At 33.2% G+C, this 57,671-nt stretch carries 43 protein-coding genes (1 of these 43 running past the window's edge); 34 read left to right on the top strand and 9 right to left on the bottom strand.

The genetic code is table 11. The features are described from left to right. The 5 genes from J2W95_RS04225 to J2W95_RS04205 form a co-directional block, all read right to left on the bottom strand. Positions 1-54 carry the beginning of a vanadium-dependent haloperoxidase gene (locus J2W95_RS04225; protein ID WP_310004243.1) on the bottom strand. 1,503 nt of this gene lie to the left of the window's left edge, so only the first 54 of its 1,557 coding nucleotides appear in the window; its start codon is at positions 52-54; the stop codon falls past the left edge of the window. Between the two features lies 1 nt (position 55). Then, a complete protein-coding gene (locus J2W95_RS04220; RefSeq protein WP_310004242.1) occupies positions 56-967 on the bottom strand; it encodes a hypothetical protein in 912 nt (303 codons plus the stop codon). Between the two features lie 521 nt (positions 968-1,488). Continuing rightward, entirely contained in the window at positions 1,489-2,040 is a 552-nt protein-coding gene (locus tag J2W95_RS04215) for a hypothetical protein (protein ID WP_310004241.1), read from the bottom strand. Between the two features lie 80 nt (positions 2,041-2,120). Further along, entirely contained in the window at positions 2,121-3,050 is a 930-nt protein-coding gene (locus J2W95_RS04210) for a carbohydrate kinase family protein (RefSeq protein WP_310004240.1), read from the bottom strand. Positions 3,051-3,066: 16 nt separating this feature from the next. Continuing rightward, positions 3,067-4,683 (bottom strand): glycoside hydrolase family 32 protein, encoded by a 1,617-nt coding sequence (locus tag J2W95_RS04205; protein ID WP_310004239.1) that lies wholly within the window; start codon positions 4,681-4,683, stop codon positions 3,067-3,069. A 701-nt stretch (positions 4,684-5,384) separates the two neighbouring features. Here J2W95_RS04205 and J2W95_RS04200 point away from each other — a divergent pair. From J2W95_RS04200 to J2W95_RS04080, 25 genes are all read left to right on the top strand, one after another. Next, positions 5,385-8,372, top strand: coding sequence for a SusC/RagA family TonB-linked outer membrane protein (locus tag J2W95_RS04200; RefSeq protein WP_310004238.1), 2,988 nt, complete (start codon positions 5,385-5,387; stop codon positions 8,370-8,372). 11 nt (positions 8,373-8,383) lie between these two features. Beyond that, positions 8,384-9,913, top strand: a complete 1,530-nt coding sequence (locus tag J2W95_RS04195; RefSeq protein WP_310004237.1) for a RagB/SusD family nutrient uptake outer membrane protein — start codon at positions 8,384-8,386, stop codon at positions 9,911-9,913. 164 nt (positions 9,914-10,077) lie between these two features. Beyond that, positions 10,078-13,395: a VCBS repeat-containing protein gene (locus tag J2W95_RS04190; protein ID WP_310004236.1), complete on the top strand. Its 3,318-nt coding sequence runs from the start codon at positions 10,078-10,080 to the stop codon at positions 13,393-13,395. Next, complete coding sequence (locus J2W95_RS04185; RefSeq protein WP_310004235.1) at positions 13,388-16,648, top strand: VCBS repeat-containing protein; 3,261 nt, start codon at positions 13,388-13,390, stop codon at positions 16,646-16,648. Before J2W95_RS04190 ends, J2W95_RS04185 begins: the two co-directional genes overlap by 8 nt. Positions 16,649-16,690: 42 nt before the next feature. Continuing rightward, on the top strand, positions 16,691-18,043 hold the full coding sequence (locus J2W95_RS04180) for a vanadium-dependent haloperoxidase (RefSeq protein ID WP_310004234.1): 1,353 nt from the start codon (positions 16,691-16,693) through the stop codon (positions 18,041-18,043). A 2-nt stretch (positions 18,044-18,045) separates the two neighbouring features. Then, entirely contained in the window at positions 18,046-18,963 is a 918-nt protein-coding gene (locus J2W95_RS04175; protein WP_310004233.1) for a GyrI-like domain-containing protein, read from the top strand. 280 nt (positions 18,964-19,243) lie between these two features. Further along, entirely contained in the window at positions 19,244-20,470 is a 1,227-nt protein-coding gene (locus J2W95_RS04170; RefSeq protein WP_310004232.1) for an MFS transporter, read from the top strand. Beyond that, complete coding sequence (locus J2W95_RS04165; RefSeq protein WP_310004231.1) at positions 20,454-22,319, top strand: trehalase family glycosidase; 1,866 nt, start codon at positions 20,454-20,456, stop codon at positions 22,317-22,319. Before J2W95_RS04170 ends, J2W95_RS04165 begins: the two co-directional genes overlap by 17 nt. A gap of 77 nt (positions 22,320-22,396) precedes the next feature. Then, positions 22,397-22,822, top strand: a complete 426-nt coding sequence (locus tag J2W95_RS04160; protein WP_310004230.1) for a CBS domain-containing protein — start codon at positions 22,397-22,399, stop codon at positions 22,820-22,822. 150 nt (positions 22,823-22,972) lie between these two features. Further along, positions 22,973-25,258, top strand: coding sequence for an NADP-dependent malic enzyme (locus J2W95_RS04155; protein WP_310004229.1), 2,286 nt, complete (start codon positions 22,973-22,975; stop codon positions 25,256-25,258). Between the two features lie 144 nt (positions 25,259-25,402). Next, positions 25,403-25,984: a Holliday junction branch migration protein RuvA gene (gene ruvA / locus J2W95_RS04150; RefSeq protein ID WP_310004228.1), complete on the top strand. Its 582-nt coding sequence runs from the start codon at positions 25,403-25,405 to the stop codon at positions 25,982-25,984. Positions 25,985-26,008: 24 nt separating this feature from the next. After that, positions 26,009-33,157: a T9SS outer membrane translocon Sov/SprA gene (gene sov / locus J2W95_RS04145; RefSeq protein WP_310004227.1), complete on the top strand. Its 7,149-nt coding sequence runs from the start codon at positions 26,009-26,011 to the stop codon at positions 33,155-33,157. An 82-nt stretch (positions 33,158-33,239) separates the two neighbouring features. Next, a complete protein-coding gene (gene gcvH, locus J2W95_RS04140; RefSeq protein ID WP_310004226.1) occupies positions 33,240-33,620 on the top strand; it encodes a glycine cleavage system protein GcvH in 381 nt (126 codons plus the stop codon). Continuing rightward, positions 33,613-34,005, top strand: a complete 393-nt coding sequence (locus tag J2W95_RS04135) for a VanZ family protein (protein ID WP_310004225.1) — start codon at positions 33,613-33,615, stop codon at positions 34,003-34,005. The genes gcvH and J2W95_RS04135 overlap by 8 nt, the downstream gene beginning before the upstream one ends. A gap of 101 nt (positions 34,006-34,106) precedes the next feature. Next, positions 34,107-34,850 (top strand): deoxyribose-phosphate aldolase, encoded by a 744-nt coding sequence (gene deoC, locus J2W95_RS04130; protein ID WP_310004224.1) that lies wholly within the window; start codon positions 34,107-34,109, stop codon positions 34,848-34,850. A 17-nt stretch (positions 34,851-34,867) separates the two neighbouring features. Next, complete coding sequence (locus tag J2W95_RS04125; protein WP_310004223.1) at positions 34,868-36,982, top strand: gliding motility protein RemB; 2,115 nt, start codon at positions 34,868-34,870, stop codon at positions 36,980-36,982. A 47-nt stretch (positions 36,983-37,029) separates the two neighbouring features. Continuing rightward, positions 37,030-38,118, top strand: a complete 1,089-nt coding sequence (locus tag J2W95_RS04120) for a glycoside hydrolase family 18 protein (protein WP_310004222.1) — start codon at positions 37,030-37,032, stop codon at positions 38,116-38,118. A gap of 196 nt (positions 38,119-38,314) precedes the next feature. Continuing rightward, on the top strand, positions 38,315-39,229 hold the full coding sequence (gene cyoE / locus J2W95_RS04115; RefSeq protein ID WP_409025115.1) for a heme o synthase: 915 nt from the start codon (positions 38,315-38,317) through the stop codon (positions 39,227-39,229). Positions 39,230-39,231: 2 nt separating this feature from the next. After that, positions 39,232-39,819 (top strand): cytochrome c oxidase subunit 3, encoded by a 588-nt coding sequence (locus tag J2W95_RS04110; protein ID WP_310004219.1) that lies wholly within the window; start codon positions 39,232-39,234, stop codon positions 39,817-39,819. A gap of 42 nt (positions 39,820-39,861) precedes the next feature. Further along, complete coding sequence (locus tag J2W95_RS04105; protein ID WP_310004216.1) at positions 39,862-40,836, top strand: cytochrome c oxidase subunit 3; 975 nt, start codon at positions 39,862-39,864, stop codon at positions 40,834-40,836. 16 nt (positions 40,837-40,852) lie between these two features. After that, positions 40,853-41,203: a cytochrome C oxidase subunit IV family protein gene (locus J2W95_RS04100; RefSeq protein ID WP_310004213.1), complete on the top strand. Its 351-nt coding sequence runs from the start codon at positions 40,853-40,855 to the stop codon at positions 41,201-41,203. Between the two features lie 83 nt (positions 41,204-41,286). Further along, positions 41,287-41,928 (top strand): hypothetical protein, encoded by a 642-nt coding sequence (locus J2W95_RS04095; RefSeq protein WP_310004212.1) that lies wholly within the window; start codon positions 41,287-41,289, stop codon positions 41,926-41,928. A 2-nt stretch (positions 41,929-41,930) separates the two neighbouring features. After that, on the top strand, positions 41,931-42,617 hold the full coding sequence (locus J2W95_RS04090) for an SCO family protein (protein ID WP_310004210.1): 687 nt from the start codon (positions 41,931-41,933) through the stop codon (positions 42,615-42,617). A gap of 60 nt (positions 42,618-42,677) precedes the next feature. Then, positions 42,678-43,217 carry a DUF420 domain-containing protein gene (locus tag J2W95_RS04085; protein WP_310004208.1) on the top strand — a complete coding sequence of 180 codons (540 nt, stop codon included), beginning with the start codon at positions 42,678-42,680 and terminating at the stop codon, positions 43,215-43,217. Between the two features lie 37 nt (positions 43,218-43,254). After that, a complete protein-coding gene (locus tag J2W95_RS04080; RefSeq protein ID WP_310004206.1) occupies positions 43,255-43,473 on the top strand; it encodes a hypothetical protein in 219 nt (72 codons plus the stop codon). A gap of 120 nt (positions 43,474-43,593) precedes the next feature. On the opposite strand, the gene J2W95_RS04075 is transcribed toward J2W95_RS04080, so the two are convergent. Beyond that, a complete protein-coding gene (locus tag J2W95_RS04075) occupies positions 43,594-45,012 on the bottom strand; it encodes a DUF4403 family protein (protein ID WP_310004205.1) in 1,419 nt (472 codons plus the stop codon). A gap of 245 nt (positions 45,013-45,257) precedes the next feature. On the opposite strand from J2W95_RS04075, the gene J2W95_RS04070 reads away from it, so the two are divergent. From J2W95_RS04070 to tsaB, 7 genes are all read left to right on the top strand, one after another. Beyond that, complete coding sequence (locus J2W95_RS04070; RefSeq protein ID WP_310004203.1) at positions 45,258-45,959, top strand: ABC transporter ATP-binding protein; 702 nt, start codon at positions 45,258-45,260, stop codon at positions 45,957-45,959. Next, positions 45,952-47,196, top strand: coding sequence for an ABC transporter permease (locus J2W95_RS04065; RefSeq protein ID WP_310004201.1), 1,245 nt, complete (start codon positions 45,952-45,954; stop codon positions 47,194-47,196). The genes J2W95_RS04070 and J2W95_RS04065 overlap by 8 nt, the downstream gene beginning before the upstream one ends. Before the next feature lie 2 nt (positions 47,197-47,198). Beyond that, a complete protein-coding gene (locus tag J2W95_RS04060; protein ID WP_310004199.1) occupies positions 47,199-48,464 on the top strand; it encodes an ABC transporter permease in 1,266 nt (421 codons plus the stop codon). A gap of 43 nt (positions 48,465-48,507) precedes the next feature. Further along, positions 48,508-49,626, top strand: coding sequence for an efflux RND transporter periplasmic adaptor subunit (locus J2W95_RS04055; RefSeq protein ID WP_310004197.1), 1,119 nt, complete (start codon positions 48,508-48,510; stop codon positions 49,624-49,626). Positions 49,627-49,702: 76 nt separating this feature from the next. Then, positions 49,703-51,082, top strand: coding sequence for a TolC family protein (locus J2W95_RS04050; RefSeq protein ID WP_310004195.1), 1,380 nt, complete (start codon positions 49,703-49,705; stop codon positions 51,080-51,082). Between the two features lie 4 nt (positions 51,083-51,086). After that, entirely contained in the window at positions 51,087-52,382 is a 1,296-nt protein-coding gene (locus J2W95_RS04045; RefSeq protein ID WP_310004193.1) for an efflux RND transporter periplasmic adaptor subunit, read from the top strand. Positions 52,383-52,964: 582 nt separating this feature from the next. Next, a complete protein-coding gene (gene tsaB, locus J2W95_RS04040) occupies positions 52,965-53,633 on the top strand; it encodes a tRNA (adenosine(37)-N6)-threonylcarbamoyltransferase complex dimerization subunit type 1 TsaB (protein WP_310004270.1) in 669 nt (222 codons plus the stop codon). Positions 53,634-53,648: 15 nt separating this feature from the next. Here tsaB and J2W95_RS04035 read toward each other — a convergent pair whose 3' ends face one another. From J2W95_RS04035 to J2W95_RS04025, 3 genes are all read right to left on the bottom strand, one after another. Further along, the gene (locus tag J2W95_RS04035) at positions 53,649-54,479 is read right to left on the bottom strand and encodes a mechanosensitive ion channel family protein (RefSeq protein WP_310004191.1); all 831 of its coding nucleotides are present in this window, start codon (positions 54,477-54,479) and stop codon (positions 53,649-53,651) included. Between the two features lie 82 nt (positions 54,480-54,561). Continuing rightward, a complete protein-coding gene (locus tag J2W95_RS04030; protein WP_310004189.1) occupies positions 54,562-54,882 on the bottom strand; it encodes a YtxH domain-containing protein in 321 nt (106 codons plus the stop codon). Between the two features lie 171 nt (positions 54,883-55,053). Then, on the bottom strand, positions 55,054-55,947 hold the full coding sequence (locus J2W95_RS04025) for a NifU family protein (RefSeq protein WP_310004187.1): 894 nt from the start codon (positions 55,945-55,947) through the stop codon (positions 55,054-55,056). Positions 55,948-56,069: 122 nt separating this feature from the next. On the opposite strand from J2W95_RS04025, the gene J2W95_RS04020 reads away from it, so the two are divergent. Together J2W95_RS04020 and J2W95_RS04015 are read left to right on the top strand one after the other, a co-directional pair. Next, positions 56,070-57,065, top strand: coding sequence for a PorP/SprF family type IX secretion system membrane protein (locus tag J2W95_RS04020; protein ID WP_310004185.1), 996 nt, complete (start codon positions 56,070-56,072; stop codon positions 57,063-57,065). 17 nt (positions 57,066-57,082) lie between these two features. Further along, complete coding sequence (locus J2W95_RS04015) at positions 57,083-57,598, top strand: gamma carbonic anhydrase family protein (protein WP_310004183.1); 516 nt, start codon at positions 57,083-57,085, stop codon at positions 57,596-57,598. Positions 57,599-57,671 lie beyond the last annotated feature (73 nt).

The following is a 57,671-nucleotide window of genomic DNA, read 5'->3' as shown; positions in this document are numbered from 1 at the left end:
TACTAAAAGTAGTAATAGACTTTTTGAAATAGTTATTTGAATCTTATTTTTCATCTTATTTCGCTTTTTTGTTAAAATTGATTACATAAAATGCACCTCCGTAAAAACTGGTTGATTGACCTACGTTTCTGCCGTCAATCACATAATTGGTTCCTCCAATAAAGGCGAGTTCTGGAATCTTTTTTAAAGTATATTTTATATTGGTTCCCAATCGTAAAGCATTCATAGTATTGCTTGGGAACGGCATGTTGTTTTGCGTTATGTCAAACCCACCTGATTGTGTAACCGAATTGTCAATAATTGCCTCAGCAATTAATCTGTCTGAGCGATAACCAATTCTACCATTTATGTTGATGAGATTGGGCATGTCTACTTCATTGGTGTAGTGCATTTCATCAGTGTAATAGGAGTTTCTTTCAATAGTAACATTGCTTCTGAATAAGTAAGCACCTGAAAGGGTAGCGAAAAAAATCCCTAGTTGATAGTCACCCATTAATCGAAAGGTTGCTACCTGACTGCCTAAACCAAGACTTAACGGTAAGTAATCGACGGCATAATTAGTAACAGGAGTAGAATATCCTCCAAGGGCATATAGCGAATAAGTAGCATTTTTAATTTTCTTTTCAAAAGGCATATATTTTACAGTTAGAGAAAGGTCTTGAAAACCTTCCTGGCCTTTCATGGTTCCAGCTGTAGCATTTGTTATTACATAAGGTATATTGAAAAGTACATTGACTTTGTTTGCAATTCCATAGTTGCCCATTACTCCAATAGATTGTGTGGAAACTGTTCCCATATTCAAATTTTCTCTTTTGTTGGTTCCTTCCCAATATTCATCCCAACTGCTGTATTGATAAACGGATCCAACACAGAATTGGTTTTTGCTCATCATAATAGCATCAATCTCTGTTTGAGCATTTGCAAAAAAAGTACCGAGTAAAAAGCAACCTAAATAAATTTTCTTCATGTTTTAATTCTTTTTTCTAAAGTGTTATAGTTTAATGGATGCATGTTTTCCTTTGCAAGCCAAAAAGTGTAATCCTTGAACATTGTTTTTTTGAAATTGAAAGTCTATGGAAAATGTTGGTATTTTGGAAAGTGTAATGTTTACCGTAGCGTTTTACTTTTTCTAAATTTAGTTTTTTCTTGATTTAGTTTTAAACCTTTGTGATATATGGAACAGGTTTGTTTTGAACAAAAATGTTCTACATGGCTAAAATTATTTTTAGCTCAAATCGATAGATTTTTTGATTTGTAAGGTGAAAAGAAAAAGAGTGGACAGTAATTTGAATTAGGAACAATTAAATTCTAAAATAGCAGAATGTAAATTGTTTGAATCCAATTATTCGAATATTTTGCGATGTGTCCGTTCAAAATTATTTTATTCATCAAAATTGATGATTAATCTTTGAAAGCACTTAAAAACAAATACGAATAAATGGTAGTGTCAAATGATTGTAGTCTTTGCTTTTTTCTTTAAAAAAAAAACTAAACTAAGTCTGGTGGAGAGTAAAAAGAAGATACAAATCCAGCGTCTAATTTCTCTTTTGAAAAAGAAATTAAAGGGATTGATTCGAAATCTGTAGTATTAATGATTGTAATAGATTCTGGATATTGTATAAAATAATCTACTGTAAACGACTTGACTATTTTTTTTGAAGATCCTTTTTTTTCGTTGCTATCATTAAATAGCTGACTGTCTACAATGTCCTCAATTTCTTGTGTAGACAAGGAAGAATTGACGTTAGGAAGGTAGTATAAGTTTAGAATGTTGTCTTTGATTTGTTTTTTGAAAATATGGTAACTTTTATTGTTGAGCGTAATATTTTCATTAACATATTCTAATTCGGTGTCATCTGCAAATGTGTACAATGAAGCATTCAGACGGATTACCTTAAATTCAGGGTCTGGAATTTTTTTCATAGCAGTTACCCATTCCTGCTCTTGGTCAAAAGCAAAAAGCATACGATATCCCAATGCATTGTAAAACAAGGTTACAATCAATGTGGTGAATAGTAATATGTAAGCTATTTTTTTCATTTGTCCCAAAAATAATAATTAAAATCGATTATTAGCAATTAAAATAAAAAATTTAGAAATAAATTTTAATATAGTATTAATTAAGTTAATTTATTGATATTTTGTGTTTTTGTCGGATTCATAAAAAAATCGATAGTTGATTCATCAATCTTAGGATTAGCCCCTTCTTTTTGTGCTACTAATGCCCCAATGGCACATGCAAAATTGATGGCATTTTGAGGCTCTTCTTTAGCTAATAATTTACTCAAAAGCCCTGCTAAAAAGGAATCGCCAGCTCCAACGGTATCAGCGACTTTTATTTTGTAACCACTATTGTAATAGAATTGATTATTGTAATACAAAACGGCTCCATGACTGCCTTTGGTGACGCAAATGTGTTTGGTATTGGTGTGTTTTGAAATAAAAATGATGTTTTGTTCTAATGAATGAAAAGGGGATTCAAGATATTCACTTATTTCATAAATTTCTTCGTCATTAAATTTTATAAAATCAGCTTCGTGCATTAAATGGTTGAGTAATTCTTTGGTGTAAAATGGAGTTCTTAAATTCACATCAAAAACTGTATATTTTGCATAATTGATTAATTCAAATAAAGTGTTTTGTGAAGTGGTATCGCGGCAAGCTAAACTGCCAAAAACTAAAGCGTCAGCTTTTTTTATTGTGATTTCATCTTCTGGAGTTTCGATTATTTTATCCCAAGCAGCGGGATAATTGATGGTGTAGGAAGCAGAACCTTTTTCGTTTAATTGAACAATGACTTCGCCTGTTTTTAAGTTGTTGTCAATTTGTATGGAATCCGAGTTTACATTGTTGTCTTTGATGTGTTGCAATACTTCTTTGCCAATTTCGTCATTTCCAATTCGGCTTATTATTTGTGATTGTATTCCCAATGAAGCCAGTCGGATGGCTACGTTCAATGGTGCACCTCCAATTTTTTTATGAGTTGGAAAAACATCAAACAAGACTTCTCCAAAGCATACAACGTTAATTTTTGAGTTAGTTGTGTTCATTTACATTTGGCTTTTTTTAGTCGTTTTTGGATGAATAGTTTGTTTCCCAAATACCTTTTATTTTAGAAATATTTAGGTTTTTTATTTCTTGATTTTCATCAGATTGAATGCTTAATTTGGTGTATGGTTTATTAGGAAATATTTGTTCTGTAAAAACGTAAACTCCTCCATTTATGAAGATTTCTATTGATGACCAATCTAAAATGATTTGATAATCTAAAGTTTGTGTTTTGAGATTAGGAGTTGAGGTTTTGTGAATTGATTTTCCAAAATTGGGTTCAAAATTGACTAATCCAGAATGGGTTCTGTCTATCGAAAATGAATTTATTTTGTGGTCATAAATAAGGACTAATGAGTCATTGACTTCATTAGAAAATGTCAATTTTAAATTTTTGGTCAAAGCTTTAAAATCAATTTGAGATTGATTGAGATGATTGTACTCAAAAACAATCTTTTTATTTGCTTCAATGGAAAGTAATTCTTTGGAATAGTCAGAAGTTATAATTGTTTTTAATTGCTGGATTGGACTGCTTTTAAGAACATAGTTATTGTCGATTTTTTCTAACGAAAGTTTTCTTGGCAAGGTCATAGCGCTTCTCCATTTTTGGGTTGGTGTATTTCTTCCATACAGCCAATTGCTCATCCATCCAATAAAAATACGTTCGTTATTCGGAGCATTATTATAAGTTACTCCAGCGTAATTATCTGTTCCATAATCAATCCACTTGATGTCTTTTTGATTAGTATTAAAACTTTCCCCATCATAATCACCTATGAAATATTGTGTCCCGGAACCTCCATCTGGTGCTCCAGGATTGATACTGACGAGTAAGACCCATTTTTCTTCTTCCGAATTTTCTACTTTTAATTTAAAGAGATCAGGACATTCCCAAACACCACCATGCGCACCAATATTTTTGCCAAATTGACTAACGTAAGTCCAATTAATCAAATTTTTTGAAGTGTAAAATTGGGCATGATCACCAGCAACAAGAGTTAAATTCCAAAGGTTTGTTTCTGAATTCCAAAATACTTTCGGGTCTCTGAAATCTTTCAGACTATTGTTTCCAATTATTGGATTTCCATTGTATTTAGTCCAAGTTTCTCCTTCGTCTAAGCTGTAGGCCAAGCCTTGTGATTGAGTATTTATTTTTCCTGCTTTTTCGATTTCTGTATTATGGTAGGTGAAAATGGCAATCATTGGTGGGTTTTCAACAGAACCAAGTCCAGAAGTATTATCGGTATCGATAACGGCACTCCCTGAAAAAATGAGACCCAATTTGTCTGGGAATAAAGCGATTTTATGATGCTTCCAATGAATTAAATCTTTACTGGTTGCATGTCCCCAATGCATAGGTCCCCAAACAATGTCCCCAGGAAAATATTGGTAAAACAAATGATATGTTCCTTTGTAAAATAGCAATCCGTTTGGATCGTTCATCCATTTTTTTTCGGGTGAAAAATGAAATTGTGGACGAAATGATTCTTTATAATACGAAGTGGAATCTGCTGCAATTGTTTCTGAAGAGGAAATAGCTATTGTGCTATTGCCTTCTGTTTTTTTGCAAGAAAACAGCAATACAAGTAGATTTAGAGCCAAAATGAATGATATTCTATGGAGTTTCAATTGCATTGCCTTTTATTTTTAAGTTAAAAATAGGGAATTATAAAGTTAAGATTCAATTTCGAGTTGTATCTATTTGTGAAAAACGAAAACGTTTTCGAAGCTCCGAAAACGTTTTCGTTTTGAATTACAATGGGTTACAAGATAAAAGTTTTATGTTTAATTAACGAATGCAAAGAAAACATCTTCGATAGATCTTATAAATAAAATAATTTAATTACAAACAACTTATAGAAAGAATATTCTTTATTTATACAGCCTTTGAAGTTCTTTTTTTCTAAAAACGCGACTTCAATGGTTGTGGTTTTTTTATGCCTAAAAATTTGTGAATTTTTTTTCGTTTCATCTTGGATTTTGAATTTTTCACGCAGTTTTTGGTAGGTTTTTTATGACTTTATTGCAGAATCAATTCGAAATGTTTGTTTTGTGTAGACAAATCAGTTGAAAACAGGTTGTTTTTCTGTTTAAATTTAGAATTATGCATTTAAAATGTAAAAAAATAATTAAATGTGTTTTTTTTACACTTGTTTATTTTGTTATTTATTTTTTTTTCTTAAAATTTTAACAGTCGATTTTAAAATCGAAAACGTTTTCGGTCTTACTACAACGTTGTAGTTTTGGTTTTCTTAAAATTTTCTTAATTAAATGATTATGTTTGAATTTATATTTTAAACAAATAACCAAATTATTAACTAACTTATTTATTACGTATGAAAAATAGTCTACAAAAAGGCTTAATGGTTTTCATAACCATGCTATGTACTAGCTTGATATATTCGCAAGATATATCAGGATTAGTGACTGATGCGAGTGGCCCACTCCCAGGGGTTTCGATATTAGTAAAAGGAACAAAAACGGAGACACAAACTGATTTTGATGGAAAATTTACAATTAAGAATGTGGGTTCAGACGCAGTCTTAGTTTTTACTTACATTGGACTTAAAACTCAGGAAATAGTTGTGGGGGGCAAAAGCACTATAAACGTAGTGATGAAACAAGATCAGAGCCAATTGAATGAAGTTATCGTTGTAGGTTATGGTTCTGTAAAAAAGAAAGATGCAACTGGTGCTGTAGATATGTTAAGTTCAAAACAATTTGACAACATATCAGCGACTTCTCCTTCAGAATTATTGAGAGGAAAAGTATCTGGGGTACAAGTAACACAAACTAGTGGTGAACCAGGAGCTGGTGTTTCGGTAAGAATTAGAGGAAACTCATCTATTCGTTCTGGAAATAATCCATTATATGTTGTAGATGGTGTTCCATTAGATGGAGGAGATGTTTCGTCTGGTGGATCTGATGTAGCAGGATTAGGATCTTCTTCTGCCAGAAATCCTTTGAACTTTATCAATCAAAATGATATCGAAAGTATTTCTGTTTTGAAAGATGCTTCTTCTACGGCTATCTACGGATCTCGTGGAGCAAATGGAGTTATTGTGATTACAACCAAAAAAGGAAAAACAAAGGTTCCTACATTGACATTTAATACTTCGATGAGATTTAGTAGTATGTCTGGGGATTTTAGATTGTTAAACGGTGATGAGTTTGTAGCTGCCGGTGGTCCAGATAAAGGATCAAGATCTTACAATTGGGAAGATGCAATTTTAAGAAATGGGTTTACAACAAATAATGATGTGTCAATAAGCAGTGGAAATGATAGTTCTAATACAAGACTGTCGTTAGGCGCAAGTTCTACTGATGGAATTGTAAAAAACACAGGTATCGATAAATATACAGCCTCATTTGCTAATTCGAATGATTTTTTTGGTGGTGTACTTAGAGTTGATACTAATTTATTATATGCGGGACTTAAAGATCAAACTACTTTAATTAGTAATGATGCTGGATATATTGGAAATTTAATTGGTACCGCTTTGTATTGGAATCCTACTTTACCAATTTACCAACCAGATGGTAGTTATACGTTCGTTGCAGAAGATTATTTGAATCCAGTTCAATTACTAGATGCTTATGATGATCATACATCTACGAATAAAGTATTAGGGAGTATTGCGGCAACTTTGAAACTTGGAACTCATTTTAGATATAAATTTTTATTTGGTGTTGAGTCGTCTAGTTCTACAAGAAAACGTCAACTATTGCCAACTATGAAAATCAATAGTACGGATTTAATTAAAAATGATAATGCAAATGGAGGTGTTCAAAAAAGAGGTTTTGCAGAAATATCTGGAATAAGTAAGTTCAATAAAACAATTGAACATACATTGACTTATGATAATAGTTTCAGTGACAACGTCTCTCTTAATGCACTGGCCGGTTTTTCTTATTATTCTTATGATACTGAAGGTTCTAGTTCAAGAGGATATGGTTATGTGCCAGAACAAAAAATACTTGTTGATAACATTCAAGGGGGTATTGCTCAGGAGTTTAGAGTTAACTCTTATAAAAATAGAATTGAATTGCAATCTTATTTTGCTAAAGCAGAAGTTACACTGTATAAAAATTTAATTATTAATGGGTCAATTCGTGCTGACGGGTCTACAAAACTTGGAGAAGATAACAAATGGGGTTATTTCCCAGCAGCTGGTGCAGCTTATAAAATTGTAAGCAATAAAGAAGGTGCTTTAAATGATATTAAAGTAAGAGGGAATTATGGTATTACAGGTAATCAAGAGTTTCCTGTGAACTCAGCTGTTTCAAAATCTAATTATGGAAATGGAGGTTCTCCACAAACAGTTTCGGGAGCAAATAGTGAATTACGTTGGGAAACTACTACTTCATATGGTATTGGAGCTGATTTTACTTTTTTAAATAATCGTTTGACAGGTTCATTAGATTACTACAAAAGAGATACTGAAGATTTAATTGCACCAGTACCTCAAGCGTCAACTCAACCAGGTCCAGCTTCTAATAGAAGTGTGAATTTACCAGGTAATTTAATCAATGATGGTATTGAGGTATCTTTGAGTTATAAAATTATTGACAGTAATGATATGTCATGGAGTGTTTCAGGTAACGCAGCCTTTTTGAAAAACAAAATGACAAATTTTGGTTCAGTTTCTTTACTGGCAGGAGGTATTAATGGACAAGGTTTGACTGGGGCTAATGCTGAAATCATAAAAGATGGTTACCCACTTTATACTTATTATCTGTATGATTTTAGAGGGTATGATGCAACTGGAAATTCTATTTATGGAGCTGCAGATGGATCGGATGCTGGTTTAGGAAATGCGGCTCAAGTGTTATTGGACAAACAACCTTTGCCAAAAATAAATATGGGATTCTCAACTAGTTTTACTTATAAGAGTTTAGATGCAGGAATGTCATTTTATGGTGCTTTCGGTCATTACTTATATAACAACACAGCAAATGCTTACTTTTTCAAAAGTGCATTGTTAGGTGGTAGAAATGTAACTCCAGAAGTAGGAAGCTCTCCTCAAAATGGAAGTGATCCAAACTCACCATCTACTAAATATTTGGAAAGTGGAGATTTCTTGAGACTTGGTAATTTAACGGTTGGGTATACCTTTAGAGGAGCTTATATGGATAAAATAAAACTTAGTTCAGCACGCTTATTTGTTAGTGGTGAAAACTTATTTGTAATCACAAGTTATTCCGGATTTGACCCAGAGGTAGATACTAATAAAGCTCTTAATGGAGTTCCTTCTGCAGGTATGGATTATTTATCTTATCCAAAAGACAAGAGTTTTTCTGTAGGACTTAGTGTAACATTTTAATTAAGAAAAAAATGAAAAGAATAAATATAATTAAAAGCATCTTTTTTATGGGTACAATCGCTTTTGGCGTGAGTTGTACAAATTTAGATGAAGAAGTTTTAGATGGTTTCGTGACAAGTGGTGATGGACAAAATGTTAACACTGGTGCCTTTTTACAGTCAGCTTATGAAGGATTAAGAGGATTTCAAGATCAAGACAAAATGTTTACATTACAAGAGATGTCTGGTGACGGATTAGTTGGTCCTACAAGAGGTGGTGACTGGGATGACAATGCAAAATGGAGACAATTTCACGTTCACACTTGGGGACCAGATAATGTAGAGGTTAGAAATGCTTGGAATGCTTTATTGACTAATGTGTACAACTGTAACCTGGTTATTTACAACCAATCTACGGATTCACAAAAAATACAAGCCCGTTTTTTAAGAGCTTTCTATTATTACAATGTAATTGATTTCTTTGGTCAAGCACCTTACAGAGAAGAAGGTTCTGCAATTACTGATGATCCTAAATATTGGACAAGAAAAGAAGGAACTGCTTTTGTGATAAGTGAATTGGAAGCTATTATTGGTCAATTACCAGCTCGTAATCCAATTGATGCAAGTATTGCTAACAAAGATGCTGCTCATTTGTTATTAGCTAAATTGTATTTGAATAAAGCCGTATTTAATGCAGACAATGCTGCAGGGCCTTATACTTTTGATGCAGCTGATATGAATAAAGTAATTTCAAATGTTGATGCAATCACTTCAAGTGGTTTGGCAACTGAATATTGGGATAATTTTGCTCCAACAAACAATACTTCTAATGAGATTATATTTTCATCCAAAAACGTATTAGGATCAGGTGGAGGAATACAATCAAGATGGAGAATGGGAATGCACTATAATCAAACTCCTGATGGATGGAATGGTTTTGCAACTGTTGCTGAATATTATAACAGGTTTGATGCTGCTGATGATCGTAGACAACACAGTTCCCCATCAATTATTGAGTTTTATGGTAATCCAATTGGTTTCCAATATGGGCAAATGTATAAACCAGGGGGAGTTACTCCTCTACAAGACAGAAAAGGGAACCCTTTATTCTATACAAAAGAATTAACCATGATTACTAGTGGAGCTACTTTGGAAACAGCAGGTATTCGTACACAAAAATACGAACCAGATCATGACAATTTAGGAAATCCAGAAAATGACTATGTATTGATGCGTTATTCTGATGCTTTGTTGATGAAAGCTGAAGCTGCTTTAAGAGGTGGTACAGGTGGAGCTGCTGTAGCAAAAACAATTCTTGATGAAATTGATGTTAGAGCTAAATTGGCTGCGGGATCTACTCCAGCAACTTTGGATGGTATCTATCTAGAAAGAGGAAAAGAATTATGGTATGAAGGATGGAGAAGAAATGATATGATTCGTTTTGAAAAGTTCTTGGAGCCTAGAGAGTTAAAGCCAATAGCTTCAGATCCAAAGTATGTATTGTATCCAATTCCAGCAGATGCATTGTTTAATAAAAATGCTAAACAGAACCCTGGATACTAAGAATTTTTTTACTTGATTTTGTTTTGAGTTAGTTATAAAGAGGGTAATTTATTACCCTCTTTATTTATTTAAATTTTTATATCTTTTGCTTTTTTATTATTAATTATTACATAATTTAGGCGATAATAACCAAGCCAATTCCCTAACCAAATTCTACCTATACTATGTGCAATCGAGTTGTCCTATTTTCTCTTTTTATTGTTTTTTTTTCTAATTGTTCCAAAGAAAATAGTGCTAATGAAGACGGATTATTTACCAAATTAGAATCGTCTAAAACCGGAATTAATTTTGTTAATGAAGTTAAGAACGGAAAAAACATGAATATCTTCAAATACCGAAATTTTTATAATGGTGGAGGTGTAGCTATTGGAGATATTAACAACGATGGCTTATCGGATGTGTTTTTTACTTCAAATCTTGGAGAGAACAAATTGTATCTCAATAAAGGAAAATTTAAGTTCGAAGATATTTCCAAATCTTCAGGAATTGTGATAACCAAATCTTGGTCTACTGGTGTCGAAATGATTGATATCAATGGGGATGGATTGTTGGATATTTTTGTTTGTAATGCTGGAAATGGCATTGACGCAAAAAGAAAAAGCGAATTATTTATCAATAACGGAAACCTGACTTTTACAGAAAAAGCAGCTGAGTACAATCTTGCCGATACCGGTATTACGACTCATGCTGCTTTTTTTGATTATGATAAGGATGGTGACTTAGATGTTTATATTTTAAATAATAGTTTTATTCCAGTAAGCAGTCTCAATTATTCTAACAAAAGAGAATTAAGAGACAAAGATTGGGCGGTTAGCGATATTCTAAAAGGTGGAGGTGATAAATTGATGCGTAATGATAATGGAAAATTTGTTGATGTAAGTGAAGCTGCAGGTATTTATGGAAGTCTTATTGGTTTTGGACTTGGTGTAACTGTTGGCGATGTGAATGGAGATTTGTATCCAGATATTTATATTTCAAATGACTTTTACGAACGAGATTATTTGTATATCAATAATAAAAACGGAACTTTTAGTGAGCAAATTCAAGGTTGGGCATCGCATACCAGTCAGTCTTCCATGGGGGCTGATATGGCTGATATAAACAATGACGGAAAACCAGATATTTTTGTAACCGATATGTTACCTGAAGGGGATGAGCGTTTGAAAACTACAACAAGTTTTGATAATTACGATTTGTTTACCCGAAAATTAAACTTGGATTTCTTCTATCAATACATGCAAAATACTTTGCAGTTGAATAATGGAAATAATCAATTTCTTGAAATCGCTAATTATGCTGGGGTTGCCAAAACTGATTGGAGTTGGGGTGCTTTAATATTCGATATGGATAATGATGGATATAAAGATATTTATGTGTGTAATGGAATTAATAATGATTTGACCAATCAGGATTTTATGGACTTTTTTGCCAATGGGATAATTCAAAGAATGGCGGTTACAGGCAAGAAGGAACAAATGGAAAATATTATCAATAAAATGCCAAGCACACCAATTCCAAATTATGCTTTTAAAAACAATAAAGATTTAACCTTTACCAACGAAGTTCAGAACTGGGGATTGGACACACCTAGTTTTTCAAATGGAGCAGCTTATGGCGATTTAGACAATGATGGAGACCTTGATTTAATTGTAAATAATGTCAATCAAGAGGCGTTTGTTTATCAAAATAATTCGGAGAAAAAGAAGGACAATCATTTTGTAAAAGTAAAATTGAAAGGTGAAAACCAGAATAAATTTGCCATTGGTAGTATAGTTGAATTGTTTTCCGGAAAAGAAATTATAAGACAAGAATTAATTCCTTCTAGAGGTTTTCAATCTTCGATCGATTATGTGATGACTTTTGGAATTGGAACCAAAAAAATTGATTCTCTACAAGTAATATGGCCAAATGGAAAATTCCAGACCATTAAAAAAGTGGCTAATAATTCGACTGTTAATTTGAATATTGCAGATGCAACTTTAAATTATACTTTCAAAAAGCCGAATGTGAAATCTTTATTTTCTGAAAAACCAAGCTCATTTTTGGCACACAAAGAAAATGATTACATTGATTTTGATTACGAAGGATTGATTTCCAAAATGCTTTCTCAAGAAGGACCTTCACTTGCTGTTGCCGATATTAATGGTGATGGGAATGATGATGTTTTTATTGGCGGGGCAAAAGGAATGTCTGGGAACATTTATTTGAATAAAGGCAACGATTCATTTACAATAACTAAACAAAATGATTTGATTAGTGATGCCAATTATGAAGATACAGCTGCTAGTTTTTTTGATGCTGATAATGATGGGGATCAGGATTTAATGGTAGGTTCTGGCGGAAACGAAAAAACAGATCAAGCAAATTATAAAAACCGTCTGTATTTGAATAATGGAAAGGGAGTTTTTACAAAAAGTAAAACGACTATTCCAACAACTAATAATAATGTTTCTGTAATTGCTGCCTATGATTATGACAATGATGGAGATATGGATGTTTTTGTGGGAAGCAGAAGTGTGCCTGGAGTATATGGAATTGATCCAAAACAGTTACTTCTAGAAAATGATGGGAAAGGAAATTTCACCAACGCTACCGATAAAAAAGCTTTCAAACTGAACGAGGTTGGAATGATTACCGATGCTGTTTGGGAAGACATTGACAATGATGGGAAGAAAGATTTAATTGTGGTTGGCGATTGGATGGCTCCACGAATATTCAAGAATAATGGTCGTCGTTTGGTTGATTTTAAATCTAATCTTACCGATTTTAGTGGTTTTTGGAATGCAGTAAGTTGTGTGGATTTAAATAATGATGGAAAGAAAGATTTGGTTTTAGGAAACAAAGGAACCAATACTTCTTATAAAGCTACTGACAAAAATCCGATGAGAATGTTTGTCAACGATTTTGATAATAACGGAACCATTGAGCAAATTACCACACGCTCTATTGATGGAAAAGATATGCCTTTGCATTTGAAAAAAGAATTAGCAGGTCAAATTCCTTCCATAAAAAAGAAAAATTTGAGCTTTGCGGACTATTCAAAAAAATCATTTCAAGAAATATTCGCTCAAGACGTTGTTGATAATTCCATTCAGAAAACCGCAACCATTCAGGAAAGTGTAATTGCTATCAATAAAGGTAATGGCAATTTTCAGGTTAAGACACTTCCAAAAGAAGTTCAGTTTTCTTGTGTAAATACTATTTGTGTTACGGATGCTAATAAAGATGGGATTCCTGATCTTGTTCTTGGAGGTAATCAATATGAATTCAAACCTCAATTCGGACGAATGGATGCCAATTGCGGAAGTGTGCTTTTAGGAAGTAAATCTGGTACTTATTCTTGGTTACCTTATAGCCAATCTGGTTTCTTTTTGAAAGGAGAAATCAAACACATTCAGACTTTGAAAAGTAAAAATAAAGGAGTTTCAATACTTACAGTTACAAATGATAATGCCCCAAAAATATTTAAGAGCAATGAATAAGTTTTATAGTTTAGGATTAGTTGCATTGCTTTTTTTAAGTTGTTCGGAAAAACAAGAACGTTTGTTCGAGAAATTAGATTCAGCCACTAGTAACATTACTTTTAAAAATGAATTATTAGATTCCAAAAAGATTTCCATTTTAGACTACCTCTATTATTATAATGGTGGAGGAGTTGCTTTGGGAGATATTAATAATGATGGCTTGGTAGATATTTATTTTACTTCAAACCAAGGGAAAAATAAATTATATCTTAATAAAGGCAATAATAAATACGAAGATATTTCAACAAAGGCAGGAGTTGAAGGAGAAAGCGATTGGAATACAGGAACGGTGATGGCCGATGTAAATGGAGATGGTTATCTCGATATTTATGTTTGCGCTGTTGTTGGTATTAATGGTTTTGAAGGTCATAATGAGTTATTTATTAACAACAAAAACAATACGTTTACTGAAAGTTCTGCCGAGTACGGTTTGGATCTCGATAATTATAGTACATCGGTAGCATTTTTTGACTATGATTTAGATGGAGATTTGGATATGTATTTGTTAAACCATGCAGTACATTCTGAGTTGTCTTTTGGGAATGCTAATATTAGAAATAATAGAACCTATGAATGCGGGGATAAATTATTCAAAAATGAAAACGGAAAATTTGTTGATGCTAGTGCTCAAGCAGGAATTTTTGGAGGAGCCAATGGATATGGATTGGGTATTGCTGTTTCTGATTTTAATTTAGATGGTTATCCAGATATTTATATTGGAAATGATTTTCATGAAGATGATTATTATTACCTCAATAATGGAGATGGAACTTTTACAGAAAGTTTAAAAAGTTATTTTGGACATACAAGTAGGTTTTCGATGGGTGTTGATGTAGCCGATATAAATCATGATGGTTTTCCAGATATAATGTCATTGGACATGCTTCCAGAAGACGAAAAAGTTTTGAAATCATCTTTGGGAGATGATAACGTTCAAATGTTGAAATTAAGAACAGAAAGATATGGGTATCATAATCAGTATACCCGAAATATGTTGCAAATAAACCAAGGAGGACAACATTTTACAGAAATGGCTTTATTGAGTGGAGTGGCTGCAACCGATTGGAGTTGGAGCGCCTTATTTGCCGATTACAATCAAGATGGAGAGCAGGATATTTTTGTATGTAATGGAATTCCAAAACGACCGAATGATCTGGATTATGTAAAATATTTTTCGAATGAACAGGTCAAAAGGAAGATTGGTTCGACGAAATTATTAGACAAAGAGGCATTGAAGAAAATGCCAGCAGGTAATGTGACCAATTATGTTTTTGAAGGAGGTTCTGATCTTCAATTTATAAACAAATCAGACCAATGGATTGAGAATGATTCCATTATTTCTAACGGAAGTGGTTATGCTGATTTGGATAATGATGGAGATTTGGATGTTGTAACCAATAATATCAACGACATTGCATCGGTTTACATTAATCAAACAAATAATAAATCGAATTATTTAAAAGTAAAACTTCAATTTGCGAGTAAAAACACTTTTGGAGTTGGAGCCAAAGTAATCTCTTATTCAAAAGGGAAAAAACAATTCAAAGAATTGCAAACGACTAGAGGTTTTCAATCGTCATCTGAACCGATGATTCATTTTGGATATGGAAAAATTGCAGCTATTGATTCTCTAGTAGTGATTTGGCCTGATAAAACATATCAGACTTTGAAAAATGTGAAGTGCAATCAAACTTTGACCATAAAAGCAAATGCCAACAGAAAAGCATTTGATTATCAAAAATTACATCCAGTTGTTACTCCTGTTTTCAAGAAAGTTGAAACTAGTCTAGGTGTTGATTTTACACATCAAGAGAATGATTATATTGATTTTGTATACCAAAAACTAATTCCTTATGGACGCTCCGATAGAGGGCCTGCCACTGCAATTGGAGATTTGAATGGTGATGGGAAAGAAGATATCTTTTTTGGTGGATCGAAAGGGAAAAAGGCGGCAATTTATATTCAAAATTCTAATGGATTTTCTAAAAAAGGGTATGCTGAAATCGAAAAAGATTCTGTTTTTGAAGATGCTTCTGCTGTAATTGGAGATTTTAATAACGACAAAATAAATGATTTGTTCGTGGCTTCGGGAGGTGGAGAAAATGCTTCGAATTTGCAAGATCGATTATATGTTGCCAAAGGCAATCAATTGGTAAATTCTGTTTTACCTGACCTTTCTCAAAACGCATCAGTGGTCAAAGCTTTTGATTACGATAAAGATGGAGATTTAGATTTATTTGTTGGCAATAATTCGCTAAATAATAGATTTGGAAGTACGTCGGACAGTTATTTACTAAAAAATAATAAAGGTGTATTTGCATTAACGGAAGCGAAAACATTTGAAGGTATTGGTATGGTTACCGATGCCATTTTTAGTGATTTTAATAAAGACGGGAAAGTCGACTTAATCGTTGTTGGTGAATGGATGAAACCAACCTTCTTTGCTAATAAAAATGGTCGATTTATTAATGTAACCGAAACAGTTTTTCCTGAAAAAAGTAACGGATTGTATCAATCGATTATTCCTTTTGATATTGATAATGACGGGGATCAAGATTATTTGACAGGAAACTGGGGAATGAATTCTAAGTTTAAAGCTTCCCAAGAATTTCCTATGAAAATGTATTATGATGATTTTGATAAAAATGGAACTTATGAAACCATTGTTGCCAAAGAAAAAGATGGAAAATATTATACAATTTTGGGGCTTGATGAACTAGTGGAAGAGTTCAGTGGTTTGTTGAAAAAGAAATTCAATAGCTACAAATCTTTTGCGGGTAAACCATTAGAGGAAGTTTTTGATATGGCAATGCTGGAAAAAGGAAAATTGTATGAAGTACATAACCTGAAATCTGGTTTTTTGAGAAATGATAATGGGAAATTTACATTCGTTCCTTTTGCCAATAAAATGCAAGTGTCACCTATTACAAGTTTTGTGAAATCCAATTTTGATATCGATGCAAAAGAAGAAGTTTTTGCTGCCGGAAATTATTTTGGAGTAACACCTTATCACAGTCGATTTGACGGATTCTCTGGAGCTTTAATCAAAAATGAGAAAACAATATTCTTAGGTAATCAAATAGGAATTGACTTGACTCAAAAAGCAGTTCGACACTTGGATATTATTCATTTTAATGGTAAAAAATATTTATTGGTTACCATAAATAATAAAAAAGCTGAGGTTTATGAATTACCGATGAACTCTAATTAATAAAAACAAAAACCTACTCAAAATTTAAAATAATTACAGAATATGAAGTCCAAAATTTATACGATCGCCGCAGTTTGTTTACTTTTTATTTCATGTGGAAAGCAAGAAAGAATAGTTGTGTCAGCTAGTGATTTCCGTGCAGCGGTTGACACCGTTTCAGAAATAATGATACACGATATTTTTTCTCCACCGGTAGCAAGTAGAATATATGCATATCCAAATATTGCAGCTTATGAAGTTATTGCCCAAAACAGTAAAACGTACTCTACTTTGCAAGGTCAGTTGAATGGACTGGATTCTATCCCAGCATTGGATTCTAAAGCAGGTGTTAACCAAAAGTTAGCTGCGATAATTGCGCACATGGAAGTAAGCAAGCAATTGATTTTTTCTGAAGAAGCGTTGGAGAAATATAGAGATAGTTTGTACAAAAAGTGGGAAGGTGAAAATTCTAAAGAGTTTGAAGTGTCCAAAGAATATGGTTTGAAAGTTGCTGAACGTATTAAAAAATGGATGGGGAAAGATAATTACAAACAAACTAGAACCTTACCTAAATTTTCGGTTTTTGCAAATCAACCAGGAAGATGGCAGCCAACTCCGCCAGCTTATATGGATGGTGTTGAACCACATTGGGGAGAAATAAGAACAATGGTTTTAGACTCGGCTTCACAGTTTAAACCGACTCCAGCTATACCTTTTTCATTAGATAAAAATTCGGCCTATTTCAAGGAGGTAATGGAGATATATAATATAAGTCTAAAAATATCGGAAGGATTAAAAAAATCGGAAGAATCTAAAAGTAATTCAGTTCCAGAGGAATCAAAAATTGCGACTTTTTGGGATTGTAATCCTTATGTGACCGTAAGTCAAGGTCACATGATGTTTGCCAAAAAGAAGAATACTCCAGATGCACACTGGATTGGAATAACCAAAATAGCCTGCGTAAAAAGCAATGCCGATTTTGAGAAAACAGTATATGCTTATACCAAAACTTCAATTGGAATTTTTGAGTCCTTTATCAGTTGTTGGGATGAGAAATTTAAAAGCAATATGGTGCGACCTGAAACGGTAATCAATCAGAATATTGATGAAAATTGGAAGCCATTGTTGCAGACGCCACCATTCCCAGAATATACAAGCGGACATTCTGTAGTTTCAACTTGTTCGGCAGCACTTTTGACTACAATTTTTGGTGATAATTTTGCCTTTGCTGATGATTCTGAAATTCCTTTTGGATTGCCAATAAGAAATTTTACGTCTTTTAAAGCAGCAGCAAAAGAAGCGGCTACAAGTAGAATGTATGGAGGAATTCATTACAGAGCAGCCGTTGAAAATGGAGTGGTTCAAGGTCAAAATATAGGAGATTTTATTATTGCAAAATTGAAGATGGTTAAGTAATTATGAAAATTAAAAATAAAATTATATTAGGTTTCAGCTTGTTTTTATCGGGTTTTTTGATTTGGTATCTGTTTGTTAAAGAGAATGATTATACGATTTCGTTTACTGTGAAAGCAGCGACAGGAACAGTTTTTCAAGGGATACAAGAGTGGAGCAAGATTCAATTGGAAAAAGAAAATGAAAATTATAAAATTGTCGAAAAGAATAATTTTGATTTTATCAAACAAAGAATGACAAAGGGCAATTCCCAAATTGATTACACTTGGGAAATGGTTTCTATAAACGATTCTATGACGAAAGTAAATGTGGGAATAAAAGAAATGAATCATAGTTTATACAATAAAATTACAGCTCCATTTTGCAATACACCATTTAAAGTAGGTCAAATTAAAAAGATAAAGTCTTTTAAAGAAGGTTTAGTAGATCATATTTCAAAATTCAAATATAAAATTGATGGAGAAGGTTCGTCAAAAGAAGAGTTTGTAGCTTATATTTCTTTAAAAAGTGTTTTGCAAACCAAAGCGCAAACTATGATAGGGAATGATGGATTAATTACAGGTTTTTTACAAACTCATAATATTAAAATTCAAGGTCGACCTTATGTTGAGGTTACAAAGTGGGATTTTGAAAAAGAAACTTTAGATTTTAATTACTGTTTTCCAATTAATAAAAACACAATAATCATTGCTGATAAGGATGTAAAGTTTAAAACAATTCCGGCAATGAAAGGTTTGAAAGTGACTTATTTTGGAAACATGAGAACTTCGGATCGTTCTTGGTTTGCGTTACTAGATTATGCTAAAAAGAATGGTTATGAGCTAAATTATAAGCCGTTAGAACATTTTCTTGCAAATCCTTTTGATGGCGGGGATGAACTTACATGGGAAACTCAAGTTATTATTCCTTTTAAGAAAAAATAATAGCTCCATTGTTTTTGCTTTACGAAAACGTTTTTGGTGTTTTCGAAATCGATTTCGATTTTATATTGTGTTTTAACTGTTTGTTTAGAATTATTTTTACAGGATTGATTTACAAGTGTTCATGTGAACAATAAGTGACAAAATGAGTAATAGTTTCCAGTTTACACTTATTGGCCTTTTTTTATTATTTTTTTGCCGTTCTTCCTAATAATGGTTGCTTTTTTATGACTAAAGAATAGACTTCAACAGTTGCTTATAATATTTATTTAAACAGTTTTAAATGAAAAACATTACAATTAAACTCGCATTATTTATTAATTATTTTGTTTTTGCAGCCCTTTTGAATAGTGTAGGATTGTTGATTCAAAAGTCTCAAAATATGTATGGCGTTTCAGAAGTAGAAGCTAGTGTTTTGGAACCGGCCAAGGATTTAACCATAGCATTTGTTGCCTTTTTGATAGGCTCGTTACTTCCAAAATTGGGCTATAAAAAAGGGATGTTAATCAGTTTGGCTATCGTTTTTGTGGGCTGTTTTGTAATGTTTTTGGGAGATTCGTTTTGGAGTGTCATTGTGTTGTTTGCCTGTACAGGATTTTCGTTTGCGATAATCAAAGTGTCAGTTATGGCTTTAATTGGTGTAGTAACCGATACCGAAAAGCAGCATAAAACATTTATGAGTTACATCGAAAGTGTGTTTATGTTAGGGATTGTGTTTGCGTATGTGATTTTCCCAATGTTTTATAGTGAAACAAATCCAAAAGCTTGGCTCAATGTTTACCTGGTTTTGGCAGGATTGATTGCTGTTGTGTTTGTATTTATTTTAACCTCAAAATTTAATTTACCCAAAGTAGAAAACCCTAAATCTTTTCAGGAAGATTTTAAAGATATGTTGGGTTTGTTGAAAAGACCTTTGATTTTGCTTTTTGCGGTTTTTGCCTTTATGTATGTGATGACGGAACAGGGAATAATGTCTTGGTTGCCTACTTTTAATCAAAAAGTATTGCATCTCAGTGAAAGATTGGCAGGGCAAATGGCTGTGATTTTAATGCTTTCGATTGCTTTTGGAAGATTTGTTTCGGGGATAATTGTCAAGAAAATTCATTGGTATGTTTTTTTAACCATTTGCTTATTAGCGGCAGCTAGTTTAGTTGTCTTTGTTCTTCCAATGGCTTCTGGAATAGAAGTTAGGGAAATTAGTGTGCTAACTGAAGTTCCATTAATAGGATTTGTGTTTCCACTAATTGGCTTGTTTTTAGCGCCCATTTATCCTATTGTGAACTCAACAATTATAAGTGCTACTGAGAAGCATTTTCATGGAGCTGTTGCTGGTTTGTTGACTTTTTTCTCCGCAATTGGAGGAACTTGTGGATCGGTGATTATTGGATATTTATTCCAAAAAATAGGAGGAAGTAAAGCGTTCTATTTTTCGCTGATTCCGCTGGGAGTTCTTGTTGTTGTTTTGTTTTTTATTAACAAATTAAATAAAAAAGATGAAGTTCTTAATTAGTGTCGAACAAGTGTTTGAAGCGCTATTGCTTCAAGAGGATACAGATCATGACAAAAAAATAACGAAAGATGACTTGGGTCCAAAAAGATTTGTTTTGGTAGATGAAAATACCAAACAAGAACAAATTATTGAAGGGACGTATCATTTGTCCAATCTGCTTCAAGAATTGGCTGTGTTAAAAGAAAAGGATGAGATTCTCGGGGAAGTTGATTTGGATTATATTCAAGAGAATCCTGTGGAAAGAATTTCCAGGAAAATCAAAGATGATTATTGGGATGAACTGACCAGAACTATTGATAAAAAAGGTTTGAAGCTAATTATTGAAGATGTAAAAACTTCCAATGAAATGGCAACTATTTATGTTTCTGCAAAAGACTTGCAAGGTGTTACTTATTTTAAAGAATTAGAAAAGGAGTTGAAAAACTTTGAAGTGGTTGTTATGCCATCGAGTATTTCAGAAGATTATGTAGCTACATTGGATCATAAACCAGGGATTTTGGCTTTGGCTTTACAGAAAAAAGTTTACAGTTTGCAAGGAGTTCCTTTTGTAGTGCCTGGAGGAAGATTCAATGAAATGTACGGTTGGGATAGTTACTTTATTGGAGTTGGATTATTGATTGATGGTAAATTAGATAAGGCAATTGCTATAGCTGATAATTTTAAATACCAAATTCTGTATTATGGGAAAATCTTAAATGCCAATCGCAGTTATTATCTCACCAGAACGCAGCCACCTTTGTATTCTTCATTACTCGTTGCTATCGCCAAAGAGGGTAATGTCAGTCAAGAATGGTTGCAAAGTCATCTAGAAACTGTTATTTTAGAGTACAATACAGTTTGGATGGTACAGGGAAATAGATTGACGCCGACAGGCTTGAGTCGATATAAAGCCGATGGTATTGGAATGCCTTTTGAGGTGGAGCCAGGTCATTTTGATGATGTATTAGAGCCGTATGCAATTAAATATAATTTACCAATTAGAGAATTTGAAAAGCAATATCTGGCTCGAACAATTACTGATCCAGAATTGGATTTGTATTTTGTACACGATCGAAGTATGCGAGAAAGTGGTCACGATACGACCAATCGCTTAATTAATACATGTGCCAATTTGAATTCAGTTGATGTCAATAGTTTTCTGTATAAGTATGAAAAAGACATCGAAAGTTTAATCAAAGATTATTTTGACGGTTCATTCACAGTTGAAGATGTAACTTATACCGCAGATGAATGGGCCAAGAAAGCTGAGTTTAGAAAAGAGAAGGTGAATGAATTGTGTTGGAATGAAAGTGCGAGTATGTATTTCGATTACGATTTTGTAAACAAAAAACAATTTCCATTTGAAGCAGCATCAACATTCTTTCCTCTTTGGGCTGGATTATGTGATGAGAATCAAGCTCAAAAATTAGTGGAAAACGCTTTGCCTTTTTTTGTAAAAATGGGAGGAATTACTGGTAGTACTCAAAACAATTGGTTAGAATCGGACTCGAATGCTCCACAAAGACAATGGGATTATCCTTTCGGTTGGGCTCCTCACCAAATGTTGTTATGGGAAGGATTATTGAAATACAATTACAAAGACAAAGCGCAAGAAATGGTCTATCGTTGGCTTTGGTTAATTACAAAAAATGCTGTAGAATACAATGGAACGATTCCCGAAAAGTTTGATTTGGAAACCAGTTCACATAAAGTTTTTGCCGAATATGGGAATGTGGGAACCGAGTTTGATTACATCGCTAAGGAAGGTTTTGGCTGGGTAAATGCATCGTATCAACTTGGATTGCAAATTTTGGATGGAAAATTAATAGACAAATTGAATCAATTAACGTCTCCAGAGGAATTGTTTTAGGAAAGAAAATTTATTGTTTTTTTTTGCTTTTCGTATATGATTTTTTTCTAAATTTAACTTTCTAAAATTTATCTGTTATGACTGTAAATCAAATACTAAGCACAAAAGGAAGAGGGGTTTATTCTATTGTTTCAACCATTACCGTATTCGAAGCGTTGAGAGTAATGGGAGAGAAAAACATAGGAGCTATTCTTGTAATTGAAGATGGAACTTTAAAAGGAATTCTATCAGAAAGAGATTATGCTAGAAAAATTGTTTTAAAAGATAAATCTTCAAAGAAAACACCGGTAAGTGAAATCATGGAGAGTGAAGTGGTGACCGTTAAGGCATCGGATAATTTGGATTTTTGTATGGAATTAATGAGTAAAAGAAGAATCAGACATTTACCAGTGATTGAAAATGATGAGGTAATTGGGCTTGTTTCTATTGGAGATGTCGTAAAGGCCATAATAGAAGTTCAAAAAGAAACTATAAAACATTTGGATTCTTATATTTCACAATAACAGTTAGTTAAAATTATTATTGAGTAGCTACATCATGTGTAGCTATTTTTTTTAGTTATAAATTATCTTAAAATTTAATAAAAGAAAGAGATAAAAGCTTCGGTTTTAAAGGAAGTCCGTTACCTTTGTGGATTAGAAAAAAAATAAAAAATGGATAAGAACAGTAAAAGAAGAGAAGCGTTATTGTACCACGCTAAACCAACTCCAGGTAAAATCCAAGTAGTCCCTACAAAAAAATATGCAACACAAAGAGATTTGTCTTTGGCTTATTCTCCAGGAGTTGCAGAACCATGTTTGGAAATAGCAAAAGATGTCAATAATGTCTATAAATATACCGCTAAAGGAAATTTAGTGGCTGTTATCACAAATGGAACTGCCGTTTTGGGACTTGGTAACATTGGACCAGAAGCTTCAAAACCAGTAATGGAGGGTAAAGGTCTTTTGTTTAAAATATTTTCTGACATTGATGTGTTTGATATCGAAATTGGGACTGAAAATGTTGAAGAATTTATCCAGACAGTAAAGAATATTGCGCCGACTTTTGGTGGAATCAATCTTGAAGATATAAAAGCGCCAGAATCTTTTGAAATCGAGCGTAGACTTGTTGAAGAACTGAATATTCCGGTAATGCACGATGATCAGCACGGAACAGCAATTATATCTTCTGCAGCCTTGATTAATGCATTAGAATTGGCTGATAAAAAAGCAGAAGATGTAAAAATGGTTGTGTCTGGAGCGGGATCAGCAGCTATTGCTTGTGCCGATTTGTATGTTTTATTAGGAGTGAAAAGAGAGAATATTTTAATGTTCAATAGTAAAGGTCTTTTGACCAAAGACAATCCTGCTTTGTCTGAATTGCAATTAAAATATGCCGTAGAAGGTGCTTCTCTTACTCTTGAAGAGGCATTGACAGGAGCCGATATTTTCTTGGGATTATCAACTGCAAATGTGATGACTCCTGAAATGTTATTGGCAATGGCAGATAATCCTATTGTTTTCGCAATGGCAAATCCAGATCCTGAAATTGCATACAATCTAGCTATTTCAACACGTAAAGATGTTATTATGGCCACAGGACGTTCTGATCATCCTAATCAGGTAAATAACGTACTTGGATTTCCATATATTTTTAGAGGAGCACTTGATGTTCGCGCCACCAAGATCAATGAGGCTATGAAAATGGCTGCTGTAAAAGCACTTGCTGCACTTGCAAAAGAGAATGTTCCAGAACAAGTAAATATTGCTTATGGAGCTACTAAATTAGGTTTTGGTAGAGAATATATCATTCCTAAGCCTTTTGACCCAAGGTTGATTGCTGTGGTAGCACCTGCTGTTGCTAAAGCTGCAATGGAATCTGGTGTGGCATTGAATCCAATAACTGACTGGGTAAAGTATGAGGAAGAGCTTTTGAATCGTTTGGGGAATGACAATAAAATGATTCGAATGATTACCAATAGAGCCAAAACAGATCCTAAGAGAATTGTTTTTGCGGAAGCGGAACAACTCGATGTTTTAAAAGCTGCTCAAATTGTTTATGAAGAAGGCATTGGATTTCCAATTTTATTAGGGAATAAAGAAATCATATTGGAACTAAAAGAAGAACTTGGTTTTGATGCTGATGTTCAAATTGTAGATCCAAAACTTGACGAAGAGCAAGAAAGAAGAAAAAGATACGCTACAGAATTATGGGAATCTAGAAAAAGAAATGGAGTTTCGCTTTTTGATGCTGAAAAGTTCATGAGAGAGAGAAATTATTTCGCTGCTATGATGGTGAATACAGGTGAAGCTGATGCTTTAGTTTCTGGACATTCTAGAAGTTATCCTTCGGTTGTGAAACCGATGTTACAAATAATTGGTAAAGCGCCGAATGTTTCGTTGGTTGCTACCACAAATATTATGATGACCAATCGTGGTCCAATGTTTTTGTCTGATACTGCTATAAATGTAGATCCAACTGCTGAGGAATTGGCTAAAATTGCAGTGATGACAGCCAATACTGCAAAAATGTTTGGAGTTGAGCCTGTGATTGCGATGGTGTCGTATTCAAATTTTGGTTCATCTGTGAATAAAAGTGCATCAAAAGTGAGAGAAGCTGTAGCTTATTTACATGAAAATCATCCTGAAATTATTGTTGATGGCGAAGTTCAAGCTGATTTTGCTTTGAATCCAGACATGTTGTCTGCTAAATTTCCTTTTTCAAAACTAGCAGGAAAAAAAGTAAATACCTTGGTTTTTCCAAACTTGGAATCTGCAAATATTACTTATAAACTCTTGAAAGAGTTGGATAAAGTAGGTTCAATTGGACCAATTATGATGGGAATGAAACATCCAGTTCACGTTTTTCAATTGGGTGCCAGTGTAGAGGAAATGGTAAATATGGCTGCAATTGCAGTAATTGATGCACAAGAAAAAAGTATGAGGTTAAAGGGTAAATAAAATTAAAATACCCAAAGATTAAAATTTGAGATTTTAAGATTGAAAACGTAACTTGTTGGTTTATACTTAAAAGTGTACTCTTAAACGAAATACATTTCCTTTTAATCTCAAATTTTTATTATATTTGAATAGATTATTTATTTTATGATAGCACATTTACAAGGAAAATTAGTAGAAAAATCACCCACGGATGTTGTGATAGACTGTAGTGGAGTTGGTTATCATGTAAATATATCTTTGCACACTTATTCATTACTTCCCAGTACCGATTTTATAAAACTTTATACCTATCTTCAAATAAAGGAAGATGCCCATACTTTGTTCGGTTTTGTGGAAAAATCTGAAAGAGAAATTTTTAAAATGTTGCTATCTGTATCCGGAATAGGAGCCAGTATAGCACGAACTATGCTTTCTTCTTTGGAACCCAAACAAATTATTAATGCCATTGCATCGGGAGATGTGATTACCATTCAAAAAATAAAAGGGATTGGTAGTAAAACAGCACAAAGGGTAATTCTTGATTTAAAAGAAAAAGTGTTAAAATTGTATGATTTAGATGAAGTTTCAATGTCATTGAGCAATACTAATAAAGATGAGGCGTTATCTGCTCTGGAAGTACTTGGTTTTGTTCGGAAAACATCAGAAAAAGTAATTGAAAAAATAGTTAAAGAAGATCCAGAGGCTACTGTGGAGACTATAATTAAAAGAGCTTTAAAAAATTTATAAAAGGACATTTGAAGCCTAATCGATATGCATAAAATTTACATTTTTTTGCTGGTATTTTTTTGTGGTTTTGTATCACAGGCTCAAGTGCAAGGTGTTGCTCAGGATACCATAAAGAAAGGATATGATGTTGGTGAGCTTCAGATGGCAAATCCTCAAAGCATTTTGTCTGCCTATACGTATGATCCAGTTACGGATACTTATGTTTATACCAATTCTATAGACGATTTCAATATCAATTATCCTATCGTTTTAACTCCTGCAGAGTATGAAAAATTGATGCTAAAAGAATCTATGAATGATTATTTTAGTAAAAAGTTAGATGCTATTGATGGAAATAAAGAAGGAAGCGATGCTGCTAAAAAGGATTTATTACCTCGATATTATATAAAATCAGGACTTTTTGAATCTATTTTTGGAAGTAATACCATTGACGTAAAGCCAACAGGATCTATTGAGATTGATTTGGGAGTATTGTATACCAAACAAGACAATCCAGCATTTTCTCCTCGAAATAGAACTAATACCTCATTCGATTTTAATCAAAGGATAAGTATGAGCTTGCTCGGAAAAGTGGGTACAAGGCTTCAAGTTAATGCCAATTTTGACACTCAATCTACCTTTGCCTTTCAAAATTTATTAAAATTAGAATATACCCCTGCGGACGATGATATTGTTCGAAAAATTGAAGTCGGTAACGTTAGTATGCCGTTAAATAGTACTTTGATCCAAGGAGCTCAAAGTTTATTTGGTGTAAAAACGGAATTACAATTTGGGAAAACAACTGTAACAGGAGTTTTTTCAGAACAAAAATCTCAAGCCAAAAGTGTAATTGCCCAAGGTGGAGGGACGATTCAAGAATTTGAAATGTATGGTTTGGATTATGATAATGATCGCCACTTCTTCTTGTCTCAATACTTTAGAGACAAATATGACGCTTCATTAAAAAATTACCCTTTTATTGATTCAAGGGTTCAAATAACAAGACTGGAAGTTTGGATTACCAACAAACAAAACCGAGTAAACACAACTAGTAATAATTTAAGAAATATTATTGCCCTTCAGGATTTAGGTGAAGCACAATTAACTGGAGTGCCAGATAATAAAGTAGTAGTACTGAATCCTTCTACAGGAATGTTTGTTAAGCCAATTGATTCTCCTTCGGATAACACTAATAACCTTTACGACCCCGCATTAATTAAGACCAATTCGGGCTATTTAAATAATGATATTCGTGAAATTGTAACTGCAAATTCTGGATTTTCGCCTTCAATTACTGTTAGTGAAGGTCAGGATTATTCGAAATTGGAAAATGCCCGAAAGTTATTGTCTAATGAATATACTTTTAATACTCAGTTGGGGTATATATCCTTGCAACAACGATTAGGTAATGATGAGATTTTGGCGGTTGCTTATGAGTATTCTATTGGAGACAAAGTGTATCAAGTGGGTGAGTTTGGGAATGATGGTGTTGAGGCTACCGTTGTTGGAGGAAGTCAGCCATCGGATCAAACGATTATTTCTCAGACTTTAATTCTGAAAATGTTAAAAAGTAGTTTGACTAATGTGACGAATCCAGTTTGGAATCTGATGATGAAAAATATTTATCAAATACAAGGTGCCTATCAGTTGCAACAAGAAGATTTTAGGTTAAATATTTTGTATAAAAATCCATCAGCTTTAAATTACATAACTCCTGTTGATGGAAGCCCATTTCCAGCGAATCCAACTCCTGAAAATACGATCGAAAATACTACTTTGTTAAAAGTACTTAATGTAGATAAATTGAATTATAACAATGATCCTCAAGCGGGAGGTGATGGTTTTTTTGATTTTATTCCAGGTTTAACGGTTGATACTCAAAACGGTCGATTGATATTTACAAGCAAAGAGCCTTTTGGGGAATTGTTGTTTAATAAGTTAAAAGATCAAGGGTCTACACAAGATTACAATGATGTAAGCACTTATAATGCAAATCAAAAAAAATATGTAAATCCATATATGTATAGAAGCACCCAAGCTGGGGCTATTCAAAATCCAGAAGTAAATAAGTTTCTTTTGCGTGGAAAGTTTAAATCTGTGGGTGGAGAAGGGATTCCTATTGGAGCCTTCAATGTTCCTATAGGATCAGTCAAAGTAACTGCTGCTGGTAGAGTGTTAGTTGAGGGTATTGATTATAGTGTCAATTATCAATTGGGAAGGGTTCAAATCTTGGATCCCTCATTGCAGGCATCGAATACTCCAATTGAAATTTCATTAGAAAACAATTCTGTTTTTGGGCAACAAACCAGAAGGTTTTTTGGAGTAAATGTTGATCATTTAATTTCGGAAAATTTTATGGTTGGAGCTACTTTTCTAAACATGAAAGAAAAGCCATTTACACAAAAATCAAGTTACGGTCAAGAATCAGTAAATAATAGTATTTTTGGGTTTCATGGGAATTATTCTTCAGAAGTGCCTTTTTTGACACGCTTGGTTAATAAATTACCAAACATTGATACTGATGTTCCTTCCAATATTTCGGTAAGTGGTGAGATTGCTTATTTGATGCCAAATGCATCTGATGGAGATAAATTTCAAGGTGAATCTACTATTTATGTTGATGATTTTGAAAGCTCTCAGTCCTCTATCGATTTGCGTTCTCCTTATGCTTGGACAATGTCATCTACCCCAGAGAATAATACCTCTAGTCTTTATAATTTTAATGGAAATTTAGATGGCTTGGATTATGGTTTCAAAAGAGCCAAATTAGCGTGGTATTCTATAGATCCTGTTTTTTATACTTCAAAACCATCAGGAATAACAAATGATGATTTGTCTTTGAATACTACAAGAAGGGTTTATAGTGAAGAGTTATATCCCTTGACTGATATTGTTCAAGGGCAATCACTTGTGGTTAGTACGCTGGACATGAGTTATTATCCAAAAGAGCGAGGTCCTTATAATAATTCAGCAACTGCTGGAGATACTCCTTCTGAAAATTTTGGAGGAATTGTGAGGTCGTTAAGTTCTACCAATTTTGAACAAAGTAACGTAGAGTATATTCAATTTTGGGTTATGGATCCTTATGTGGGTGCGGGAAGTGTCCCAAAATCAAACATAGGAAAAGTTTATTTCAATCTTGGAGAAGTTTCTGAGGATGTTTTGAAAGATGGACGTAAAGTGTATGAGAATGGTTTTGGTCCCGATCAGGTTTTGGTGAATCCGTCTCCGGCTTGGGGAAATGCACCAGCCTCGCAATCATTAATTTATGCTTTTGACAATAATGAGGGTAATCGTACCAATCAAGATATTGGATTAGATGGACTATCTTCTGGAGAAGAAGCAAGGGTGTATTCCAATCATGCTTCCGAACCCGATCCGGCTGGCGATGATTATCTTTATTATTTAAATACTTCTGGTGGTGTTTTAGATCGTTATAGAAATTACAATGGAGTCGATGGAAATTCAAATGTAAATATCAATTCGGCTAACAGAGGTTCTTCAACAGTGCCAGATGTGGAAGATGTAAATAGGGACAATACAATGAATACTATCAATGCTTATTATGAATACAGCATTGATATGAGGCCAGATATGCAAGTTGGACAAAATTACATTGCTGATGTAAGAAATACGACGGTTACTTTACCAAATGGAGGTTCAACAGAAGCCAGATGGATTCAATTTAAAATTCCAGTTTCCCAACCCGAAAATACCATTGGGAAAATTTCGGATTTTAGATCTATCCGATTCATGAGAATGTTTATGACTGAATTTACGGATCAAGTTACTTTGCGTTTTGGAGCATTGGACTTGATAAGAGGAGAATGGAGACGTTATACCCAAGCAATAGATTTTAATGATTTGAATGTAGATGATGATGGGACTGTTTTTGAAACAGCTTCAGTAAATATTGAAGAGAATTCCAATAGATGTCCTATAAATTATGTCAGCCCGCCAAGTGTAGTAAGAGAACAATTATATAATAACAATACGGTTATCAATCAAGATGAGCAATCCTTATCGATGAGGATTTCTGGTGCAGGGCTTGAGCCTTTGGATGGACGTGGAGCTTTCAAGAATTTCAATATTGACATGCGTCAATATAATAAACTTAAAATGTTTTTGCATGCTGAATCCTTGCCAGATCAACCGGCTTTGGAAGATAATCAAATGGTTGCTTTCTTGCGTTTTGGAGCGGATTATTCGGATGATTTTTATCAAGTAGAAATTCCTTTGAAAGTTACAGTAGCATCTGCTTCTGGAGGGAAAGATTGCCCACCATTGAGTGCTGACTTAGTATGGCCATCAGATAACGAAATTGATTTGTCCTTGGAATTATTAACGCAATTAAAGTTAAAGGCTTTAAAAATAGATAAATCGACTTTGCCTGCTGATGGGATTTATTATATGGATGATGATCCAAATGAAACTAATGGTGATGGTAATAGTAAGCTGCGTTTAGGTATTAAAGGAAATCCCAATTTGGGCTTGATTCGAAATATAATGCTTGGTTTAAAAAGCAATGAACTTCATCAAGATATAAAAGGAGAAGTGTGGTTTAACGAACTTCGTTTGGCCGATATGGATAATAAAGGCGGTATGGCTGCTTTGTTAAACATAGATACTAATTTTGCTGATCTGGCAACGGTTTCATTAACTGGTAATATTAAAAATTTTGGTTTTGGTACCATCGAGCAAGGACCTAATGAAAGAAGTAGAGAGGATATTCAACAGTATAATGTTGTAACCAATATTAATTTAGGTAAGTTTTTACCAAAAAAATGGGGCGTTAACGTTCCTTTTAATTACTCTATAGGAGAAGAAATTATTAAACCGGAATACGACCCTTTTTATGAAGATATAAAACTGAAACAAGTTTTGGATGATGCAGATACTGAGGATGAAAGAAAAAGTAAACTAAATCAGGCAATTGATTACACGAAGCGTAAAAGTATCAATTTGATCGGTGTTCGAAAAGAAAGAAGTGCAGAAAAGAAACCGATGCCATATGATGCTGAAAACTTTACTTTTTCACAATATTATAATGAAGTTGAACGACACGATTTCGAAATCGAAAAAAATGTAGATCAGCAATCTAGGACTACTGTTGATTATGCTTTTGCTTTTCAGCCGAAACCAATTGAACCTTTCCAAAAAACTAAATTCATGTCGAAAAGTAGTTATTGGAAGTTTTTAAAGGATTTTAATTTTAATTATTTGCCTTCAAGCGTTACTTTTAATACGAATGTGGTTAGACAAAGTAATGAACAGCAATTTAGACAAGTTGAAGATATAGGTATTGGTTTTGAACCATTATACAGAAGAAACTTTGGATTTAATTATCAATATGGCTTTAATTTTAATTTGACAAAATCATTAAAAATAAATTATACAGCGGCTTCTAGAAACTTAGTGAAAAATTATTTGGATGCCGATGATCAGCCTATGAATGATGTAACTATTTGGGATGGCTATTTCGATACGGGAACAGCAAATTTTCATATGCAACAGTTTGTTTTAAATTATGAAATTCCTTTTGATAAGATTCCTTTTTTAAGTTTTATAAAGGCTAATTACTCATATACGGGGGACTATAGTTGGCAACAATCTTCCGAAGCATTGAGTAATATCCAGATTGGAGGCGTCTATTATAATTTAGGAAGTACGGTTCAAAATGCTAGATCAACTAATTTTAATTCGACATTCAATATGGAGACCTTGTATAAATATATAGGGATTTCCAAAAGTTCAGCTAGTAAGTCTAAGCCCGTTGGAGTGCCTAAACCTGGAGAAAAAATCGCAAAAACAGACCCATTAAAAAAGATTAATCAAAATCAATTTATAGATGGATTGAAAGGTATATTGACGAGTGTGAAAAGCATCAATCTTAGTTTTACAGAGAACGAAGGAACAGTTTTGCCAGGGTATATTCCTAGTGTAGGATTCTTTGGATCTTCAAAACCTACTTTGGGGTTTGTTTTTGGTAGTCAAAGTGATGTGCGATATGAGGCTGCCAAAAATGGTTGGTTGACCACATATCAGGAATTCAATCAAAACTATACTACTGTTAATAATCAAGTGTTTAAAGGGTCAGCCAATTTGGAGTTGACGCCAGATTTAAAGATTGATTTATTGGGAGATCGTTCTTATTCAGAAAATTTCTCAGAGCAGTATGACGTGGGGGCTGATGGAAGTTACAATCCACGATCCCCTTATAGTTTTGGTATTTTCTCAATTTCGACAGTTTTGATTGGAACTTCTTTTTCTACCAGTAATGAAGTTCGATCTACGGCTTTTGATGAGTTTAGAAAGAACAGACTTGTTGTTGCTAATAGGCTAGCGAGTGAAAGAGGCATAGATTTAAATAACCCTGCTAATATTGATTCAAAAGGATATCCAATTGGGTATTCGAGTTCCAACCAAGCTGTTTTATTGCCTGCATTTTTAGCAGCTTATTCTGGCACGAGCGCCAATAATGTTTCATTTGATATTTTTAAAAGTTTTCCATTGCCTAATTGGGCTATCAAATATACAGGATTGATGCGATACGGGTTTTTCAAGAAAACATTTAAACGTTTTTCTTTACAGCAAAACTATAGAGCATCTTATACCGTAAATTCTTTTAGATCTAATTTTAATTATACAGAGAATCCTAACGGAGTTGACGATAGCGGAAATTTTTATAATCCTACGATCATGTCAAATGTTACTTTGGTGGAACAGTTTAATCCGTTATTGAGGGTTGATTTTGAATTGAAAAACTCTTTCAAAATATTAACACAAATCAATAAGGATAGAGCTTTGGCTATGAGTTTTGATAATAATTTATTAACCGAAGTTCAAGGAGTTGAATATGTAGTAGGTTTAGGATATCGTATAAAAGATGTTACTTTCTCATCAAGATTGGCTGATAATCCGATGGGGATTATAAAAAGTGATATTAATATTAAAGTTGATTTGACTTATAGAGACAATCAAACAATTGTTCGTTATTTAGATTATGATAACAATCAGTTGGGTGGTGGTCAAAATATTTGGACTTTGAATACTACTGCGGATTATGCTTTGAGTAAAAATTTAACCATAATTTTTTATTACAATCACTCTTTTTCTAAACCAGTTATTTCAACTTCGTTTCCATTGACGAATATCAGTTCAGGATTTACTTTCCGTTATAGTTTTGGAAATTAATTTTTGAAATTCTAAAGCATAATTGTGCATAAGATTGTTACATTTGCACAAAAAATTAGTATTAATTATCAATTATCATTTTATGAGCATACCAGCAAATTTAAAGTACACAAAAGATCACGAATGGGTTAGTCTTGAAGGAGATGTTGCTACAGTGGGAATCACTCATTTTGCACAAAAGGAATTAGGAGATATTGTATATGTTGAAGTTGAAACATTAGATCAAACTTTAGATAGAGATGAAGTTTTTGGAACTGTTGAAGCTGTAAAGACTGTGTCTGATTTGTTTCTTCCTTTGTCTGGAGAAATTATCGCATTCAATGATGCTTTAGAAAGTAATCCAGAAAGTGTAAATGCAGATCCTTATGGAGCTGGATGGATGATTAAAGTGAAAATTTCAAGTCCATCAGAAGTTGAAGAATTACTTTCAAGTGAAGCGTATAAAGAGCTTATAGGTGCCTAAATATTTTTTGTTTTTGGTTGCTTTGCTGTGGACGGGGATTGTTAGTTATTTTTGTTTAGTCAATTCGAATGAAATTCCGGTCATAAATATTCCAAATTTAGACAAGTGTATTCATACTTTTTTTCATTTAGTATTTACTTTTCTTTGGTTTTTGTTTTTTAGTAAACATTTGCAAAGCGATTCGATATTCAAGTCTTTAATATATTCGGTTGTGTTTTCATTTGTTTTTGGAATAGTAATAGAGATATTACAAAACTTAATTACTGCAACTAGAAGTGCTGATGTTTTCGATGTTGTAGCGAATACAGTTGGATCGATGTTAGCTATTTTTGTTGTTGTGATTTGTAATAAAATCAATATTTTAAATTCAATATTAAAAAAATAATACCCACTTCGGTGGGTTTTTTTATTTTGTATGATATACAATTAAGGTCATATCATCCGAATATTGTAATTTTACGGCGTTTAACTCCTTAAATTCTAAAGATGAATATTAAACATTATCTGGATTCAACCTATTTAAAAACCGATACTCAAGCTGGTTTGAGCGAAACTGAAAATATAGTTGTTGCTCAGGGTTTTATTCAAGAAGCAATTGATGAAGGTTTTAAATTGATAATGATTCGTCCTAATAGAGTTTCATTGGCAAAAAAAATGATTGTTGAAGCACAATCAAAAGTATTGATTGGAACCGTGATTGATTTTCCTGAAGGAAAATCTTCTTTGGACAAAAAATTAGAAGAGGCTGTTGAGTGTATTCAAAATGGAGCAGATGATTTAGATTTTGTTTGCAATTATGAAGCTTTCAAAGCTGGTGATATTGATTTGGTGAAAGAAGAGATTCTTAAAGGTACTCAACTAGGATTGAAGCACAATAAAACAGTAAAATGGATTATTGAAGTAGCCGCTTTAAATGAATTACAAATTACACAGTTGTCAGCATTGATTAAAAATGTGGTGATTTCTAATTTTAAAGAAGAGTCGTTTAGTTCTGTTTTTGTGAAATCATCAACGGGTTTTTATAAAACAGAAAATAATTTGCCTAATGGGGCGACTGTTCCTTCCATTAAAATAATGCTTGAAAATGCATCGCCACTTCCTGTAAAAGCGGCAGGTGGTGTAAGAACATATGATGAAGCTGTGCAAATGGTAGAGCTTGGAGTAAAACGTATTGGAACTTCGGGCGCCAAAGCGATTGCAAATGGAGAAGAGTCTTCTTCTCAGTATTGATTAGATATAAAATACAAATGATAAAAAACTATTTTTCTTTTCTTTTTTTTCTTGGTGCATTGATTGTAAATGCACAAACTCCTACTCCGAATCAGTTGGAATCCTCTGATGAGCGTTTTCCTGTTTTTTCAAATTGTCAAAATTTACAGGGACAGGATTTGAAAAATTGCTTCTATAACGAAGTGCAACAATTCGTATATCATAATTTTAAAGTACCTGAAAAATTGCAACAGAATAATTACAAAGGACTGGTTAAAGTTCTTTTTGAAGTTGATGTTACAGGTACGTTTAAAGTATTGTATGTGAATTCCAATAATGAAGAACTTATTACTGAAACTAAGAGGGTTTTTGATGGTTTTCCTAAAATCGGTCCACCTACTTATGCAGGTAATCCAACTTATTCTAAGTTCAATATAAGTATTGATATTCCGTTATTATCTCCGGAAGAAATTGCTGCAACGCAATTGGCCAAAAAAGAAAATATAAATGTAAATGAAGGTTTGACGGAGTTAGACAGTATTGTTTATAAACGTTTTGATAATCCTCAATTTACAAGTCATTTAAATATTCCTTTTTCACATAGTTATTATGCCCAATTTGATAGTGAAATAAATCAGGTAGGAAGTAATAATCATACGGCTTCAAAACCTTATACATTTGCTGAGGTTGAAAAATATTATAATTTTCAAAAAGTCAATGCTGGTCTTATGAAAAACAAATCTGGTTGGTGGGGTCGAAAAGTATGGAATGAAAATTTAGCAGAAATCAAAGGGGAAGGATATTGGTTTGCTTTGAATTTCTTGTTTAATGTTCAAGGAGGAATTTCCAATCCAAGTAAGACAGATTATACTTTTGTCAACACAAGAGCACTCAATTTTAAAGGAGGTCTTGGGAATCATTTGAATTTTACAACCACTTTTTATGAAAGTCAAGGGCGTTTTGCTGATTACTATAATGCTTATGCGAACTCTATAAAACCATCAGGAGGTAATCCTGCTATTGTGCCGGGAATTGGTATTGCGAAATCGTATAATTCGGATGCTTATGATTTTCCTTTGGCTGATGCAAATATTTCCTATAACGCTGCAAAATTTTTAGACTTGCAATTGGGTTATGGTAAAAATTTTATTGGAGACGGTTACCGTTCTTTGTTTTTGAGCGATGGTGCTAGTCCGTATCCTTTTTTTAAGATTGATGCCAATTTTTGGAAAATTAAATACTCTGTAAATTATATGTGGCTAAAGGATGTTCGTCCGGATGTTACCGTTGATAAAACATATGCTTCCAAGTATATGGTAAATCATTATTTGAGTTGGAACGTTTCAAATAAATTGAATTTAGGTTTTTTTGAATCAGTTGTTTGGACGAACACAAATGGAAGAGGTTTTGACGCGAATTTTGTTAATCCTATTGTATTTTATAGAGCAGTAGAGTTTTCTTCTTCTTCCAGAAGTGGTAATGCTGTTTTGGGGTTGAGCTATAAATACAAATGGAATAATCAGGTGAATTTGTATGGACAATTTCTTATCGATGAGTTTTCTACTAGTGATATTGCTGCAGGGGATAATAGCTGGAAAAACAAATTGGGATATCAATTGGGTGTGAAATATTTTAATGCATTCCATGTAGATAATTTACAACTGCAATTGGAGTTTAACCATGTTCGACCTTATGTGTACTCGCATAGTGAACCGATTACAAATTATGGCCATAACAATCAAAGTTTAGGTCATCAATGGGGAGGAAATTCTCAGGAGTTGGTTTTGTTAGGATACTATCATAAAAATCGTTTTTATTCGAATGCAAAACTTACTTGGGGTACACGAGGTCTTGATTTTGATACTGTTGATAATAATTACAATTATGGGCAAAACATTTATAAAGACTATGATGAAAATAGACCGTATGATAAAGGGGTGAAAGTAGGGCAGGGAAATAAAACAAGTCTTTTTATTTCGGAAGTACAAGTGGGATATTTAGTTAATCCTGCTACAAATTTGAAATTTTTTGGTAATTTTTTATATCGTAATTTTGATCCTACTACTGATACGACAACCGTATTTAAGGAACAAACGACTTGGTTTACTGTTGGTTTTAGATCAGATGTGTTTAATTGGTATTTTGATTATTAATTGAGTTTATTTGGTAAATATTTTTGAAATAATTTAAAATTAGTAAAATGAAAAAAAGGATAGTGACTTTTTTTTTGGTGATTACCTGTTTAAGTTTGCAGGCCCAAAAAAGTAAAGACTTCTCGGTTTTGGCTTATTATACTGGCGATGAGAAGCAGATAAATGATTTTGAGATTGAAAAATTAACCCATATAATTTATAGTTTTTGTCATCTTAAAGACGGAAAATTAAATGTTGATAACAGTAGAGATTCTATTACCATTAAGCATTTGGTTTCATTAAAGAGTAAAAATCCTCAACTAAAAATAATGTTGTCTTTAGGAGGTTGGGGTGGTTGTGAAAAATGTTCAGATGCTTTTTCGACAGCTTCGGGAAGGGCAGTTTTTGCCAAATCTGTAAAAGAAGTTAATGACTATTTTAAAACCGATGGTTTGGATTTGGATTGGGAATATCCAGCTATTAAAGGTGTCCCAGACCATTTGTATCAACCAGCTGACAGGAAAAATTTCACGGAGTTGGTTAGAATACTAAGAGTTGAATTAGGAAATTCGAATGAATTAAGTTTTGCAGCAGGAGGATTTCAAAAATATTTAGACGAGTCTGTAGAGTGGGAATTAGTAATGCCGTTAGTGGATCGTGTAAATATTATGAGTTATGACTTAGTTAATGGATATTCGAAAGTCACGGGACATCATACGCCTCTTTATAGTACCAATAAGGATGAGGAATCTACAGATAGAGCGGTTGAATATTTGTTGAAATTAGGTATTCCATCGCATAAAATAGTAATTGGCTCGGCGTTTTATACACGAACATGGAAAGATGTAGAGAATGTTAACAATGGATTGTATCAGCCAGGAACACATACTGGAGGTGTGAGTTTTAATAATTTTAAAGACGGATTGAGTGAAGAAAAAGGGTGGAAATATTTTTGGGATAAAAAAGCAAATGCTCCATATTGGTATAATCAGAAAGAAAAAATGTTTGCAACAAGTGATGATATTCCTTCTGTAAAAGCTAAAACTTCTTATGTCATAAAAAAGAAATTAGGTGGTATTATGTTTTGGGAACTTGGCTTGGATTCCACTAGAAATGGTATGGTGAACGCTATTTATGAATTAAAAACTAAAAAGTAGTTTTTATTTGACACTGTCTAATTAGTGAGCTTTTTAATTCTATAGTAATACTGTTTTAAAATAATGGTTTTCTTTTAATGACCTAATTAAACAGTAAAAACCGACTAATGAAACAACTAATTTTTCAATTTTGATTTTCATAGACCGTTTTTGAATCTAATTTGTATATTTGCACCAGTTTTTAAAAAACACACCAATTTTATCTGCATTGAATACAACAACAAATCCCATTTCGATTAAATCCATTTATCTTGATTTTAAAGCAATTACAAAAGCTGGTTTAGCTATAAGTGTTGTTTTTTCGTCAATTGCGGGTTATGTTCTTGGTTTCGATTCTACCCATCCTTTTAGCTGGATGGTTTTGTTAAAACTAGCAATTGGAGGATATTGTATGGTTGGAGCTTCTAATGCCTACAATCAGGTAATAGAGAAAGATCTTGATGCTTTGATGGATCGTACAAAGAATCGTCCTGTTGCCTCTGGTAGAATGCCTCCAAGTTTGGCCTTAATCGTAGCAAGTTTACTTACTGTTTTGGGTGTGGCTTTGCTTTATACGATAAACCCAAAAACGGCCATGTTTGGTGCAATCTCAATTTTCTTATATACCAGCATTTATACACCACTTAAAACAGTCACTTCACTGTCAGTTTTTGTGGGCGCTTTTCCTGGGGCAATCCCTTTTATGTTAGGATGGGTTGCTGCTACTGGTGAGTTTGGTATTGAAGCAGGAACTTTGTTTTTGATTCAGTTTTTTTGGCAATTTCCTCATTTTTGGGCTATAGGTTGGTTTTTGTATGAAGATTATGAAAAAGCAGGTTTTTTTATGTTGCCAACAGGTAAGAAAGATAAAGGGACTTCTTTGCAAATTATATTGTATACTATCTGGTTGATGATTGCGTCTCTTTTGCCTGCACTAGGGTATACTGGACGTTTGTTTATTACTCCAGTTGCATCGATTTTAGTGTTATGTCTTGGACTTTGGATGTTGTTTTATGCGGTTCGTTTGTATCAAATGAAAACTGCAAAAGCAGCAAGGACGTTAATGTTGGTAAGTGTTTCTTATATAACGTTATTACAATTAGTGTATATTTTGGATAAATTTTTAAGATAATTATGGAAATGACAATGACAGCCGAAGATCATAAATTGAGAACGGCAAGATCTTATAAATTGATTTTATTGTTCGCTATGGTGAGCATGACAATGATGTTTGCAGGTCTAACAAGTGCTTATGTAGTAAGCCAATCCAGAGCCGACTGGCTAAAGAATTTTGAATTACCATCTGCTTTTTATTTTAGCACTATTGCTATTTTGGGATGTAGTGTTGCTTTTCATTTGGCAAAAAAAGCAATTCAAAAAGACAATCATAACAAGACAACTTTGTTGCTTTTAGCTACGTTAGCTTTGGGTATTTCATTTGTAGTGTTACAATTTGTAGGATTTGGGCAAATAGTTGAGAATGGTCATTATTTTACCGGAAATGCTAGTTCTATCACAACAACATTCTTGTATGTAATAGTAGTAGTTCATTTGATTCACCTTGCCGGAGGTATGATATCATTATTAATTATTATTTATAATCATTTTAAACAAAAATATAATTCAACCCAAACTCTTGGAATAGAACTAGGTGCAATGTATTGGCACTTTCTAGACTTCTTGTGGGTTTATTTATTTTTATTTTTATATTTCTTTAAATAAGAAAAAAACGTAAATTTGGAAACTTTTTAACGAATAACTTTTATGGAAGCGACAGTTACTACTGCAAATAGTGAAAAAACTTGGGGAGGCGGCAATGAGCCAATGGGAGCAAGTTATGGTAAATTAATGATGTGGTTTTTTATCGTATCAGATGCCTTAACGTTCTCTGGATTTTTAGCAGCTTACGGGTTTTCTAGATTTAAATTTATTGAAACATGGCCATTAGCCGATGAGGTGTTTACACACTTTCCATTTTTACACGGTGTATCTGCTCCGATGTATTATGTGGCGTTAATGACTTTTATCTTGATTTTTTCATCTGTAACAATGGTTTTGGCCGTTGATGCTGGTCATCAAATGAAAAAGGATAAAGTAGCCCTTTATATGTTTCTAACAATTATTGGAGGTTTAATCTTCGTTGGTTCTCAAGCTTGGGAATGGAAAAACTTTATCAAAGGAGAATATGGTGCTGTTGAGACAACAGGTGGTAGCTTGCTACAGTTTGTTGACAAAGAAGGTCATCGTGTTGCTTTGGCAGATTTTGCCACTACATTACCAGTAGAAAGAGAGCATTTATCAAGAGATAAAGCAAAATGGTTCATGAGTGAATCTGCTATTCCTACTTATACAGTGGCTGAAGTTCAAGCTGGATTTAAAGCTCATCCAGATGTTTTGATAAGAATTGAAACTTTAAATAAAGACAAAAAGAAAATTGTTCTTTCTAGAGAAGAATCTCTAGTGCGTTTGGAGCAAGCTAAAATAGTAATTGAAGGAGCAAATCTAACGCATAATGAATATGGAAGTAAGCTTTTCGCTGATTTCTTCTTCTTTATCACAGGTTTCCACGGATTTCACGTTTTCTCTGGTATTGTAATCAATGTCATTATCTTTTTTAATGTTCTTTTGGGAACTTACGAGAAAAGAGGAAGCTATGAAATGGTTGAGAAAGTGGGGTTGTACTGGCACTTTGTTGATTTAGTTTGGGTATTTGTTTTCACATTCTTCTATTTAGTTTAATTTTAGATCTATCATTATGTCACACGAACACGTTTCTAATACAAAAAGAATTTGGACAGTTTTTGGTCTATTGTCTTTAATCACAACTGTTGAGGTTGCTTTTGGTATCATCAGACCAGATGCATTATATATGCACAATTTTTTAACAATGAATTTGTTAAACTGGTTGTTTATCATATTAACATTAGTTAAAGCTTATTATATTGTATGGGCATTTATGCATATGGAAGGAGAAAAAAACTCATTGAAAAATGCAGTTGTTTGGCCTTTAATATTCCTAGTTTGCTATTTGCTTTTTATTCTATTGACTGAGGGAGATTATGTATTTGAGGTTTTTAAAAATTCTACCATTAAATGGAATTTTTAACAAGATATTAATTCAAAGAAAAAGGTATCCGTCTCGACGGATGCCTTTTTTTATTTTAATACACTAAATTTTATAAAGTCATAATGAAAAAAAATATTGTTCTTTTTGTATTGTTTATATTGCCTATAGTTGCTTATTTGTTTTTTGCATCTGGTGTTAATAGTTTTACAAAGTTGCCTGTTATAACTTCAAAGATTCCTGATCTTGGAGAATGGAAATCCTTAAATGGAGAAAAAGTAAGTTTGGATAATAAAATTACTATTCTTGGTTTCTCGGGAACTGAAATTCTTAAAAATAGAGGGAATTATTTCAACTTAAATGAAAAGATTTACCAACGTTATCATGACTTCAAAGACTTACAGTTTGTTGTTGTTTCGCCTTTGGGAACTGAAAAAGAGGTTAAGGTTGTAGTTGATGCTCTAGGTGCTTTTACGGATGTAAGTCAGTGGCATTTTGTGTTTGCAAATCCAGAAGAAATCAAATCTTATTTTGGTCAACTAAAATTAAAAGGAAGTTTGAATCCTGATTTTGGTACTCCTAACGTTTATATTGTAGACAAAGAAAGAAACTTGAGAGGAAGAAAAGAACAGAAAGAGTATAAAGAAGGTTACAATACTTTTCATCCGGCAGAATTAAGCAATGAAATGTTGGACGACTTCAAGATTATTCTTTATGAATACCGTGCTGCTTTAAAAAAGAATCATAACGCAACGAAACAATTATAACGATGCTTAAAAATAAATCATATATAGGAATTTCTTTTGTGATACTTGTTTTTGGAATATATGCTGTTCCAAAAATTGTAGACAGAATGCAGAATAATAGTGTAGTTCAAGGAAATCGTTTGGACAATGTAAGTGGTTCTAAAGTTATAGATGATAAGTTGGTTACAATTGGTGCTGTGCCAAAGTTTGAACTAACAAATCAAGACAATGTAAAGATTACTAATGATTTTTATAAAGGGAAAGTGTATGTTTTGGAGTTTTTCTTTGCAACATGTCCTTCTATTTGTCCAAAGATGAATGCTAATATGTTGACGCTTCAAAATGAATTTTTTGGCAATCCTAATTTTGGGATTGTTTCTATAACTATTGATCCGGTTCATGATACGCCAGCAGTTTTAAAAGAACATGCTAAAATATTAGGGGTAAAATCTTCCAATTGGAATTTTTTGACTGGAGACAAAGATTATATATACAATTTGTCCAACAAAGGATTTAATATCTATGTTGGTGAAAATAGTAAAGCATTAGGAGGTTTTGAACATTCAGGACTTTTTGCTTTAATTGATAAAAATGGAAATATCAGATGTAGAAAAGACGATTTCGGTAATCCAATTTTATATTATGATGGATTGGAAAAAAAAGGAATTAGAGATATTCAACAGGATATTCAAGCTTTGCTAAAGGAATAGTGTTGTAAGATGGCAGAATTTAGAAATTAGAATAAAGAAAATTTAGATTAAGAAAATAGAATGGAAAATAATACTGTAGAACAAAAATATAATAAATGGATTGTTTTATTGTCAATTGCAATTCCTCTTGCAGTGGCAGTTCTTTTTAAAGTAAAATTAAAAGATTTTGGATTTGATGTAGCGCCTCTATCGTTTTTACCACCTATTTATGCAACTGTAAATGGAATAACAGCAGTTTTGTTGGTTGCTGCGGTATTGGCTATTAAAAATGGCAATCGAAAGCGTCACGAGTTATTGATGAAATTGGCCATTGGGTGCTCGGTAGCTTTTTTGGTAATGTATGTGGCTTATCATATGACAGCCGATTCTACAAAATATGGTGGCGAGGGTATTATGAAGTATGTTTATTTCTTTATTCTGATTACCCACATCTTTTTGTCAATTGCGGTAATACCTTTGGTTTTGATAACTTATGTTCGTGCCTTGGCTGCTAAATTTGATAAACATAAAAAAATTGCGAAAATCACTTTTCCAATTTGGCTGTATGTTGCCGTAACTGGTGTGATTGTGTATTTAATGATTTCGCCTTATTATGTTTAGTATAATAAATAAAAAAGAGGGAATAGCAAAAAGGATAATGGGGTTAAGAACGTATTTCTATATTTTATGTTCTTTATTCTTTTCTCTGTCTTCTTATTCGCAATGTGCAATGTGTCGTGCAGCTTTGACTGGAGATGAAAATAAAGCACAGGCAGCTGGTGTAAATGATGGAATCGTTTATCTTATGGTGATACCTTATGTGCTTGTTGGGGCAATTGGATATTATATTTATCTAATGAAAAAGAAGAAACAGTAAGGTTAATATCAATTGCAAAATTCAATTGCAATCACAATAAAAAAGCAAGGTTCAAAAAATATTATTTTTTGAACCTTGCTTTTTTATTTATTGCCTACTGAAAACTAAAAACTGCTTTTTCTATTTAAGTCCGTCAATGGAGACGTTTATACTTCCATTTACTTTTATAAAAGCGATTATTGCTTGATTCGTCAGTTCGATTTTTTCAAACTGAATATCTTCCATTTTTCCATTTATGAAAACACCAGACATTGGTGAATAGTTTTTTAAGTAAACCGCCATGCTTTGTTTAGCTTCATCCAAATTTTGTTTGATTGAATAACGACAACTTTCTTCAATCTTTCTCAAAATAATCCCTTGAGCCAACCAGTTTGCTGTACGCATTAATCTGCTTTTAGTGTCTAATACATAGTCCAGTTTGTCAAAATAGATTTCTTTGGTTGTGTCGTTATATTGCGGAATCCCATTCAAATAAATAGTGCCGTTTACAGAGCCTATAAGATCTAACGCAATTACCAATTTTCCATCTTTGTGCCAAATAGCCACATTCTGCACTTTTACTTTTTTGCTTCCTGATCCAAATTCTTGCCCAACAAAATTGGTAGTCATTAATTTTGAAGCCTCTTGATAAGTGGAAACGGCAGCAATATTGGCAGCGATTTGTTCTGGAATTTTATCAACTGCTTTCAGTACAATTTTATTGGCTTCAAATTTTGATTCAGGCTTTTTTCCAATTGAAGTTTCCATATTGCACTTCATACCCATATTGAGTAAAAAGGAATCATTTTTTAGTTTGGCATTAGTTGAATAGACTTCTATTGGAACAATTCTGAGCCAGCTTTTATACGTTTCGCTCATTTCAAAAGGAGTACATATTTTGGATAGCGCCTCCATCACATTCGGTTTGAAATCCATGGAATCTTCGATAGCAGTATCAATACTTTTTTCAATTTTTGATTTGAAAAGACTTACGGCGGGATTGATAAGATAGGTTACAGGCATATTTTTTCCAAAAACAGTCATTGTTGGACTTTCAACCCAATCAAGTGATTTTAAAGTTGTTTTTGAGCTTAATCTCCAGTTGTTTAAACTTACGCTACTTAATAAAGTGACTACTCCGTTTAGATTAAATTCTTGAGTTTTATATAAATCGACACCCATGGTTTTTGTTCCAATTCTGTACTTTACCCAAACTTTTAAAGGTAAAACTGTTTTAATCTTTTCACCTTCTTTCCCGTGGTCATTGGTAATGGTAATTGGAGCTTGTTTCCAAACTTTAATTTGGATATTATCATCTTCGACATTGTTGTCTTCATAAACTAAACCATTCAACAAGGTGTTGGTTTGGTTTTCAATATCTTTTAGTTTAATGCTAACAGGGAGATTTATATAAGAAGGTGTATTTGTATAGGTCAGTGGTACTGCGTCGTCTGGTTCGGGTTTTAAAGCTTCTATTTTTTGAGAAGTTGAGGAACAACTTGTTATTATTAGTGATAATGTAGTTAAGGAGATAATTAGAATCGAAAGAGATTTTAGCATTTGTTTGGGGTTTTGAGTGCAAATTTAACAAATCAAATATATTTTTTGGTTATGAGTGTAACATTTTAGTTAGTGATAAGTCTTATGCAATGAGCTTTAACAATAAGAGAGCTGAAATGCTAATGATTGTATGCAAATTATATATGATCGATAAAATAAGTGTATAAATTAATTAGTAATTTTAGGCTCCATTTTTTTAAACGCTTTTTAGAAGACAATACAATTACTGTAAAATAAAAGAAATTATGATCGAAATTAAAGACTTACACAAATCATACAAAATGGGACATTCCGAATTGCATGTGCTCAAAGGAATTAATTTCAATATTAAAGAAGGGGAATTGGTTGCCATTATGGGCTCTTCGGGTTCTGGGAAATCTACTTTGCTGAATATCTTGGGAATTCTTGATGAAGCCGATTCAGGACTTTACACTTTGGATAATGTGCCAATTAAAAAATTAAACGAAACTATAGCTTCTAAATACAGAAATCAATTTCTTGGCTTTGTATTTCAATCTTTTAACTTGATTAATTACAAAAGTGCATTGGATAATGTGGCTTTACCATTGTATTATCAGGGCTTAAAAAGAAAAGAGCGCAATGAAATTGCAATGAAATATTTGGAGAAAGTAGGTTTGGCATCCCATTCACATCATTTGCCAAATGAACTTTCTGGAGGACAAAAACAACGTGTGGCTATCGCGAGAGCTTTGGCATCCAACCCAAAAGTATTATTGGCGGATGAGCCTACTGGAGCATTAGATACACTGACTTCTTATGAAGTAATGGAGTTGATTCAAGGGATTAATGATGAAGGTAAAACTATTTTGATAGTGACACACGAACCAGATATTGCCGCTATGTGCAAAAGAAATGTAGTCTTAAAAGACGGATTGATCATTGATGATAAAATGGTAGAACAAGTAAGAGCTTCTTCTTATGTTTAATATAGAACGTTGGCAGGAAATATTTGAGGCAATTGCCAAAAATAAACTGAGAACCTTTCTCACAGGAGTCTCCGTGGCTTCTGGTATCTTTATTTTGGTGATTCTTCTTGGAGTTGGAAAAGGTTTGCAAAACGGAATCGAAAAATCATTTGAACGTGATGCTGTTGGAATTATAGAGGTTTGGTCCGGGGTAACTACAAAAGCCTACAAAGGGATGAATCCAGGAAGACAAATCCAATTTAGAAATAGTGATTACGATGTTGCTGTCCAAAAATACGAAGAGAAATTTGATAAATATGGATCGAGTAGCAATGCTTGGGGCATCAACATCAGTTATGGGAAAGAATCTGGGAATTATCAATATAGAGGTGTTAATCCCGATTATCAGGCTTTTGAAAATGCTACGATGGTTCAAGGCCGGTTCATAAATACAAGTGACCTCGTTAATAGTGAAAAAGTGGCGGTAATGGGGATGAAATTAAAGTTGGACTTGTTTAAAGACAAAAATCCTATTGGAGAACAAATTGTCGTGAACAATATTAATTTCAAGGTTGTAGGTGTTTTTAAAGACCCAGGAGGAGATAGAGAGGAATCTAGAGTGTTCTTGCCTATATCTACAGTACAGAAGGTTTTTGGGGGAGGAGATAAAATCAACGGGATGTCTTTTACCCTTAAGAAAAAAGATACTTATGAAGAAGTTTTGGCTGAAGCGGCAAATTTCACTTCTGGTTTAGGGCAGTTGCTGAGAGGTAAAAACGGAGTGGCTCCCGATGATGAAAGTGCTATCGGGATTTATAATTCAACTGTTGAAGTCAAAAAATTTTATGATTTGAACCTATATATCCGATTGTTTTTTTGGTGGGTTGGAATCTGTACCATTATTGCCGGTGTTGTTGGGGTAAGTAATATCATGATGATTATTGTAAAAGAAAGAACCAAAGAAATTGGGATTCGAAAAGCGCTTGGAGCTTCTCCTGTTTCAATTATTATAATGATTTTGCATGAGTCTATATTTATTACCACTATTTCAGGCTTTCTTGGATTGTTAACTGGATTGGCACTCTTGGAGTTAGTTGGTCCCCATGCACAAAGTGAATATTTTGTGAATCCTCAAGTCGATTTTACGGTAGCAATATCAACCTTAATTGTTTTGGTAGTTGCAGGTGCTTTGGCTGGATTTGTTCCAGCATATCGTGCAGCTAAAATTAGACCTATTGTAGCACTTAGAGACGAATAATTATGTTTGATAGAGAAAAATGGAATGAAATTTTAGAGGCGCTGACCGCCAATACCTTCCGAACGCTGCTTACAGCTTTTGGGGTATTTTGGGGAATATTTATTTTGGTGATTTTATTAGCCGCTTCTAAAGGTTTGGAAAATGGCATCAGAAGTGGATTTGATGGTATTGCAACCAACACAATGTTTATGTGGACGCAAGGTACTTCAAAGCCCTATAAAGGCTTGCCTAAAATAAGAGATTATAGTTTTAGAAATAGTGATGTAGATGCTTTAAAACAAAAATTCCCTGACTTGTTATATGTCTCTCCTCGTAACCGATTGGGAGATTTTAATGGATTGAGCAATGTAGTCAGAGGAACAAAAACCGGTGCTTATACCATCAATGGAGATTATCCTGAATTGGTTAAGCAAGAACAAATGGATATTGTTAAGGGGCGTTTTGTAAATCATCAGGATATATTGGCAAGACGTAAAGTGGTCGTGATTGGTAGTGGTGTAATCAGTGAACTGTACACCAATGCGGAAGGAGTAGTAGGTACTTACATTAAAATTAACGGTATTAATTTTATGGTGGTCGGGGTTTACAAAAAGAAAGGTAATAATGGAGGAAATGCTGAAGAGGCACAAAAAGATATTTACATCCCTTTCACTACTTTTCAACAAGCCTTTAATTTTGGGGATAAGGTAGGTTGGATGGCCTTAACTGCAAACGATGATGCATCAATTACTGAGCTTAAACCAGGTATTCTAGCGTTTATGCGAGAGCGACATACTATTCATCCAGATGACGAAAGAGCTGTCGGTAATTTTGACTTGTTTGCCGAATTTCAAAAAGTGCAAGACTTGTTTAATGTTCTTACATTCATCGCTTATTTTGTTGGGACTTTAGTATTGTTATCTGGAATTATTGGAATTTCGAATATTATGCTAATCGTTGTAAAAGAACGAACTAATGAAATAGGAATCCGAAGAGCATTGGGAGCAACACCAGGAGCTATTCGATCTCAAATATTATTAGAAGCAATTTTTCTAACTATAATAGCAGGTATGTTTGGTATTGCCGTAGCAACAGGATTACTGGCTATACTAAATATGATTTTGGCATCAATGCCTTCAGAAGGGATGATGTTTATTAATCCAAGTGTTGATTTAATGGTTGTCTTTATAGCCTTACTAATTTTAGTGGGTTCAGGATTATTGGCTGGATTTATTCCAGCACAAACAGCCATAAATGTGAAACCAGTAGATGCCTTAAGAGCAGAATAAAAATTCAATCAAAAAACAATAATAATCGAATAAAATTTATAAAATGAAAAAAGGAGTAACCATAACCGTATTGATTTTAATAGCAGTAGTTTTTTTTGGAGCTTTATATTATTTGTATGCAAAAAATCAACAATCGCCTATTGTTTTTGAAACAGATAAAGTGGAAGTGAAAACAATTGTAAAAAGCACTCTTGCAACTGGGAATATTGTTCCCGATGAAGAAGTATTGATTAAACCTAATATCTCGGGTATTATAGAAGAGGTGTATATCAAAGCTGGGGAACCGGTAAAGGCTGGAGACTTGATAGCCAAAATAAAAGTGGTTGCCAATGTCTCTAATTTGAGTAATTCTCAAAATCAAGTAAAAACTGCTAAAATTGAATTGGACAATCAACAGAAAATGTATCAAAGACAAAAAACTTTGTTTGACAAAGGAGTGATTTCTGCCAATGATTTTGACGCAGCACAATTGGCCTATAATCAAGCCAAGCAAAATTATGCTGCTTCCATGCAAGGATTTGATATCGTAAAAACAGGAACAACTTCTAGTTTAGGGAACTATGCGAATACTTTGATTCGCTCGACTGTAAATGGAATGGTACTGGATGTTCCTGTAAAAGTGGGTAACCAAGTAATTGAAAGTAATAATTTTAATGAAGGAACTACTATTGCAAGTGTTGCCGATATCGGAAAAATGATATTCGTAGGTAAAGTGGATGAATCTGAAGTAGGTAAAATTAAGATAAACATGCCTATCGAAATTACTGTTGGAGCCATTGAAAATAAAAAATTCACTGCTGTTTTGACAGATATTGCCCCAAAGGGGAAAACTGAAAACGGAGCGATTCAATTTGAAATTAAAGCAACATTAACCAATAGAGATAATACTTTCATCAGAGCTGGTTTGAGTGCCAATGCTTCTATCATTTTGGAAAAAGCTGATAAAGTTAATTCGTTGAAAGAGTCGTTGATTCAGTTTGACAAAAAAACAACAAAACCGTATGTAGAGATTGAAACGGGTCCGCAAAAGTTTCAAAGAAAAGACATAACATTGGGTGTTAGTGACGGAATTTATGTAGAAGTGAAAAGCGGTATTAAGGCTACAGATAAAATAAAAGTTTGGAACCAAGGTTTGATAACTGAGGAACCAAAACAAAAATAATCGCTGAGTAAGGTTTTTGATAAATAAATTAAGTTAAATATATGCAGTTTTTTGCTGTGTCTTTATTCTAATACAAATGAAAAAAATAAATTATATAAGTGTCGCTTTTGTCTTCCTAATTGGATTAGCATCCCAAGCACAAACCAAAGCATGGACTTTGGAAGAGTGTGTGAGATATGCCGTAAAAAATAATATCTCTATAAAGAATACTGAACTGGATACACTTTCTGCTACTATTGATAAGAGGGGTGCTCTTGGGAATTTTTTGCCAAGTGCAAATTTAAATGCAAGTCATTCTTGGAATATTGGTTTGAACCAAGATATTACAACAGGACTTTTGAGAAATCAGACTACTCAACAAACGGGTGTTGGAGCCAATGTTGGTGTAGATATATATAAAGGATTGCGAAATCAGAATACAATGCGAAGAGCTAAGCTTTCGATTGTGGCTTCCAAATACCAATTGGTGAAAATGCAGGAAGACATTGCTTTGAATGTTGCCAATGCTTTTTTGCAAGTGCTTTTTAATAAAGAAAATCTAAAAGTACAAAAGGAGCAATTGGCGATTAATGAAAAGCAATACAATCGTTCTGAAGAATTAGTCAAAGCGGGTTCTATTCCCCGTGGTGATTTATTGGATGTAAAAGCGACTGTGGCTACCAATAAACAAAATGTTATTAATGCTGAGAATAACTTGTTGATTTCTAAACTGAGTCTGGCTCAATTATTACAATTGAAAGAGTTTTGGGATTTTGATGTAGTTGATGATACCAATATTAATGACGAGAATAATATTATGTCGATAAAACCGATAGATATTTATGCCAAAGCAAAAGAAAGCAGAACAGAGCTGAAAATTGCTCAAACGAATTTAGAAATAGCTGAGAAAGATGTTGCAATTGCAAAAGGTGGCTATCAGCCAACTTTAACCGCTTTTTATGGTTTTAATTCAAGGGTTTCTTATGCTGATGTTATTGCTTTTAATGACGCAGGGCAACCAATTGGGACTAAGTCTGCAGATTCTTTTGGTACACAATTGAATGATAACAAAGGTCAAAATTTTGGATTGCAATTGAATGTTCCTATATTTAACGGATGGTCTGTTAGAAACAATGTAGATCGTTCTAAAGTAACTTTAGAAAAATCTAAAATTGCATTAGAAAAAGAAGATTTAGATTTGCAAAGAAACGTTTATACTGCTTTTACAGATGCAAAAGGAGCTATGAATGCTCATGAATCTTCTATTGTTGCTCTTGAAGCAAGAGAAGGGGCTTACAATTATGCTAAAGAAAAATATGCAGTGGGCTTGATGAATTCTTTCGATTTTAATCAATCACAAACTTTATTGACGAATGCACAATCTGAAGTAATAAGAACCAAATACGATTATATTTTCAAAATAAAAATATTAGAATTTTACTTTGGAATTCCAATTGACCAAATCATGAAACAATAATACTATGTCTAAAAAAACAATTTACATTATAATAGGAGCTGCAGTAGTAATTATTGGAGCATTAATAGGATTTTCAAAAGCGGGAGTTATTGGTAATAAAGATAAAGGCAAAGAAGTGGAAATTGCCAATGTTGAAACTGGAACAATTGTAGAAACTGTTTCGGCAACTGGTAAAATTCAACCAGAAATTGAGGTAAAAATTGCTTCTATGGTTTCTGGAGAGATTATAGATTTGCCAATCAAAGAAGGACAGGTGGTAAAAAAAGGAGATTTATTGGTAAAGATAAATCCCGATTTATATACTTCTGGTTTAAATAGAACAGTAGCCAATTTGTCTGGAACAAAAGCGGGTTTGAGTCAGTCTGATGCTTCTTTTAATGAGGCAAAAGCCAGTTATGAAAGAAATAAAACCTTGTTTGAAAAGGGGATTATATCGAAATCAGATTGGGATAAATCAGTAGCGTCTTTTGAAGTGGCAAAAGCCAATAAACAATCGGCTTATTATAATGTTCAAAGCGCATCTGCTTCTGTAAATGAAGCTAAAGATAACTTAGGAAGAACGGTGATTTATGCCCCAGCTGATGGAACCATATCAGTTTTAAACGTAGAACTTGGTGAAAGAGTTTTGGGGACGCAACAAATGGCAGGTACCGAACTTTTAAGAGTAGCCAACTTAAACAATATGGAAGTTGAAGTTGATGTTAACGAAAATGACATTGTAAAAATAAAAGTAGGAGATTTGGCTAATGTTGAAGTAGATGCCTATTTGAAAAAACAATTCAAAGGAGTTGTAACCAGTATTTCCAATTCGGCTAGTACAGCTTTGACGGCAGATCAGGTTACTAACTTTAAAGTAAAAGTTAGAATTTTGAAAGATTCATATCAAGATTTAGTGGTAGGAAAGCCAGCTTCTTATTCTCCATTTAGACCAGGAATGACTGCTACGGTTGATATCATTACCACGACAAAAATTAATGTGGTTCATGTTCCTATCAGTTCAGTTGTTGTGAAGTCTGATACGACTGCAGTAAAAGTGGGTAAAATGGATGGTCCAGAAGAAGGTGATAAAAATGCAGCTCCGAAAAGTGATAAAAAACTAGAATGTGTTTTTGTGAAAGTAGGTGATAAAGCCAAAATACGAATCATAAAAACTGGAATCCAAGATGATACTAACATTGAAGTGTTGTCTGGTTTGAAAAAGGGTGATGTAGTTATTACAGGACCTTACACTACGGTTTCTAAAGATCTAAACTCTGGCGATAAAGTATTTATTCAAACAGAAGAGGACAAGAAGAAATAGTTGTTGTTTTCATATAAAAATAAGCACGCCTTGAATTTTCAGGGCGTGTTTTTTTATGGGTATTCGCAACAAATTACCACCGATAGTTATCTGATTATATTGTTGAATTATACTTTTTTATAACTGAATGATGTATTTAGATAGTTGAACTATTCATTCAGATAGTTAAATGATACTTTTAGATAGTTTAACTATTTATTCAGATAGTTAAATGATGTTTTTAGATAGTTGAACTATTCATTTAGATAGTTAAATGATACTTTTAGATAGTTAAATGATGCTTTTAGATAGTTAAATGATATTTTTAGATAGTTGAATGATGCATTTAGATAGTTAAACTATTCATTTAGATAGTTGAATATACTTTTATTTACATAGGAGTTTAATGAACTTCGTTTGTAACGGAAAACGGGATATTGTTGCCAAAAAAAACAAATCTTTCTGCTCCAAATTATTAATAACTCACCATTTTTAAATAAGGATTTGTCAAAAATCGGTGTAAATTTGCAACCGTATCAAATATTTGATGTCTTTGGATTTATAAATCTAAAATCGGCAGTCTATAATCTAAAATCTAAAAAAGTGTCCTATATCCTCAACATTGAAACCGCTACCAAAAATTGTTCTGTTGCTTTGGCAAAAGAAGGAAAAACAATATTGTACAAAGAAATAGCTGAAGAGGGCTATTCTCATGCAGAGCGTTTACACGTTTTTATTGAAGAAATCATCAGTGAGGCTGGAATAGGTATGAAAGATTTGGAAGCAGTTGCAGTAAGTCAGGGACCAGGATCTTATACAGGCTTGCGTATTGGGGTTTCAGCGGCCAAAGGATTGTGTTATGCTTTGAATATTCCACTAATTGCTATAGATACTTTGCAGGCGTTAGCTTCAAAGGTTTCTGTCACAGATGGCTTAATTGTACCTATGATTGATGCTCGCAGAATGGAAGTGTACTGCGCCATTTTTTCTGCATCTTTAGTGAAAAAACGAGAAGTTTTAGCCGAAATTATCACCGAAAGTTCTTTTGAAGATATTCAAGAGAAGGTTTATTTTGTTGGAGATTGTAATGAGAAATGCAAAAGCTTTTTGACAAAAGATAATTTTGTGTTTTTGGATGATATTAAATATCCATCGGCCAATGAAATGAGTGCTTTGAGTTTTGATAAATACAAAAAAAGCGACACTGTTGATGTCGCCTATTTTGAACCTTATTATTTGAAAGACTTTTTAATTACTACTTCTAAAAAATAGTCAGTCTTTTTACTATTACTGTTTATTGTCTTTAGAAAACTCAGTTATATACGGTTGAAAAGTAATTTTTTCAGCATCAAAGGCCAATTTGCAGTTTTCTAAAGTATCTGAAACTACAGTTCCAAAATCTTCGTTTTTTGCCCAAGGCCTTACAGCAAGCTGTATGGCGTTGTCTGTTAAGTTTTTAACTGATACTTCTGCAGCAGGTGAAGTTAATACCTTTGGATTGTTTGCCAGGACGGTAGTGATGATTTCTTTTGCTTTCTTAAGGTCAGTTCCGTAAGATATGGAAAAGGTCAAATCTGCTCTTCTAGATCCTTGCATCGAATAGTTGATAATTGTACCATTGGATAAAGCCCCATTTGGAACAAAAATGGTTTGATTATTAGAGGTAATTAACTTGGTTACAAAAATTTGGATTTCCTGAACCGTTGCCAAAATTCCTTGTGCTTCTATAGTATCTCCCACTTTAAAAGGTTTGAAAAGAATAATTAGCATTCCTCCAGCAAAATTGGACAATGAGCCTTGTAAAGATAAACCAACGGCAAGCCCCATTGCTCCCAGAATAGCAACAAATGAAGAGGTTCCTATTCCAAGTTTGTCGATGAAAGTTACGAATAATAATACTCTCAAAACCCAAAGTAAAATGTCAGCTAGAAACTTGGTTAGTGTAGGGTCCAAATCTCTTTTGACCATTATTCTTCGAATAACTCTGTTGATTATTCGGATGGCGTAGAGTCCGACAAATAAAATTATAATGGCAGAAAGAACCTGAGGTGAATAATCTATAATCTTTGTTATAAAAGTATTGGCGTAATTGGCAATGTAATTTGGGTCTAGGTTCATATTTTAATTCATAAAAGGAACCTTCATCGAGAAGGTTGTAAGTTGAATTGCAAAAATACGATTTAATATTTTTTATAAAAAGCTATTTCGATTCTTCTTCTGTTTTATTAGGATCTTCAAGGTTTTTAGAATCTGAAGTATTTGTTTTTTCTTTTAGGTTATTTATAGCTTCTGTACCTTTTGCTTTAGCATCTTCGATTATTGATTCTGCTTTTTCAATATATGGTGCTGCTGTTTCTTTTGCTTTAGCGACTGTATCTTCTACAAATACTTCTGCCTTTTCAATATAGGGCTCTGCCTTTATTTTAGTATCTTCAATAATGACTTCTGCGTGTTCGGCAATTTCATTTGCTGTTTCTTTTACGGTATTAAATAAGTTCTTGAAAAATGATGATAATTCCATGGTTTTTATTTTTAGTTAAGGAATCAAAAGTAACCATTTTTTTATGACTTTTAAATTAAATAAAATGTAAAAGATTGAAAATCAGATAATTTGTATTGTTCTTAATTTGTTTTTTGAGCATAAAAAAAGCGTTCCATTTCTGAAACGCTTTTGAATAAAATTATAGATTTTTTAAACGGCTTCCACTTTAATTCCTTCGTCACTTAACATACTTTTTAGCATGTTTTCGATACCGCTTTTTAAGGTGAAAGTAGAAGATGGACACCCATTACAAGCACCTTGCATAATTACTTTGACAGTTTTGGAAGTTTCGTCATACGAATCAAAAAGAATGTTACCTCCGTCTGCAGCTACAGCTGGTTTTACATATTCTTCCAAAATGTTGATGATTTTTTGAGACGTTTCGTCAAGTGAATCAAATGATTCGTCTTTAGTTTTTTCGTCTTTAACAATGTTTTGAATTAAATTCTCGTCAAGAACAGTTCCCCCGTTTTCAATAAATTGCTTGATGAAAGTTCTCAATTCCATCGTGATATCTTGCCATTCATTGATGTCATATTTAGTAACCGAAATATAATTTTCATCAATAAAAATTTCTTTTACATAAGGGAATTTAAATAATTCTGTTGCCAATGGGGAAGGAGCACTTTGGTCTATGTTTTTGAATTCAATAGCGTTTTTTGTGATCATTTTATTGACAACAAATTTTAGTGCAGCTGGATTTGGAGTAGATTCTCCATAAACTGTAATCGGCTGTTTTTTGGTTTTGTTCTCATCAATAGTGATTATAACTCCGCCTTTATCGACATAAGCTTCAATTTGCTCCGCTACCGCTTCTTTTACATCATCCCATTCAACAATGCTAAATCTTTCGACAGCAATAAAATTACCGGAGATATAGACCGTTTTTACAAATGGTAAATAGAAAAGTTGTTGAGCTAGAGGCGAGGATTTGGCTTCGTCTATATTTTTGAATTCGTAACTTTCATTTTGAGTGATGAAATCTGGGAATTCAAATTTTATAATGGTCGGGTTTTGTGTTTCTTTTATCGTTATTTTAGTCATGATTTGTCGATTTTATGCAAATTTACTAAAGTTATTTTCTACGAATAACTATATTTGGTATTTTAATGAATAAATTAACAAATAGTTTTTTGCTCGAATAAATTTCATAAAATAACCCCCTCATGAGTTTTAAAATAAAGTCATTAATTGCGTTTTTTTTCATAAGCTCCTTTGCGTTTTCACAAGAAGGAATTCCTGTTTATTCGGACTATTTATCGGATAATTATTATTTGATTTTTCCATCTATGGCAGGTGCCGCCAATTGTTCTAAACTTAGGCTTACCGTTAGAGGGCAATGGTTTGATCAAACGGATGCACCAGCGCTTCAAACCTTAAGTTACAATGGTCGAGTAGGAGAAAAGTCAGGAGTAGGAGCAATTGTTTTTAATGATGTTAATGGATATCATTCTCAATTTGGTTTCAAAGCTACTTACGCCCATCATATTATGTTTTCAAGAGATGAAGTTGATTTGAATCAGTTGTCATTTGGTGTAAATGTTGGAGTTAACCAAAGTCAATTGGATGTAAGTGAATTTACAGATACTGGAGGTGATTTAGCCATTGAAAATGATGTCAATCATGCCTCTTATTTTAATTTGGATATTGGTGCCTCCTATAACTTTTTTGATTTTAGTTTGAACGCTGTGGTTAAGAATGTTTTGGAAACTAGGCGGGAACTTTATAGTGCAGAATTCGAAAGCGATAACCTGCGAAAATACATTGTCAGTGGTGGTTATATTTTTGGTAATGCCGATAAGATTTTGTTGGAGCCTTCTCTTTTATATCAATATGTAGATGAAACGAAAGAGAGCTCATTAGATATGAACTTGAAAGCCTATAAAAACTTAGAAATGGGACAATTGTGGGGAGGTTTGTCGTACCGAAAAAGTTTTGATGGCGCCGAATTTTCAAGCGGAGGTGGTACAAACAGCCAAAAGCTACAATATATTACGCCTGTTTTAGGATTTAATTATAAAAAAATTATGTTTGCCTATACCTATACATATTTATTGGGTGATATTCAATATGAAAATGGAGGTTTTCATCAAATTACTTTAGGGTACAACTTTGCATGTAAACCTGTAAAATACGAATGTAATTGTCCAGCAGTTAATTAATAATAAAAAAGAAGAATATGATAATAAAGGCTGTAAACGGAAAATCGCCTGTTATTCCAGATGATTGTTATGTAGCCGAAAATGCTACCATTGTTGGTGATGTTACCTTTGGTTCACAGTGTAGTGTTTGGTTCAATGCTGTAATTCGTGGAGATGTTCATTTTATAACAATTGGAAATAAAGTAAACATTCAAGATGGAGCGATTGTGCATTGTACTTATCAAAAACATCCAACTATTATTGGGAACAATGTTTCCATAGGACATAATGCGATTGTTCATGGATGTACGATTCATGACAATGTATTAATTGGGATGGGAGCGATTGTTATGGATAATTGCGTGATTGGAAGCAATTCGATTATTGGAGCGGGAGCAGTGATTATACAAAATACAATAGTAGAACCCGGTACTATTTGGGCAGGTGTTCCTGCCAAAAAAGTAAAAGATATTGACCAGTCTAATTTTGCTGGAGAAATAGAACGTATTTCCAATAATTACGTGATGTATTCGAGTTGGTTTAAAGAGGAATAATATTTGAAATTTGGATACTAAAAATGGGTTTGATTTTAAAATCAAACCCATTTTTAATTTGTAGATTTTGGTG

It is taken from the genome of Flavobacterium granuli, from assembly GCF_031456055.1.
Classification (GTDB): Bacteria; Bacteroidota; Bacteroidia; order Flavobacteriales; family Flavobacteriaceae; genus Flavobacterium; species Flavobacterium granuli_A.
This window is presented reverse-complemented; position numbering and strand designations above follow the sequence as displayed.

Bases quoted from the DNA above. Each gene is read 5' to 3' on its own strand.
- J2W95_RS04175 (WP_310004233.1), top strand. From the start codon at position 18,046: ATGAAAATTAAAAATAAAATTATATTAGGTTTCAGCTTGTTTTTATCG.
- J2W95_RS04055 (WP_310004197.1), top strand. From the start codon at position 48,508: ATGAAAAAAGGAGTAACCATAACCGTATTGATTTTAATAGCAGTAGTT.
- J2W95_RS04070 (WP_310004203.1), top strand. From the start codon at position 45,258: ATGATCGAAATTAAAGACTTACACAAATCATACAAAATGGGACATTCC.
- J2W95_RS04090 (WP_310004210.1), top strand. From the start codon at position 41,931: ATGCTTAAAAATAAATCATATATAGGAATTTCTTTTGTGATACTTGTT.
- J2W95_RS04080 (WP_310004206.1), top strand. From the start codon at position 43,255: ATGGGGTTAAGAACGTATTTCTATATTTTATGTTCTTTATTCTTTTCT.
- J2W95_RS04195 (WP_310004237.1), top strand. From the start codon at position 8,384: ATGAAAAGAATAAATATAATTAAAAGCATCTTTTTTATGGGTACAATC.
- ruvA (WP_310004228.1), top strand. From the start codon at position 25,403: ATGATAGCACATTTACAAGGAAAATTAGTAGAAAAATCACCCACGGAT.
- J2W95_RS04210 (WP_310004240.1), bottom strand. From the start codon at position 3,050: ATGAACACAACTAACTCAAAAATTAACGTTGTATGCTTTGGAGAAGTC.
- J2W95_RS04075 (WP_310004205.1), bottom strand. From the start codon at position 45,012: ATGCTAAAATCTCTTTCGATTCTAATTATCTCCTTAACTACATTATCA.
- deoC (WP_310004224.1), top strand. From the start codon at position 34,107: ATGAATATTAAACATTATCTGGATTCAACCTATTTAAAAACCGATACT.
- J2W95_RS04025 (WP_310004187.1), bottom strand. From the start codon at position 55,947: ATGACTAAAATAACGATAAAAGAAACACAAAACCCGACCATTATAAAA.
- J2W95_RS04050 (WP_310004195.1), top strand. From the start codon at position 49,703: ATGAAAAAAATAAATTATATAAGTGTCGCTTTTGTCTTCCTAATTGGA.
- J2W95_RS04215 (WP_310004241.1), bottom strand. From the start codon at position 2,040: ATGAAAAAAATAGCTTACATATTACTATTCACCACATTGATTGTAACC.
- J2W95_RS04125 (WP_310004223.1), top strand. From the start codon at position 34,868: ATGATAAAAAACTATTTTTCTTTTCTTTTTTTTCTTGGTGCATTGATT.
- J2W95_RS04220 (WP_310004242.1), bottom strand. From the start codon at position 967: ATGAAGAAAATTTATTTAGGTTGCTTTTTACTCGGTACTTTTTTTGCA.
- J2W95_RS04200 (WP_310004238.1), top strand. From the start codon at position 5,385: ATGAAAAATAGTCTACAAAAAGGCTTAATGGTTTTCATAACCATGCTA.
- J2W95_RS04165 (WP_310004231.1), top strand. From the start codon at position 20,454: ATGAAGTTCTTAATTAGTGTCGAACAAGTGTTTGAAGCGCTATTGCTT.
- J2W95_RS04205 (WP_310004239.1), bottom strand. From the start codon at position 4,683: ATGCAATTGAAACTCCATAGAATATCATTCATTTTGGCTCTAAATCTA.
- J2W95_RS04155 (WP_310004229.1), top strand. From the start codon at position 22,973: ATGGATAAGAACAGTAAAAGAAGAGAAGCGTTATTGTACCACGCTAAA.
- J2W95_RS04170 (WP_310004232.1), top strand. From the start codon at position 19,244: ATGAAAAACATTACAATTAAACTCGCATTATTTATTAATTATTTTGTT.
- J2W95_RS04100 (WP_310004213.1), top strand. From the start codon at position 40,853: ATGTCACACGAACACGTTTCTAATACAAAAAGAATTTGGACAGTTTTT.
- J2W95_RS04065 (WP_310004201.1), top strand. From the start codon at position 45,952: ATGTTTAATATAGAACGTTGGCAGGAAATATTTGAGGCAATTGCCAAA.
- J2W95_RS04105 (WP_310004216.1), top strand. From the start codon at position 39,862: ATGGAAGCGACAGTTACTACTGCAAATAGTGAAAAAACTTGGGGAGGC.
- J2W95_RS04030 (WP_310004189.1), bottom strand. From the start codon at position 54,882: ATGGAATTATCATCATTTTTCAAGAACTTATTTAATACCGTAAAAGAA.
- J2W95_RS04085 (WP_310004208.1), top strand. From the start codon at position 42,678: ATGGAAAATAATACTGTAGAACAAAAATATAATAAATGGATTGTTTTA.
- J2W95_RS04095 (WP_310004212.1), top strand. From the start codon at position 41,287: ATGAAAAAAAATATTGTTCTTTTTGTATTGTTTATATTGCCTATAGTT.
- gcvH (WP_310004226.1), top strand. From the start codon at position 33,240: ATGAGCATACCAGCAAATTTAAAGTACACAAAAGATCACGAATGGGTT.
- J2W95_RS04110 (WP_310004219.1), top strand. From the start codon at position 39,232: ATGGAAATGACAATGACAGCCGAAGATCATAAATTGAGAACGGCAAGA.
- J2W95_RS04190 (WP_310004236.1), top strand. From the start codon at position 10,078: ATGTGCAATCGAGTTGTCCTATTTTCTCTTTTTATTGTTTTTTTTTCT.
- J2W95_RS04060 (WP_310004199.1), top strand. From the start codon at position 47,199: ATGTTTGATAGAGAAAAATGGAATGAAATTTTAGAGGCGCTGACCGCC.
- J2W95_RS04185 (WP_310004235.1), top strand. From the start codon at position 13,388: ATGAATAAGTTTTATAGTTTAGGATTAGTTGCATTGCTTTTTTTAAGT.
- J2W95_RS04045 (WP_310004193.1), top strand. From the start codon at position 51,087: ATGTCTAAAAAAACAATTTACATTATAATAGGAGCTGCAGTAGTAATT.
- J2W95_RS04015 (WP_310004183.1), top strand. From the start codon at position 57,083: ATGATAATAAAGGCTGTAAACGGAAAATCGCCTGTTATTCCAGATGAT.
- J2W95_RS04020 (WP_310004185.1), top strand. From the start codon at position 56,070: ATGAGTTTTAAAATAAAGTCATTAATTGCGTTTTTTTTCATAAGCTCC.
- sov (WP_310004227.1), top strand. From the start codon at position 26,009: ATGCATAAAATTTACATTTTTTTGCTGGTATTTTTTTGTGGTTTTGTA.
- J2W95_RS04160 (WP_310004230.1), top strand. From the start codon at position 22,397: ATGACTGTAAATCAAATACTAAGCACAAAAGGAAGAGGGGTTTATTCT.
- J2W95_RS04120 (WP_310004222.1), top strand. From the start codon at position 37,030: ATGAAAAAAAGGATAGTGACTTTTTTTTTGGTGATTACCTGTTTAAGT.
- J2W95_RS04180 (WP_310004234.1), top strand. From the start codon at position 16,691: ATGAAGTCCAAAATTTATACGATCGCCGCAGTTTGTTTACTTTTTATT.
- J2W95_RS04035 (WP_310004191.1), bottom strand. From the start codon at position 54,479: ATGAACCTAGACCCAAATTACATTGCCAATTACGCCAATACTTTTATA.